Below are 57,671 nucleotides of genomic sequence, written 5' to 3'. Positions count from 1 at the left end.
CAACATCCCATTGACCAAATACCTCATCAACCAGGTGCGGCAAAGTCCGGACGATCGGTTGGCGGCGTTGAAAGAATATGTGCCTACCGCTCGGAAGGAGGACTGGGAACTTGAGGTAGCCGGGCAACGGGTGCAGGTGATTAAAAAAGATGAGAAACATGGTGGGATACTGGAGTTTGGTACCGAAGTTGTGAGCAGTGCCGACGGTTCCATCGCCGCGCTTTTGGGCGCGTCTCCGGGCGCATCCACGTCTGTATCCATCATGATTGATTTGCTGGCGAGGTGCTTCCCCGAGCGGGCAAAGACCGCGCAATACCTGACCAAACTGCATGAGATGATCCCATCCTTTGGCCGTTCTATTGCCGCCGATGAGCAGCTCTGTAGGGAAATCCGGGAACGTTCGGCGGCGATATTGAAACTCGAGGGAACGCTTGAATCGGTTTAATGGTGATAGGCGAAGCCCTACCCGCTGATTGGATGGATGAACTGGTTGTACAGCTCACGGGAACACCGTTATTGCACTGGGTAGGGGTGGCCTGCGGTGTAGTTCAAGTGCTGCTGGCCAAAACCAATAATGTGCTGCTTTATCCTTTTGGCATAGCCAGTATCGTGATCACGATTTATGTCTTGAACGAGGCTGGATTATATGCCGAGATCCTGTTGAATCTTTACTACCTTGTGATGAGCGTCTATGGGTGGGCCTATTGGCTTAAGCGCAGCGGCGACGAACCAGTAAAGGCATCGTATGCTTCAGCAAGGGAGTGGGGGATCGCGCTGTTGATTGTCGCGTTGGGCTTCCCGGTTCTGTATGGTGCCTTGGTGCGTTTTACCGACTCAACGGTGCCGGTATGGGATGCCTGGGTAAGTGCCACCGCTTGGGCGGGTATGTGGCTGCTTGCTAAGCGCAAAATAGAGAACTGGATATTGCTCAATGTCAGCAATGCATTTGCCATACCCTTATTCGTTTATAAAGGGCTTCATCTTTACGCGTTATTAACCCTGTTTTTGTTTATCGTAGCGATCTTCGGCTATTTCGAATGGAAACGGATCATCAATCGGGAGCGGGCAGGCGCATGATTGCTGCGCGAATAGCCACGTTGCTTAGCGAGTTGTCGCGCCATGCGGAGACGAATGGCTGCCTGACATCCGAACAACTGGCCATTATTTATGACCAGCGATGGTTTAAGCTGTTTGTACCAAAACAGTATGGCGGACTGGAATTAACTGTGCCCGAAGGGGTTCGCTTGGAAGAAGAATTGGCATGTATCGACGGCAGTTTGGGGTGGACGGTGACGCTCTGTGCTGGGGCGAACCTGTTTGTGGGTTACATTGATCCGTCGGTAGCGGCGTCTATATTTTCGGAACGTACGGTATGCTTTGGTGGGAGCGGGCAGGCGTCCGGCAGGGCGGTGGTTGAAAACGGTGGCTACCGTATTACGGGCGTGTGGCGTTACGCCACCGGTGCACCCCATCTGACCCATTTCACGGTCAATTGCGTGCTTGAACAACGCGGTGTACCCTTGATGGACGATGCTGGCAACCCCCTGGTCCGGTCGTTTTTCCTTGCCAAGGATAACGTCCGGATTATCGAAGATTGGAAAGCCTTTGGGTTGAAAGCCACGGCGAGCCATTCGTTTGAGATTGCTGACAGCCGGATTGATGAATCCCAAGCGTTTACCATCGCGCCCGAACGAGCTACATTTCCCCATCCGACCTATCGGTATCCCTTTTTACAATTTGCGGAAGTCACATTGGCAGCCAACACGTTGGGTATGGCGCGCCACTTTGTGGCATGTGTGGCGGCAATAGATAAGGCCGATGCGGTTCAAGCGGCCGACATGGCGCAAAACCAGCTGGTGAAAGCAAGAGAGTTGTTTCTTCAAGTGGTGGACGCATCATGGGATGAATTGCAGCGGTTGGGAACAATAGCGCCGTCGCAGCTCCAGGCGGTAAGTGACAGCAGCAGGGCCCTGGTGCATAGGTGCCGGCAGCAAGTGATGGCGCTTTACCCCCTTGCCGGGATGGTGGCTGCCGACGCCGGTACCGAAATCAACCGGATATGGCGCGATATCTTCACGGCCAGCCAGCACAGTCTCCTTCGTTAGTCAGCCGCGCAATCCACCGGTTCGTAAGTCACCGAAAAGCCGCTAGTATCCCGTGTAACCTGCCGGCCGGTCAGCGAGTCTACGCTTAAGGGTTTCTGCATGAGCTTGCCGTCTCGTAATGTAAACACCACCCGCATGGTGTCTTGCATCCCTTCTTGCGAATATGTCCATACCAAATAGAATACATGGTCTTTGCGCTGCCCCAGCACGGTACCGCGCCGGGCATCTTTTTCATGAGGAATCGTATTGTAAATGCCGCTAACGGTCTCGCCCCTGATGACCAGTTGCACGTAAGACGAGTCTTGGCGCTGTGTGCCTTCCGTTCGCAGGAAGCAGTATTTTTGCTCCTGATCTTCCGGTAACCTGTCGGCTTGTAGCATGGTGTCATTGGCCGCCGTCTCGTTCCGGTTGCCGCTTTGGCATGCCATGCATAAGGCAAGGCTCCCCATTAGGAAGTAAGCGCGTATGTTCATCTCCATGCGAATTAATTTTCGAACGATCAACAATCAGCTGCCCGAATTGTTTGCCGTCGTCATGAATATCCGCTGGCAGACAGCTGTTAAGGTACTGCAAAACGTGCATGAATGGTTACGTACAATTGATGGAAATAAACACTTGTGAAAAAAAGCAATTTTGTCTTAGTTTGCAGATAACGATAATTAGACGATCTCATGGATAGAAAATCAATCATACAGCAATATTGGCAGTTTGCCGCCGAAAAGGAAGGATGGTATCCACCCTATGCGGATGCACTTCGGGACGTCGATGCATCACTGGCCTCCTGGAGGCCGGAGGGCGCGGCGGCAAATACCATCTGGGAAACCGTGGCGCACGTCATATACTTCAAAGAGCGGCTGATCAGACGGATAAAGGGATTCGCAGACCAGCCACTTTCGGGCAACGACGAAACCTTCGTGGTAAAAGGTAGTGGGGAAGCGGCATGGCAAGATGCGGTTGCAAAGTTGTTTGACACGCATCGTACCTTGGGGCGACTCTTACAGGATATGGAAGATGGCGACCTTGATACGCCGGCGCCAAGTGAGCCCATAGGTGCGCAGTTTTTGGATTTGACTGTACATGACGCCTATCATACCGGGCAGATCATTTTTATCCGCAAGCTCAAGGGGGCTTGGCCGTCGCATCGGAGTTTTTCTTAACGACAGGAAGTATGGTGACCTTTGCCAACGCAAAAATCAATATCGGACTTCAGGTGCTCAATCGCCGTGACGACGGATACCATAACCTGGAAACGGTTTTTTACCCGCTGAAAATCTACGACGTGCTGGAAGTGGTCGAGGCGGCAGAAACACGATTCGTCCCGTCCGGTTTGCCCATACCCGGGGATAGCCATGACAACCTGTGCCTCAAAACCTACCATCTGCTTCGTGCGGCGTATGATTTGCCGCCGGTAACTATTTATTTGCATAAAACCATTCCCATCGGGGCCGGGCTCGGCGGGGGCTCGGCAGACGCTGCTTTTTTATTGAAACTGCTCAATTCGACATTCGGCCTTGGCCTCGAAGAACCGCAACTGATAACGTATGCACGCCAGTTGGGTGCTGACTGTGCTTTTTTTATCCGGAATACACCGGTCCTGGCCACGGGCATCGGCGATGTTTTCGAGGACGTGAACGTGGATTTATCGGCATACCAGCTGGTGCTGGTCAAGCCCAATGTGCATGTTTCCACCGGCGAGGCCTACGGTACGGTGATTCCCAATCCGGAAGGTAAACAATTGGCATCGGCCATTACCCGTCCGGTAGAAACCTGGCGCGACACCATCGCTAACGATTTTGAGCCGGGCATTTTTGCAGCCCACCCGGAAATCAGGGCACTTAAAATGCTTTTGTATGAGAAAGGAGCTGTGTTTGCCGCAATGAGTGGGAGCGGATCAGCAGTTTACGGTCTGTTTAATGAATCGGTAAGGTTGCAAGAGTTAAGCAGCTCTTGTGACGTACTTTATGTTGATTTAAGTAAAGCAGGATGACAGTAGAATTTCAGGCAGCGATACACCGATCGGAAACCCACGGGGCAGCCATGGTGGGGTGGGCGTATGTGGATGTGCCGTATCATATTGCCAACCAGCTTAAGCCGGACTACCGGCAGGCCTACCGTGTGCGCGGTGAAATTGATGGGCATCCTTTTTCGGGGCTTTCCTTAATGCCCAAGGGGGAAGGCGATTATTTTTTAGCCATTAACGCCGGTATGCGGAAAGCGTTGCGGAAAGGGGTGGGCGATGTCTTGGTCTTGCGGCTGGAGGAAGATAAGGATTTTGTTATCGAAGTACCGGAAGACCTCGAGATCTGTCTGCTGGACGATGAGGCAGATTTAATGGGGCGCTTTATGGCCCTGGCCAAATCGCACCGTAATTACTTCATCAACCACATCAATGGCGCCAAGACGGGGCCTACACGCGCCAAGCGCATCGCCATGACCGTGGAGGCTATGGCGATGGGGCTTGACTTCGGCGCCATGATTAGGCTTGATAAAGCCAGGAGGCGGAGTGAATAAGTAACAACGATCACGGAGTGAGGACAATCAGCAGATTAGTGATCATGGTCGCCTTCAACGACATGGACCTCCACGTTGAGGTCGAGGTCATTCACCCCGCTGAACTGCGTATAATTGGGGTTGTTCCAATCGTCAGCCGTGATGCTGGATTTCACCCCTTCATTTAAATGACGCAGGATCAGGTTAAAGATAAAGCTGTCGGACGCTCTCAGCACGTGTAAATAACCGGTTATGCCTACCCGGGCATTATTGGGATCCGCATATTGGTAATCCAATACGCCATCGGGAGCACCTAAAAGGAATATTTGGTGGATATGAGCTTCATTCACAAATTCGTGCTGGCTTTCCCTGCCGGCAAAATCGTAGGTCGTCAATTCAAGCCGATAGGTCTTGCCGGCGTTTAAATGTAAGTGGGCGCCGACAGGCGGCAACCCCTGTGCGTCAAACTCAACTTCCACAACCTCGGGATTTTCGAGGTCATCCGCATGATCACCGTGCCATGCTACTTCGGTAAACGTCAGCCTGGCTCGGCCGACTTCTTCCTGTGGGATTTCAGGTGCGGGATCGTCTTTGCTGCAGGACGAGAAACATGCGAAAAGCCCCAATGCGATGGATGCGAGGGCGATCGTTTTGAATTGCTTTTTCATATCGATAATTTTTATTTGTTACTTATTGAATATCAGTGTCTATACGTGTGTTATTTAACGTGGTATTGAAAGCGTGTGGCTCAAAAAGAATACGATAACCGGATACCGACTTCACGGCCTAAATTGTGGCTGTAATAGCGGAATCTATTCATATATTCGCGGTATGCCGTATTGAACGCATTATTGAGCGAGATCCCCACATCCAGTTGGTGGCTGCCCACAGCAAGTTTGCTGCCTGCATATAGCGCGAACAAATGGTAGGCGGGCGGTGGCGGTGCGTAGTCCGAGTCAGGCTCATACCGTTTCTGCTCAAACACCCATCGGTGTTCAAGGGTAACGTAGGTATCACTGGCAACCTTATTCATTAACGGAATCTGCCACCGCACGCGGTGGTTAAGCCGGTCTGCGGGGATATAAGGCAGGAATACATCGTTCCGGCTATCGCGTGCGCGGATGAGCGAAGCATTAAGCTGGTAATCCAAACTGTAAGGCAGCTCGTACGTCACGGAAAGGTCAGCGCCGAAAAATGTCGCGTCGGTCTGCCTGTACCTGAATACGGGGAATATACCCCGGATGGTTTGAATAAACTCGCCGGGCGAAGGCTGTGCGTAGATGTAATGCTGTACGTATTGTGCATAGAGGTCGAGATCGACGCTCACCCGGCCCTGCACGTACGAAGGGCTTATCACCCATTTATAGCCGTGCTCGCTTTCCAGCTGGGCATCTCCGATTTCGTATAAGGCCGCACCATGATGCAAGCCATTGCTGTATAATTCATTTGCGTTGGGTGCCCGCCAGGCCAGGCCGATGTTGCTGCGCAATTGCCAAGCCGCGTTGGGACGCCAGATGCCACCGAACGATCCGCTGACGTTATGGAAGTCGCGCTGGCCTCCATAAAGGTTTTGGTTCCGGTCAAATCCTGCGGCATCGAATGCCCTGAAGTCATAGCGGATGCCCAATTCCCACTCATGGTTGTTTTCAATGAACCGTTGGATGGCGAAGGCTCCAGCGGTGAAACTATCATAATTGGGGATGAGTGGCGTGTTTAGCGTACCGGGGATATTGTTGTTTACCTGTAATGTGAGGTTTGTGCCCGCCTGTGTCCGCCATTTGCCATACAGAGGTGTCTGATAGGCCGCGTCCAGCGTCTGCGTGGTGAGCACCATATCGAGCATGGGCAAAGCGTCGCGGCCTGCGCGTCGGATATCGTACTCCTGGCGGTGGTTACGCTGAATACCATATTGGATATCCAGGCTTCCGCCGCCGGCGTGGTCGCGGTGCCATTTGAGCTTACCCAAGTCATGGGTGACACGTTGCCTTGGTGCATTGATGGCATATGTAAACGGATAGCGTTCGAACGGTTCGCCGGCTTCTACGCGGGCTTGTATATCTGCGATGGTGCCAACATGGGCTCCCGTGAAAATGCCCAGCGACGTCTGGAAACGGCTGTAATACGCTTCGAAGGCCGAACTGGTATGGTTGTAACGCACCGCTGCCGAAGCATTGTATTCAGCGACCCCGGTATTTCCTAGGTGGTAATCGGCCGTGCGCACGTTGCCGCTTCTTTTGGCCGTGCCCTGTACACGCCAGGCCAAGCCGCTAATGCCGTTGACGCCGGACTGCAGCATGCCGGATATTACGCCTCCCCGTCCGTTGGTCTGGTATATAGCGTTCAGTTCGCCTGATAGGTGGGGATCGATCGGTAAGGGCGGCGGGAATGTGATGATGACACCACCAATCGCATCAGCGCCGTAGCGTACGCCTTCCGCGCCCTTTATCAGCTTAAAATCCTTGGCAATGAACGGATCGATTTCCGGAGCATGCTCACTGCCCCACTGCTGCCCCTCTTGCCGGATACCATTATTCAGGATGAGAATGCGGTTGCTATGCATACCATTAATGACCGGTTTGGCAATGGTCGTGCCGGTCTGTAGCATGCTTACGCCGGGCAGCGTGCTAAAGATATCGGCCAATGTCTTACCCTGTACCTGCGCAACCTGCTCCCGGGAAGTTGTTGTTACACGGTTTGTCGTGGCAATGGTCTGCTGATGGCCTACCACGTCGACGTCATGTAAGTGGATATGGCCGTGGTGTAGCGCAATGGTGACGATTTCGTCCTGGTCCAGCGGAAGGCGGATGGATAGGCTATCGAAGCCGATACTTGTGGCAGTCAGCACATACGGTGTACCCTTGCAGAGTTGCGGCAGCCGGAAATAACCATGGCCATCCGAGATGACTTGGTATTCGCCGGGGCTAACACGTATCGTAACTCCGGATAATGGAAGCTGCGTATCGCTGTCGATGACCCTACCCCTGATGGTCAACGTACAATTCGCCGTTTGTGCATAAACCGTCGTCAAGAATAATAACGAAGCCAGAAATGTAGCAAGTACTTTTTTTATTTGCATCTGTGTTGCAATAGTCGGCTCAAAATTACGACATCGGTGCTTTAATACATAAATTAAATGCAACAAAATTTCATTAGTAGTCGATGTTACGAACGTGGGTGGTATTGCGTGATGACGGAATGCAGGTAATCGCGGTCGACATGTGTATAGATTTCGGTTGTGGTGATGCTTTCGTGGCCCAACATTTCCTGGACGGCTCGCAAATCAGCACCTCCCTCGACCAGGTGACTGGCGAAGGAGTGGCGGAAGGTGTGGGGGCTGATTTTCTTTTTCAGTCCGGTGGCGTTGGCCAGTTCTTTAATAATGAGGAATACCATTACGCGGGTAAGCGGCGATCCACGTCGGTTAAGGAACACAAAGTCGGCACATTCCGCCTTTATTTTTTGGTGGATACGTACTTCTTCTACGTAGATGCGGAGGTGTTTGATGGCTTGGCTGCCAATGGGGACGAGGCGTTCCTTGTTTCCCTTGCCCGTGACCTTGATAAATTCGATGTCGAGGAATAGGTTGGATAGCTTCAGTCCGACCAATTCGCTGACCCGCAAACCGCAGCCATATAACACTTCAAGCATGGCCTTGTTGCGTATGCCTTCAGGCGTGGATAGATCGATAGCGGCGATGAGGCGGTCTATTTCCACGATGTTGAGTACATCGGGGATCTTGCGTCCAAGCCGCGGAGCCTGAATCAAGGCGGTGGGATTTTCGATTAGTCCGTATTCGAGGCTCATAAACAGGTAAAATGTCTTGATGCCCGACAGGATGCGCGCCTGACTATAGGCAGACAGCCCGAAGCCGTTAATCCATGCTAAGAAATCCTGCAGTTGGCTTGCGGTGACCGCATCGGGCAGAATACCCCGCGGTTCGGCAAACTGACACAGCTTGGTCACGTCATTGAGGTAGGCTTCCACGGTGTTGGCCGATACGGCCCGCTCCAATTGAAGGTAGTGCTTGAAATCGTTGATGGCGTGCTTCCAATCCATGGTCACCTGTCCGGCCGTACCCATTTTCGTAGCCGGTTTAAACAAATTTCGGGAAAAACACAATGATATGCAAATTCATTCCGAATTGTTAATTTTACAAACTATGGAAAAGATTGAGCTGGCATTAGAGCGCATTACCGAAGCGGTATTAGCCAAAGTGCCGAGTTTGTTGCTTGCCGTCGTGTTATTAATTGTCGGTAGCTGGCTTATTCGGTTGATACTGACGATTATGCGTCGGCGGTTTGAGCGGCGTAATGTGGATTTGTCGCTGCGGGATTTTGTGGCCAGCATCGTGAAAATTGCGCTGTACATCATGCTTATCCTGTCGGTTGCTTCGATGATAGGCATACAAACAACCTCGTTTATCGCGGTATTAGGGGCGGCTAGCCTTTCCATCGGCTTAGCCCTGCAGGGGAGTCTCTCGAATTTCGCCGGCGGAATGCTGATTTTGCTTTTCCGCCCTTTTCGGGTAGGTGATTATGTAAGCAGCGCAACGGGGGCATCCGGCACCGTAGAACGGATAGACATTCTTTATACGACGTTGCGTACGGCCGAGGGCATAGCCGTGTTTGTGCCCAACGGCCCCTTGGCTAATTCGGTCGTTACCAATTATTCCAGTATTTCGCAGCGACGCATCGAATACCGAATAGGCATTTCCTACGAGTCGAACATTAAAGAAGCACGTGCGGTCATTCTAAACGTGCTGGCCGAAGACAAGCGAATATTAAAAACACCAAAACCGGAAGTACATGTCGGCGAACTGGCCGATAGTTCGGTAAACTTGATTATCAGGGCCTGGGCGCCCAAAGACAGCTATTGGGATGCGTATTACGCTAATTTCGAAAACATCAAGTTGGCGTTAGACGCCAATAACATCACCATACCGTATCCGCAACAGGAAATGCGGATCGTCCATATGCCCGATGCCGGAAAAGCCGGGTAATGTAGACCTGTTGCCGTTAACGCCGCAGTTCCATCATACGTGCCACGTACTTACCGATAATATCAAATTCAAGGTTGACGGTATCGCCTGCGTTGACCTGTTTAAGGTTGGTGTGTTCGTAGGTGTAAGGAATGATGGCGACTGAAAACTGGTCGCGCTCGGAATCGACGACTGTGAGGCTGATCCCATTGACGGTGATGGAGCCTTTTTCCACGGTAATGTTGCCGGACGCATCATTATACCGGAATGTATAGCGCCAGCTGCCTTGTTGTTCTTCCACGGCGAGGCACTGCGCGGTCTGGTCGACGTGTCCCTGCACGATATGGCCGTCCAATCGGTCGCCCACCCGGGTGCAGCGTTCAAGGTTGACCAGGCTGCCTACCCGCAGCGTGCCGAGGTTGCTTTTCGACAGCGTCTCGGCAATCGCTGTGACGGTATGCTCGCCCGGCGACAGCCCCACTACCGTCAGGCACACGCCGTTGTGCGATACGCTCTGATCGATTTTTAATTCGTCAGATAGAGAGGAAGCAACGGTAATATGCAGGTTTCCTGCTTCTTGCCGAAGGTGGGTTACGGTACCGATAGTTTCGATGATGCCTGTGAACATAATTATTGATTACGACGTTTCCAACGTGTAGACAAGGCCAATAAGGCAAATACCAGGCTGCCTGCGCATCCGGCATAGGCGAGGTAATCCCCTGCCTTCACGTAATATGTGATCTCCTCGTTGAGGTTGATGTCCTGTTTGAGGGCGGCGGGTACCCACCATTCCGTTCTTTGCACCACATCGCCGCGTTGATTGATGAATGCCGAAATGCCCGTGTTGGCCGATCGGGCTACCCATCGCCGGGTTTCGATGGCACGCAGTTTGGCATAAGCCAGGTGCTGGTCTTTGCCAGATGTATCGCCCCACCAGCCATCGTTTGTAATCACCGCAATGAACTGCGCGCCTTGTTCGATGTATTGTGCGACATAGTCTCCCCATATCGATTCGTAGCAGATGACCGGAGCCGCGCCAATACCACTTTGTGAATAAAAAACGGAGGGTTTGTCTTGGCGGCCATATCCGCCGGTGGTGCCGCCAAACGCCTTGAAGAGCGGCTTCATGAACGCCAGCGCACCGCCGAATGGAGTCTGCTCCACACCGGGTACCAGCTTAGACTTGTGGTAATACTGTAATTTCGCCGAGTTTTCGACCAATATCGCAGCGTTGAACGCATCGTAATATATACCGCTGAATTCACGCGCGGTAGGTGTTTCCGGACCGCTGTATATCAAATAGCTCTCGATGCCAGATAGCAGGTTTCCATTCTTATAGTGGGTGAGAAAGTCTTGTATACGGAGGAAGAAAGGATGTCGGAGGAACTCTTCTTCATTATAACCGTCTGGGGCTGCGATGGCCGTTTCGGGCCATATAAAAAATTCGGTATTCGGCTGGGCTACGGACTCCGAGAGGCGGATTAGGTTTTCAATTTGTTCGGCCGGTGGAATGGGACCAAATTTGCCGTATGGATCGATATTGGGCTGGACGACTACGATATTCGAGGGGTTTTCGCGTTCTTCGTACGTGGAATAACGCCATAGCGACCACGCAGATGGAAGGATAATTAGGGTACCCGCTGTTGCCAGCAAGCTATAGCGGCGCACCGGTGCAAACCCATCACGGGCGGACAATATCGCCAGAAAAAGCGCGATATTGACGGCTAAAATCCATACGGTACCGCCATATACGCCACTATATTCGTACCATTGCACAAGTTGGTGGGTGTTGGCAAATCCGTTGCCCAAGGTCATCCACGGAAAGGCGAGATCCCACGTTTGATGCAGGTATTCATAGGCTATCCAAAAGCAAGCCAATCCGGCTAAGGACCACCCGATGGCATAGCGTTTCCTCAGCTGGTAATATAGGCGAAAGGCGAACGCCATCAACACGGCGGCCAACCCAAAGGGGATTAGTGCGACAAACATTGCCGCATATATTGGCATTACGGCATTCATGGCGTTGAATACCCAATAGATGGAAGCCGTGTTCCATACCAGGCCCATGAGCCCTGCAAGCAGAAACACCTTGGCTCCCTTTTTTCGGTAATTGCTCCGCATCACCGATTCCAGCGCCAGCAAGATGGGCACAAAAGCCACCCAGAGGAGTGGAGCGGTGTAGGGGACTGGGGGCCAAGCCAGCCATAATAGGAAGGCACTCAGGAGGGCAAGCAAGTAATTCTTTTTCACAGTCAGAGTTGGGATAACAGTTCGTTTTTTTTGGTTTCGTATTCCGCTTGCGTGATCAATTGCCGCTCAAATAGCGATTTCAGCTTTTTGAGTTTTAGCGTAAGCTCGTCTTCCTGTTCGTTTACAGGCATGATTTTCAATGTAGGTTCTTCGTCGGCCTGCTTTTCCAGCCGACGTTGTTTTTCAAGCGCCTCGTTGCCCCATTGGTAGAGTTTGCGCGCCTGATTTTTGGGAATGTATCCCATCACGTAAGGTTCTTCGCCTGCTGAGCGTTTGACGATGACCTTAGCTCCTAAGACACCTTCTTTAAAGGAGAGGTCCAGGACATGATTCCACTGGAAGATTTCAAAATCGGTGGCCAAGCCCAGCTTGGTGGATTTACAGAAAAAAATGCGCCTGTCCGTCACCGCTATGCTGTCCGGAAACAAGGTCACGGCCGGCATTTTCTGTACAGCGATATAGTGGATATGCTCGCCTGCAGTAAGCATGTCCTGCAATTTAAGTAACAGTTTTTCGGCAACTTTGGGATCCTGCCCGTCGTTGATATATCGGTCAATGTTCATTTGCGATGCTAAGATACTAAAGATCTAAGCAAATCCCTGCACACATACCACAAATTCGCCTTTTAGCGTATGCGTTTGGAAGTGGCTGATTAACTCGGCGAACGTTCCCCGGACCGTTTCTTCGTAGACCTTGCTGATTTCACGTGATATGGAAGCCGGCCTTTCTGGTCCGAATACATCGGCAAACTCCTGGAGCGTTTTGAGTAGCCGATGGGGCGATTCATAGAAGATCATGGTACGGCTTTCGCCTGCCAACGCCTTCAGCCGGGTTTGGCGGCCTTTTTTCACCGGCAGGAATCCCTCGAAACAAAAGCGGTCGCAAGGCAAGCCGGACGCCACTAAAGCCGGTACAAAGGCCGTAGCACCCGGTAGACACTGTACAGCAATCCCCGATTTAATAGCCTCACGCACCAGTAAGAAACCGGGGTCAGATATCGCAGGCGTACCGGCATCAGAAATCAGTGCCACGTTTTGGCCTTCCCTTAAGAAGCGGATCACCTCGTTGACAGCCTTATGCTCGTTGTGCTGATGATGGGCATATGCTTTTTTTTCGATGCCGAAATGCTTGAGCAGTGGTGCGCTGGTGCGGGTGTCTTCCGCGAGGATGACATCGGCATCTTTCAAGACACGTATGGCCCGTAAGGTCATATCTTCAAGATTACCGATAGGAGTGGGGACGAGGTAAAGCATTTTTATTATTTTTGCCGCTGCAAAATAAGCGAAACCGTCATGATTTGCAAAAATCAAACAAAGAATAGTCAAGCCGAGCTTGCATGCCCTTGAAGGCCGAAGATCATGGCGGTCTTATCGCCATTAGAAAACAAACTTAGCGAAGCGATCTCATCGACGCCGTTAAAGAACAAATAATGAATCAATAACTATTTTAGCGTATGTTGCAAGTTAATTATATTCGTGAAAACCGCGATCAGGTGATTGAACGCCTGGCTCTCCGGAATTTCAAAGCATTGGAACTGGTGGATGAAGTGATTGCGCTGGATGAACGGCGCAGGGAAATCCAGACTGAATCTGATGCCCTTGCAGCGGAAGCTAATGCTGCGGCACGGCAAATCGGCGAGTTGATGCGCCAAGGGAAACGCGACGAAGCGGAAGCTATCAAAGCACGCTCCGGCGGGTATAAGGAACAGCAGAAAAAGCTGGCCGATGAGCAAGCGTTAGTTGAGGCCGACCTTTACGAAAAGCTGGTACTCCTGCCTAACCTGCCGCACCACACCGTGCCCAGAGGTGCCGGAGCGGAAGACAACGAGGTGGTGCTGGAGCACGGCCACCGTCCTGAATTACCGGACAATGCCCTGCCGCACTGGGAACTTGCCACAAAATACGATATCATCGATTTCGAACTCGGTACCAAAGTCTCGGGGTCTGGCTTCCCGGTGTATAAAGGCAAAGGTGCCCGTCTGCAGCGTGCGATGATTAATTTCTTCCTTGACCAGGCCGAAAAAGCTGGATACCGGGAAGTACAGCCGCCGATTTTAATCAATGAAGCTTCCGGGTTTGGTACGGGCCAGTTGCCCGACAAAGAAGGGCAGATGTACCACGTCGGTATCGACAATCTTTACCTGATCCCTACCGCCGAAGTACCGTTGACAAACCTTTACCGTGATACCATAGTGAAGGAAACCGATTTTCCCATAAAACTCACGGCCTATACGCCCTGTTTCCGGCGGGAAGCCGGATCATATGGTGCGCATGTGCGCGGATTAAACCGCCTGCACCAATTTGATAAGGTGGAGGTCGTACAGCTCGTGCATCCCGATACATCGTACGAGGTGCTGGAAACCATGAGCACGTATGTGCAGTCGCTGCTACAAGCGCTGAACCTCCCGTATCGGGTACTGCGCCTTTGCGGCGGGGATATGGGCTTCACGTCTGCACTTACCTATGATATGGAAGTATGGAGCGCAGCCCAAAAGCGCTGGTTGGAGGTGTCTTCCGTTTCCAACTTCGAAACCTACCAAAGCAATCGGCTGAAAGTACGCTTCAAGGGTGAAAACGGTAAAATGCAATTGGCGCATACGCTTAATGGCAGTGCATTGGCCTTACCCCGTATATTGGCGTGTATTTTGGAAGACAACCAAACGGACAGGGGGATTAAAATACCGGAAGTGTTGGTGCCTTATACCGGATTTGAGTGGATTGATTAAACAAGTTCAAACCCGTAGCGTTTTCCAAGGTCTTCTACTTGCTTGATAAAGGTGGGCAGGTTTTCAAGGCTTTCTTTATTGGCAGAGATGCTGATGTTGACAGTTATTTTGGGTTGCTGACCCAAGTATTTGACCTTTTGCTCCTCCGGCATCTTATCCATCACGTCATCAAAGGCATGCTTAGTAAAATCCAGCCCGGAGGCTTCCTTGAAGCTCTGGAGAAACTCGATGTCAAATTTTTTGCGCAGATCGATTTGATTGATCGTTTGCCTTGACACGTTCATCTTTCTGGCCACAACCGATCCCTTGATTCCCCGCTCTTTCATCGTCTCTTTGATGATCTCCCCCAGTGTTTTTGTGTTTATTTTGGCCATATCGCAAAAATATCTTGCTTTTTGTTAATTATGCATTGATAAAATGATGTCTTTTTAAGATAAAATGTCATATTATTTTGCTTTTTGTAAAATATTAATTTACATTTGGCATATATTAATTGACATTACGCTTGGGTATGTTGATGTTTTGAATTTATTAATCATTAATTATGTTGCTTATGTAAAAAAGTTACTTGAAAATCATCCATACTGCTCGTGACATTTTATAGTAAGTCGTTAGTCAACGGCTGGACTGTCATGTCTCTTAATCTAACACAAACACATTATCGAATTGTTCATAGTAATCCAAAGCCTAAGATAAATAAGAAATCCAATTTCTGGGTAAGTGAACTGTTTATTTATTAATTAATCAAATCCATTAGAATGAAACAAAAATTACTATGTTTCTTTATGTTGGCGACATTGTTCGGTGGAGCACTATACGCCCAAGACAGAAGAATCAGCGGTTCAGTGACTTCAGCTGGGGACGGAAGCCCAATTCCAGGTGTTTCGGTCATTGTAAAGGATGTACAAATTGGCGTCCAAACCGATGTGGAAGGGCAATTACTCGATTGCTATTCCAAGTGGGGCTACAGCATTGATTTTTCGTTCAATCGGTTATGCCGAGCAGGAGGTGCCTATAGGCTCAGGCGACGTAATTAATGTCAGGTTATCAGAAGACGCTTCTGTATTAACAGAAGTGATTGTTACCGGTTATGGTCAGGAGTTGAAAAAGCAAAGTTTGACAGGGTCGGTATCGGTCTTGTCGGGCGGAGAAATTGAAAACCTGCCGACGCAGTCTTTTGACAGGGCAATGCAGGGCCGGTTGGGCGGCGTTCAGGTCACGTCTAATGGAGGGCAACCAGGGGGCGGGTTGAATGTTAATATCCGTGGTGCTGTTTCGGTAAATGGAAGTGCGCAACCCTTGTATATCATCGATGGTGTGCAGATGAATCCGGGGGGATTGTCAACCCAAACCACTCAAAATCTATTTTCATTTATTAATCAGGAGGATATCGAATCTATCCAGGTCCTGAAGGATGCTGCAACAGCTTCGATTTACGGTGCGCAGGCCGCTAACGGGGTAGTGCTTGTCACCACCAAAAAGGGTAAAGCTGGAAGGACTGTTATTAAAGTGGATATTCAGCAGGGTTTCCAGGAAAATCCAAATCCCTATGATTTAGCCACAGGTCCAGAGTATTATGAGATATACCGGCAAGCATACTATAACCAATACCTAGTAGTGTCTGGGAATGGCGAAAATGGTACACGTGCATGGAACAATAGGCTTTACGGATCTCCGAACAACCCAGATCCCGCAAGTATTCCAAATATAAACTGGTATGATGCCGTATTTCGGAAGGGCAACATGGGGCAATATAACATCTCTTTTTCAGGAGGCAGTGAAAAAACAAGCTTTTTTATCGGCGGTGGGTATAATAAAACTGAAGGAACGAATATCGGGTCAGATTTTACACGAGGAAACCTTCGAGCGAACTTGGAGCATCGTGCGTCTGATAAGTTTTCGATTGAGACTCGCATAAACCTTCACAATACAATTTCCCGAGGCCCTGCTCATGGAAATGGGTTTTACACCAATACACCCTTTACAGGAGCCTTGTTGGTGCCGACACTTAATCCGATCTATGACGAAGAAGGTGGATGGAACAACGACCTGATTAATGGTTACGGTTATAATATTGTGCAAGTGCTGCATGAAGAAGATCGAGAAACGAATACTTATGGAACAATTAGTACAATTGCACTGAACTATGACATTATTCCAGGGTTGCGTGTCCGGGCTTATGGGGGTGTTGATTTTACTGATGCACGGAACTTCAATTATCGGCCTTCAAGTATTCCCGCGTACGCCGGTACCGGTGGTACTGGGGCAGAAAACTATTATCGGACATTGAACTGGAACACGAGTTTGACGGCAAACTACAATACGGTGTTCGGGGCAGATCATAACTTCAGCGCAATGGCAGGGGTGGAATATCGTGATTATACGCAAAGGGTGTTAAGCGCATCTGCCCAGGGCTTTCCAAATACTATGTTGCGCTTGATCAGCCAAGCTTCCACGAATACGGGCTATGGTTCGACATTCACTGGATTCAAGTTGGCTAGTGTAATCGGAAATGTGAATTATGACTATCAGGGCAAATATCTGCTTTCGGGCAACGTACGTTATGACGGTTCCTCGCGGTTTGGCGCAGATAACAAGTTTGGTTTATTCTACGGGTTGTCCGGGGGTTGGAGACTTTCTGAGGAGAATTTCCTGTCTGACGTACGGTTTGTGAACGAATTAAAGTTACGGGCAAGCTACGGCGTAACAGGGGATCAAAGCGGTATTGGCAATTTCGCGGCCATGACCCTATTTAGTTCACCAGGTGCTGGCGCTGCTTACAATGGGCAGCCTACTTTGCGTCCTGACCAAATTGGAATTGCTGATCTGACCTGGGAGGAGGTAGAGTCCATCAATCTGGGTTTGGACTTCGGGCTATTCCGTAATCGGCTTTTTGGTTCGTTTGATATCTACCGCAACCACCGCAACCAAATGTTGCTATCTCAACAAATTCCCCAAGATTCTGGGTACGGCAGTATCACGGTCAATGCGGGGCGGGCTAGAATGGAGGGTATTGATTTGGAATTGGGGGGTGTGCCTGTTGATGCCGGCGGTTTTAAATGGACTTCATCATTCAATATAGCCCTTATAGATAACAAACTCCTTGAATTAAATGAGGATGCGGCGTTGGATCGTGACGGAAACCCGCAGATCAATGACGGACGGTACACAGTAGGAAAGAAACTGAATCAAGTGTATACCATTCCCTGGGCGGGTGTGAATCCTGCTGACGGCAGGGCAATGTATTACGACATCAATGGAAATATCACGTATTCCCCAATTTCAGCAGATGACCGTCGTGCATACGGAAGTTACGACCCTGATTTCTTCGGCGGTTGGACCAATACATTTAGTTATAAAGGGTTTTCTCTCGACGTGCTATTCCAGTATCAGTATGGGAATATGGCGTGGACGGATATGAATTACCCGCTGGAATTATCCGGCGCATACGGGTACAATCAACTGAAAAGCCAGTTGTATGACGCTTGGTCCCAGCCTGGTGACATTACTGGTGTGCCTCGACCATTTTATAACGGTGCTGAGCCCGGAAGCGTAGCCATTACGACCTTTTCATCGCGATGGCTGCAGGACGCTTCGTATATCCGCTTAAAGCAATTGACATTTGGTTACAGTTTGCCGTCTTCGGTGCTGTCCGGTACCGGTATCCAGAGCGTCCGTTTGTTTGCTCAAGGGATGAATCTTTGGACTATCACGAAATATACCGGCGAAGACCCGGAAAACACTGCAACGAATAATAGCATGAACGTTTATCCCCACCCACGCACATTTACTTTTGGGGCAAACATCACATTTTAAATTGGCGACATATGAAAAAGAGAACTTTAATATATCTAGCGGTTTTTGGGATTGTATTTTCCTCGTGTGAAAGCTTGATTGAAGTAGATCCGCAAAACAATCTCTCTGCCAGTGCCGTATTCACTGACATTGATGCAGCACAGTCTGTATTGAATTCTGCATACAATAGGTTGATTAGGGGAGGTGACGGTCAACTCTACGGACGAGATTTGAAGCTCATGGGGGATGCGCTCGCGGATAACATTGTGACCGATGCGGATTTGGCTGGCCAACGGTGGAATACCGTTAATCGGAATGATCAGGGAGCGCATTACAATATTTGGGCACAGAGCTATAACGTCATTAATGATGTGAACGAGGTGCTGGATAAGACACCGGGCTTACCTGTCACGCCATCTCAGGAGCCTACGCGAAACAGTATTCTGGCGCAGGCTTATACGATACGTGCACTCACTTATTTCAATCTTGCCCGCGTGTACGGCTACGAGCCCAATAAAATTCCTACCACTGGTGCGGGGGCTGGTTTTGATAGATCGGCTGTTTTGAGGTTGACTCCCACAGGTAGTTTTGCTGATGCCCAACCGATGAGCCGGTCGTCGATTATCGAGACCTATACGCAGATTGAGAGCGATCTGACCGAAGCAATTTCCCTTTTCGCCAACGCATCAACTCCCAGCAATCCTGTCCGTTATTTTACATTGGGCACTGCTTACGCACTTAGGGGTACACTTTACCTGTATTGGGAGAGGTATCAGCAGGCCATTGATGATTTCGACGCGGCATTTGCAAACAGTTCGGCGACGTTGACCGATGATATTGTCGCTGCCTTTACCTCGGAAATGAACCCCGAGGCTTTCACCCAACTGTGGATGGATTGGAGCACTCAATCCCTTGGATCAAATAACTCGCTATACTCCTATACGCATGCCCCGCTTTGGAACGGCATTTCTACGTTTGGCGGGCAGACGATCAGCCCGGAGTTATACAATTCGTTCGAGGAGGGAGACAGCCGCTTGGGACTCATTTATGTAGACGATCGGCATCCGCAGTATTATTGGTCTAACAAATACAATGGTGCGGCAGGATTGTATGCAGACCATTTGATTATTGTACGCTACAGCGATGTATTGCTCATGAAGGCCGAGGCGTTAGCTGCGTTGGGTCAATACAGTGCCGCTGCGGAACTGATTGTGCAATTAAGGATGGCGCGGAATGCATCCGTGGATGTCGTGCCGACAGATGTTCGGATTGTCGATTATATCAAAGATGAACGTAATCGGGAGCTTCATTTCGAGGGAGTCCGCTTCTTTGATCTCAAGCGTTGGGGGAATGGTGTGACAAAATCTGCAGCTGTAATCGGTGGTGTAGGTTTTCTGGCCCATGATCATCATCGCATGCTTGCTGGAATTCCAAATTCGCAAATTCTGTTAAATCCGGATTTGCCTCAGAACCCTGGGTATTAATCTGCATATAGTAATTTGAAACGAACGAACATGAAAAAGATAAGTATATATTTTTGCTTTGTATTCTTAGCGTCTGTAGCCTGCGTAGCTTGCATGGACGAACGAGAAATAATTTATGCCGGACCAACAGTTGTCGAATTTAAAAACCATTTGTTGGGAAGAAATACCACTTATACCCCCGTGGGTGTATTCCCGAGTGGAACGGGTACAGCACAAACGCTGACTAGCAGGTATATTTCGGTGGATAATCGCGGCACCGATTCAATATTGGTTCAGCTGGTTGGTCCTCAGTTGAGCCGTGACATTGATATTGAATATACTATTGACGAAAGTAGTACGGCCATAGAGGGTACTCATTACGACTTTGTTAATGCTGGCACGAGAACTATTGTTTTACCCGCTGGTACTTCCAGTACATATATCCTGATAAATCCTACTCCTGGCAGTTTGGATGCAGGGGAAACCCGCTCATTAACGCTTAGGTTATTGGGGCATAACGAAGTAGGAGTAAGCGAGAATTACAGCACGTTTACAACTTATCTGAGGCCTTAGTTGCTAGTCCCACGGTATTTGACTAACATAGCTCTATAACGACATACCAGCGGTTTCCCAGAATTGTCCGCTTGTATTATGTGTTTGTGAACTCAAAACAATTCTATCGCTAAAAAGGGGCTCCCAGCCCCTTTTTTTTGAGCTACAGCGAGCGAATAATACAGATTTGCCCAAATGAAGTTTTGGGTTTGAGGAGCGTCGGTTCTAACCGCATCGCTGAACTAAACAACATTATCTACTATCCGTATACAGCCATTGAAACCGTGTGATTAACGGTTGTTATTCCGTCTCCGTTATTTGTATAGATGAGGACAAATGTACGGAGTATACCGGAAATCCGTTGTATAACGGCCCTGCGTGTAATGTGCTGATATTTCATCGTTGATGACGCAGCAGCTGTGTCAATTTTATTGATGTTTTGGTCATTTTCTTGGTTGTTTTGTTTTTTTTTTTTTTGAAAAAAACGAATGTTTAATTGCTTTTTTTCTTATTTTTTTTGCTATTCTCTTGGTGTTTTCATTAAAAAAGCATTGTTTTATTTAATTTTTTATATAAATGCGATTAATTTTTAGTATTATATTATAATTTTTGTATTTTATTTGTAATTATTTAATTTTATTTTGTTATTTATTGCAATTGATTTACATTTGAAAATATAATTGGTTGTTTTTAATCTTTTTGTCTTTATATATTGAGGTTATTGTATTTAATTATTGCTAATTGGTGTGATTATCTCAAACAAACACATGTTTTTTAAAACAAAACAACACGTAATTGAAAAAAACTTACTAAAGTTTCTAAACCATTGAGTCAAGCAACGGCATTAAGTAGAAGCAAGCTTGTTGCCCGTCTAATCGACCTTAAGAATTAAGTACGAAGAAGTATTGTGAGCGGGGTCTCTATTTAGTGATGGAAACAAACGTATAGTGCCGCATACGAGTAATTTGTGTGCCTGGCTGACAATATCGGATATATATATCCGTAAAGGGATCCGTTTTTTCGGATAGTAGTAGTCGTTCATTATTCATTAACCAAATCAAAAACACATGCAACAAAAATTACTTGGGTTTTTCATGTTGGGTATATTGCTGATCGGATCGGCGTATGCACAAGACAAAAGGATCAGCGGTACTGTCGTCAGCGCCGAGAGCAATTCGCCGCTGAGCGGTGTCAGCGTTCGCGTAGTGGGGGCTCCCACATCGACGTCTACCGACGACAGCGGCCGATATACTATCGTGGCAAATACTGGAGATGTACTGATTTTTACCTATCTCGGTCACGCGGAACAGCGCATCACGGTCGGTGAAAGTTCGTTAGTGGATGTCTCCATGCTTACTGACGCACAGCAATTGGACGAAGTGATTGTATCCGGGGTAGCAGGGGCTACCGACAAAAGGAAAATGACTGTGTCAGTAACCAAGATTGGGGAAGCTCAACTTAACGCGGTACCTGCTACTTCGCTTTCTTCTGCGTTGACGGGAAAAGTAGCAGGCTTGAGGACGTCTTCGGTAGGGGGCGCCCCCGGTCAACAGGCAGACATCCTGCTTAGGGGGGATAATGTATTGGGCGTCAGTGCCTCCCCGCTTATTTTGATTGACGGTATCATCATGCAGGGTAGCCTTGCCGATATCAACGTGGACGATGTGGAATCTATGGAAGTCATAAAAGGTGCCGCTGCTTCGGCTCTTTATGGTTCACGTGCGGGAAGCGGCGTTATCTCTATTACTACCAAAAGAGGTAAAAGTGGTGCTTTAGGACAGACACAGGTTACCGTTCGAAATGAAGTAGGCTTTCAAAATCTTCAGCGTTACATGGAAACTTCAGAATCACACATGTATAAACTTGCTGATGATTGGGAACAATACCGAGGCCAGTATACCAAATATGCTGGTGTTACTTTTCCAGACGGTTATACAGGCGGGTATAACGCTGGCATTTCGGGATCCAGGATAATCGATGATGACGGCTATATGGATAACCCGTATGGTGTATATCGTTTTAATCCGGCAGATGTGTTTCAGACAGGCAATACGCTGACTAACTTTATTGGTGTATCTAATCGGTCTGAGAAAAATAACATTTATTTATCTTTTGAAAATAATGTTCAACAAGGAGTGGTGGCTCACCGCGATGGGTATGAAAGACAAAATTACCGTTTCAATATCGACCAAGAACTAGCCCCCTGGTTAACTGTAAGTGCCACAAACTTGTTTATAAATAGGAAGATAGAGCAACCGTCAGGTATATTCTATAATGTGGCCCGTATGGAGAAAGATATCGATTTGTTTGCCCCTAATTCAGATGGTCAGCCTTATAATATAAGAGTGAATCACTTTAATTCAGAGGTAACCAACCCACTGTACCCTTTATATAAACAGCGCGATAATAGGAATACCCGCCGCTGGATGGGTAACTATTCAGCCAATGTCAAGTTCACAGAATGGGCTAACCTCGATGTCAGCCAAACCCTGGAAATTGAAAATTACAGAAGGGAAGTGATTAATCCCAAAGATACATGGAACGCTGCGGCTACTGCTTACACAAATGGTTCGCTTCAACATGAGAGTGAGGAATTCGCTACTTACAACACACAAATCACGCTTAACCTGAGTAAGCAGTTTGGCGATTTGAGGGTCAATTCCAAGTTGTCGTACTTATACGAAAACCGCAACTATGAACGAACAAATACACAGGCTTCCGCATTTATAGTGACCGATATAGAGGCATTTAACAATTTCACCGCCATCAATAGTGCCGCCTCCAGCAAAGAGAAAGAAAGGGCGCAAAACTATTTTGCTATTGTAGGGCTGGATTACAAAGACCGGTATTTGTTGGACGGTATGTTCCGTTATGACGGATCTTCGTTGTTTGGTCCCGATGCACGCTGGAATCCGTACTACAGGATATCAGGAGCTTATCGGATATCTCAGGATGTAAATATTCGGGGCATAGACGAATTGAAAGTAAGGGCGGCTTACGGTACTGCCGGAATACGCCCTGAATTCGCTTGGCAATATGAAGTATATACCCTGTCTTCGGGGGTGGCAACTGCAAGCCAAAAAGGTAACACGGAGTTGAGACCCTCCCAAACTGCAGAACTCGAATTCGGTTTAAATGTTGATTTCCTTAAAAAATTTACGTTTGAAGGCGTGTATGCGCGCTCGAAAACCACGGATCAGTTTCTTAATGTTCCACTTATTGGCTTCTTAAACGATGGATTTACCAGTCAGCGGCAAAATGCCGGTACCGTCGAATCGAATACGTTAGAGTTGATGTTGGGGGCCAACTGGTTGAGAAAGAATAACTTTTCCTGGAGCTCTAACATTGTGTTTTCCAGAATTCGCCAACAAATCACCGAATTACCGATTCCTGCATATTGGTTAAATGCGGTTAATGGCGATGTGAATGCATTCCGTATTGCGGAAGGGGAGACTTACGGTGCTATTTATGGTCGCAGGATGGTAAGAACCTTAGACGAAATGGCGAGACAGCTTCCAGCAGGAGCGAGTATTTCTGATTATACGGTGAATAGTGAAGGCTACGTGATCCTTGCGGGAACGGAAGGCACGACAACTGAACGACCGGTTGTCTACACCGAAAACGGTGCGCCTTGGTTGGGCAAAATAGGGGATGGAAACGCCAAGTTTAACATGGGTATTGCCAATACGTTTAATTACAAAGGGGTTACGCTCTATGTGCTGCTCGACTGGAAAAATGGAGGCGACGTATACAACAGTAATGAGCAGCGTATGGCGTTCAACAATGTCAGTCAGCGGCAGGATATGACCAACGTGCCGGATGGTCAAAAGAAAGCGGCCTCCTACTGGACCGTTGGAATGTACGATGGCAATAATGCCAATGCTTACTGGGTGGAAGACGCCTCGTATTTAAAGCTGAGGGAAGTGGCAATCGGATATACCATTCCTGCAAAAGCGCTTAGCGGTTTTTTGAATGGCACCGTTAAAGGGCTTACGTTCAAAGCCGTAGGTCGAAACCTATTTACATTTACAAATTATTCGGGCTATGATCCAGAAGTAGGTACCTTGAGACAACCTCTTGACGGGATTGGAACCAACCCTATCTATCGCAACCTTGCGTTCTCTCTCGGGTTCAATTTGTAAAATAAAAAAAATTAAAAACATGAAAAAATTACATAGATTACTTCTTTTCTCTTTTGTTTCTGCGGGCCTAGTCGGTTGCGAAGACAACATCTTGGACATTCCAAATGAAAATAACCCGGATTTTGCAAGAGTATATGCTACGGGCCCTGACGTGGAAAATGTGGCCTCGGGTCTCTACAATGCAGTCTTTATTGGAGAAAATAACACGAACGGCGTACAACCAATGTTAGCAACGGCAGCAGATAATGTGACCTGTTCATTTGGTAACTTCGGTATGCGGGACATGTCTTGGGAGCCTCGGAATTTCGCTTGGGACAATTCTCCCACCTATGCTAATAGCGGTCAGACGAACAACTCTTATAATCGATGGTACTCGGCTATCGGCACGGCTTCGAACGTGTTGAGAGCCATTGATGGAGGGGTTCAGATTGGCGCTAATGGAGCCGATAACAACCGTACCCGGGCTTTTGCCAAATTTACCTTAGGTCTTGCCTATGGAAATTTAGCACTGGTATTTGACAGGGCCCATATCGTTGATGAGACCAAAACAGTTGATGCTGCACTTGAGACTGCTGTTCCCTATGAGGAAGTTGCATCGGCCGCTATCGCTTATCTGGAAGAAGCGTTGGCGTTATCCAATGAATCTTTCACCATTCCTGCAAGCTGGTTAGGCGCACCTGCCGATGTAAGCAGTGCTGATTTTAGTAAGATCATTAATACATCTGCGGCCCGTATCCTTTCCTATCTTCCAAGAAACAACGCAGCCGTTGTTGACGTGGATTGGGCTCGAGTACGTGCTTACGCGGACAACGGTATTACTGCTGATTGGCTTGTCTTGCAAGACGGTACAACCAGATGGTACTTTAATTCAGGAGACTATCTAAGACGCGTTGGTTGGGGAAGGACCGATATGTACGTGGTTAACATGATGGAGCCGTCTTTGCCTGCTTATTGGGAAGACCGCGGTGATTTCCCAACTCCCCCTGAACCTGCAACCGCTTTGGATAACCGTTTAAAGACAGATTTTCAATATATGCCATCCAATGATTTTATTGCTGACCGAGGGTATTATCACTTCAGTTGCTATAGGTTAAAAAGGTACGATGCCGTTTTTCAGCCGAATATCGGATCGAAACCAACCGTGGCGTTAGCCGAGAACGATATGCTGAGAGCGGAGGCGAGGGCCTATTTAGGCGATCTAGCAGGCGCAGCTGCTATTATCAATGCAGGTACCCGTGTTACGAGGGGTAACTTGGATCCCGTAGCTGCTGACTTTGATGATATTATTGAAGCGATTCACCATGAAAGACATGTAGAGCTTCACACGACCGGCTTTGGGGTACAGTTTTTTCAAATGAGAAAGTTAGACCTTTTACAAATTGGTACCCCCTTGCATTTGCCATTGCCGGGTGCATTACTCCAGAATTTAGGGTTAACAGAGTTCTATACATTTGGAACAGTCGCTGCCGCCGATGGTATCGGTACTTCAAATGGTGGGTGGAGATAATATCCGCATACCAGCGGTTTCCCAGAATTGTCCGCTTGTATTATGTGTTTGTGAACTCAAAACAATTCTATCGCTAAAAAGGGGCTCCCAGCCCCTTTTTTTTAGCTACAGCGAGCGGGGAACCATCCTTGCCAAGTATTGGTCGGTTTCGTCTTCATACAGGATTTGGACGACCCAGCCTTCGGTATTGGCAAGCTGGATTAAGGTCTGCTGGTCAATAAATAGCCAGTTGAAAGGTTCACCCCAGATTCCTTGATATCCGTATTGGTACCTTATCTCACCGTAGTACCCCGAGGGTCTTTTTACCGAACCATCCGCATAGAGGTAAGCAATATCCGAAGAGTCAAACAGTAACTGGCCACCTTCGCTCAATAGCGATTGGCTGTGTCGAAGCAGTTTTTTCAGTCCATCGATGCTGCCGGCGATGCCGATACCATTCATCATGAATAGGAGGGTGTCGTATTTGCTGCCGTGGTGTTGGAAGAAGTCTGCCTGAATGATATTTCGGACGCCACGTTCTTGCATGAGTGCGCAGGCTTGCGGGGAGCGCTCCAGTGCGGTTACCGCCATGCCCCGGCTTTGGAGGTATAGTGCATGGCTTCCTGCACCGGCCCCGACGTCAAGCACATGGCCATCGCATAAGGCCAACGCAATATCTTCCAGTTCCGGAAAATTTTCAGGTTTTCGGAAAAATACATCTACGGGCATTTCTTCGATATCGGTATAACTGGTATGGAGTAGCAACTTATCACGGCGCTTGCCGTGGAAATAGTCAGTCAGGGCATTCCCAAGTACGTCGTTGGCCATATCAGGAGATGTGAAGGATCTGTTTAGCCAGCGCAATGGTTGCGGCATCGCCAGTATGCTTGCCGGGTTCGTCCGAAAGCTTGATGGTGGGTGTCCATTGGGCCTCGTCTGGAAATGCGTCGACCATCTTAATGACAATGTTCATGGGAGGCACCCCCACGTCGTTGGTAAAGTTAGTGCCCACGCCGAAAGACATCCCGATACGGCCACGGCAATGTTCTACAATGCGAGCCACTTTTTCGTAATTCAGCCCATCGGAGAAAATGATGGTCTTGGAAAGTGGATCAATGCCTTTTGCCTGATAATGTTTGATGGCGCTGTCTGCAAATGACAGCGGATCGCCACTGTCATGGCGTACACCGTCAAATAGCTTGCTGAGCTTTTTGTCGAATTGAGAAAAGAAAACCTCCGATGTATACGTGTCGGAGAGTGCGATGCCCAAATCGCCGCGATACACCTCCGACCAATGTTCCAGCCCGAGTAGATTGGCCATTTTAAACCCGTATTTTGCGGCATGAAACATAAACCATTCATGGGCGTGGGTGCCAATGGGTTTGGTTTGGTTGAGCATTGCCATGTGTACGTTGCTGGTGCCGATGAATGTACCTTTGCCATATTGCTGGAGTGCTTTTACGACCAGGCGATGCACACCGTATGAATGCCGCCTTCGGGTGCCGAATTCGGCAATGGTGACACCCAGTGAATGATATTGCTCGATTTTTCTACGCGCTGTAGCAATGATTGCTTCATCCGGCTGCCGCTGCTGTGCCGTCAGGCGGTAATACAGCTCGCAGATGAGCGACATGATGGGGACCTCCCATAGGATGGTGCGATACCAGTAACCTTCAATAGCCACTTGTATTTCGTCGTCCTGCTGGCTGATGTAAACTTCCTCGGGGTCGTACCGGTAGCCTTGCAGGAAATCGAAATACGTTGGATCGATATAAGGGCAGGTAGTTGCAAAAAAAAGTTTTTCCTGGCGGGTAAGCTGTAGCTTTGCCAGCTCATCAATTGATTTTCGCAGTTCCTCGGCAAATCCATCGGGAAACCGATGCCCTCCACGGTTGATAAACTGGTACCTCGCTTTGGCCTTGGGAAACAGTTTCACCACGGCGTTTTGCATGGTGAATTTGTAAAAGTCATTGTCCAAGATGGAATTGATCATATTGGGCACAGCTATGGTGGTAGTCAGCAATCAGCTTATAGCGTCTGATTATTTGATAACAGAAAGCCATGCTTCGGCCATCAATTGTGCACCGGCCAACGTCGTATGCACACCGTCTCCGGTCCAATAGTCGGGCGATACGCGCTTAGCGGCTTCATCAAACACACGCTGGTAAGGAATGAATGCAGCGTTATATTCGTTCGCTATTTCCTGTGCGGCTTGGCGGTATTCATTGAACGCCGGAAACCAGGCGTCTGTCACAGCTTTTACATTGTTTACGGCAAAAGGTTCACCGATGATGAGCTTCACCTTAGGGATTGCCGACAACGTACGATCCAGTAGCTTGCGGTAGTCGTCGCGGTATACCTGTATCGTGCCGCTATACCCGCTCGATAATGTATGCCAGTAGTCGTTGACGCCGATGAGGATACTTAAGATGTTGGGGTTGATGTTGATGCAATCCTCTTCCCAACGCTCGGCTAATTGGTGTACCTTATTGCCGCTGATTCCTTTGTTATATATCGTTAACTGATGAGCGGCATGCCCGTGTAGCAGGCGTGCAGCAGCCAGGAATGCGTAGCCATTACCGAGGGCCTGGCCGTTGTTCGGTGCTTGATGGCTTCTGTCGCGCCCTGCATCGGTAATGGAATCGCCTTGAAATAGGATGACGTCGTTTTGCTGAATTTGCACGTTGGGTGCGGCGTATGGCGACGTGGTCGCTGCTTTTACAATTTCAGGAAGATTGGCAGCCAAGGCTGCTCCCATGAGGGACCTTCCGATAAATGTTCTTCTGCTTTTATCCATATGGTCAATAATGGTTTGATGGTTTCAAAGGTAGGTATTTAAATGGAGAAAGGAGGGGTGACCTCCTTTCTCAAGCTAAAAAAATCCATGCTTTATCCCCTGCCGCGTCCGGAGGAGTTTCCGCGTTCGGATGCCCGGCTTTGGGTGGCACCGTTGTTTCGCTCTGTTTTTTGGCGTGTAGATACGCTTGGCCGAGACGTTGCGCGTGACGACACGGCGCCATTCCGGCTGGAGGTACTGCTTTGTGTCCGGGATACGGAGTTGCTTTCACCGGTACGTGCAGGTGTGGCCTGTGCCCGGTTTGAAACTTGGCTACCTGTGCCGGCAGACGAGCGGTTAGCTGGACGAGCGCTTGTTGCCGCTTCGCGTTGGCCCGAGCTTCTTGTCGCCTGGCTGCTTGTGCTGCTTGCGCGTGAAGCTTCGCGTGTCCGCTCAGCTGAACGTGCGGGCGCTACAGCCGACCCGCGATTTGCAGCGCCAGCGCTGGCGGACGTCGTGTTCCTGCCGCTCGATGTACCGGAGTTGCGGCTTGAACCGTTTCTTTCTGGTGCCACCGAGCTACGGGATGCCGACGCTTCGCTTCGACCATTGCTGCGGGTACTGGCTGTCCGTACCGCCGTGGCGTCTGCTACACGGGAGGGTCTTGCCGAGGTGCGTGTGCTACGGTCTACTTCCGGACGGTAGATGCTCACCGTACGGCTGCTTACCGCAGCTCTCCCTGGCCGAGAAGCATTATTGATCTCCCGGACGGCAACCCTGCTGCGGGTGACGCGCTCAATTTCGCCGCGACCTGGGCCGCTCACATAAGTGCGATTGTTGTACACGTAAGTGTTGTTGATGATGGTCGTACGGTTATAGATGGTCACACGATTTCGATAGGGTACGTAATAGCTATAGATGCGTGGACTGGTTATATACCGCTGAGGCACAAACACCCAATGACGGTGCGGTATGCCCACATGGACACTGATGGTCATACGGGGGCCTAAGGGTGCCCAGCCATAGTAGCCGCCGCCGCTTCGCCAACTTACCCAGGCGGGGCCCCACTCATAGCCAGGCACCCATGCCCAACCGTAATAATCGGTATATAGCCAACGTCCGTAATGAAACGGCGCCCATCCCCAGGCATAGTTGGAGACCCAGGTATTCCCATAGGTAGTCATTACCCAATGGCCATTGGTGGCATAGGGCTGAAAACCGGGCTCGGCATTTGGCAGCCAGACATATCCGTGCTCTGGGTCGTTTATCCACTCCCCATATGGTGCAAGCTCGTCATAGAATAATTGGAACGAAACGCTCATACCGGGCTGAGCCTTCACGGTGTTCAATGCTGCCAAGGCTACAAATGCCAATGCAGCGAGTAATGATAGTCCGGTTTTCTTTAACGTTTTCATGGCATGCTGGATTAAATGTACAACACTTTGTTCGTTTCTGGTGGTATGACTGTGCAAAAGCGCCAATGGTTTAACGGCATGGGGCTATCCGCATAATTGTTACGATTGGCTTTTTTACGAACATTTTATGGAAATATACGTTAATATAAGGAAATTAAAGGCATTTTATCTAAGTTTGCAGCCTTAACTGCGAGAGCTCCCGATGATAAAAAACATACAACGTATACTGATCGAGCTGGCCAACATCCACCGGTTTGTCATGCGTTTCTTCCGGGAAGTATTTATGCCTCCCTACGAGTTTAAAGAAATTGTCAGGCAATGTTATGTGGTGGGATGGAAGTCATTACCGCTGATATCACTTACGGGCTTCATCACGGGTGTGGTGTTTACCAATCAATCCCGTCCGTCATTGGCTGAATTCGGGGCAACGTCATGGCTGCCTGCGCTGATATCCATCGCGATTATCCGTGCGTTGGCGCCGCTGGTGACAGCACTCATTGCTTCGGGAAAGGTGGGGTCACAAATTGGAGCGGAGCTGGGGTCCATGAAAGTGACCGAACAGATTGATGCGATGGAGGTTTCGGGAACCAACCCCTTTAAATTTCTGGTGGTGAGCCGGGTGTTGGCTACAACCATCAGCATCCCGATTCTTTCCTTTTATACGGCAGCCGTGGGGCTGTTCGGAGCGTTTCTGAGCGTCAATCAAAATGAGAATACCAGCTTCCGGGTGTATTTTGATCAGGTGTTTGATGCGGTGACATTCCTGGATGTGTTTTCCTTGGTACTTAAAGCTGTGGTATTTGGGTTTACCATCGGGATTGTAGGGTGTTACCAAGGATATCATTCTTCCAAAGGTACCGAAGGGGTAGGAAAGGCCGCCAATTGGGCGGTGGTTATGTCTATGTTTTTGGTCTTTGTGGAAGAGATATTGATTGTACAGATTATTCAAGCAATGCGGGCTTAACAATGTTAAAGACAGGCGGCCATATCGATTATAATACGGAGGTGATCACCGTTCGGCATGTCAGTAAGTCATTCGGTGAAAACCACGTGCTGCGTGGTGTTGACCTCAAGCTGCACAACGGCGAGAATTTGGTGGTACTGGGGAGATCGGGTACGGGAAAATCTGTTTTGATAAAATTGATATCCGGATTATTAAAACCGGACAGCGGCACGATTGAAGTCCTCGGCGAACATGTGGATGAACTGAATGAAAAAGAGCTTCAGCAACTCCGGCTGAAGATTGGTTTTTCTTTCCAGAATAGTGCGTTGTACGACAGTATGACCGTCAGGGAAAACCTGGAGTTTCCGTTGGTGCGGAATAAGCGCCATCTTTCAAGGGCGGAAATTAATCACGAGGTGGAGGATGTACTGGATGCCGTGGGGTTGCTGAACACCATCAATCAAATGCCTTCGGAGTTGTCCGGTGGGCAGCGGAAGCGTATCGGTATTGCACGGACTTTGATACTCCGGCCTGAAATCATGCTTTATGATGAGCCCACTGCCGGGCTCGACCCGATTACATGTATCGAGATCAACGGACTGATAAACGAGGTGCAGGAAAAATATAAAACATCATCTATCATCATTACGCATGATCTGGCTTGTGCCAAAAGCGTGGGCGACCGGATCGTGATGCTGCTTGACGGCAGGTTTGAGCGGCAGGGAAGTTTTGATGAGATTTTTGATACAGATGATGAACGGGTAAAGCCGTTTCATGACTATAATTTTATCACATAATTATGAGTGCTACAGAAAATAGACGTTCAATAATCGTGGGGCTGTTCGTGCTGGTTGGGCTGGTCATATTGGTGGCCGGTATCCTGGTGCTTGGCGGGCAACAAAACCGCTTTTCAAAGACGGTGACCGTGACTACTGTATTTAGCGATGTCAGCGGGCTGAAGGCTGGGAATAATGTCTGGTTTTCGGGGGTGAAAATCGGAACGATCAAGAGCATCCGGTTTAAAAGCCTCAAAGAAGTGGAAATCGCAATGGCCATTGAGGAAGCTTCGCGCCAGTATATCCGCAAGGACGCATTGGCGGAAATCGGTTCCGAGAGTTTCATTGGAAATAAATTGATCGTGATAAAAGGCGGCAGCAGCGATGCGCCGGCTATTGAGGATGGTGACAAGCTGCAGGCGGCTCCGACAGGTGGCCTGGATGCCATGATGGCTACGTTGCAGGTGAACAATGAAAACCTCGTGGAGATTACCAAGAATTTCGGAGACCTGAGCGCGCGTATTGCGCGTGGTGAAGGTACCGTGGGTACGTTGCTCACGGACTCGTTGATGGCTATCCATGTCAAGCAAATGATTGCCAACCTCAATCAGACAACGGCAAACACTGCAAAGGCGTCGCAGGCACTTAACCAGCTGACGGCAAAGCTCAACCAGGAAGGGACACTCATCAATGATTTGCTTACCGATACGGTTGTCTACGGCAGCCTGCAATCCGCAGTTGCGCAGTTGGAGGGCATCACCCAGACTGCCTCGGCCTTGGTGACCAATTTGAACCAAACTGCCGGCAAGCTGGATGATAAAGATAATGCCGTGGGGGTGTTGCTGAACGATCCGGAAGCAGCGGAGACGATTCGCCAGACCTTGCAGAATTTAGAGCAAAGCACGGAGAAACTCGATCAAAACATGGAAGCCCTGCAGCACAATTTTTTATTCAGGGGTTTTTTCCGCAGGCAAGCGCGTGAAGCGGCAAAAAATGCAGGGGAGAATGATTAGTGGGGAAGCAATTCAGGTAACGCTTCTACTTCCATATCTCCGCCCGGCGCAATCTCCGAAAACCTGACAGGGACAAGCTCGTTTACCAACAAGGGATCATAGGGGGTACGTACCTTTACATAATTCCGGCTGAAGCCTTGCATGTAACCGTCTTTGACATCACCTTCGAACAAGACTTCACCTGCTTTGCCCAGCTGGGATTGATAAAAAGCCCGACGTTTTTTCTCCGAAAGGATATGCAGCATTTTGCTGCGTTCGCCACGTTGTGCACCCGGAACGGCCCCTTCCATTTGTGATGCTATGGTATTTTCACGTTCCGAATAGGTGAATACATGCAAGTAAGAGACATCCAGATTGTTGAGGAAGTGGTAAGTGTCGAGAAAATCTTCCTTCGTTTCACCTGGAAATCCGACGATAACATCCACGCCGACACAACAGTCGGGCATCAATTCCTTGATTTTTGCTATTCGGCTGGCATACAGTTCCCGGCGGTAGCGCCTGCGCATCATTGCCAATACCTTGTTGGATCCGGACTGCAAGGGGATATGGAAGTGGGGAACGAACCGTGCCGATTGCGAAACGTACTCGATGATTTCATCACTGAGTAGATTGGGTTCGATGGAAGAAATACGGAACCGATCTATGCCTTCGACCGCGTCAAGTGCCTTGATGAGGTCAAAGAATCGGTCTTCCCGCTTGCCGTTCCGAATACCAAAATCGCCGATGTTGACACCGGTAAGTACAATTTCCCTTACTCCGGATGCGGCAATTTCCGCTGCTTGTTTTACCAGGTCCGTGATGGTGCCGCTACGACTGGCGCCCCGGGCTAATGGAATGGTGCAAAAGGTACAGGAATAATCGCATCCATCCTGGACCTTCAGGAACGTACGCGTACGGTCGCCTATGGAAAATGCGGGAACAAACTGATTGGTATCTGCGATAGGTGCGTTGTATATAATTGCCTTAGGTTGTTTAGTTAAATCGTTGATGTGCTGTACGATATTGAACTTTTCTGCGGCACCCAATACCATATCCACACCTGGTATTTCGGTAATCTCACGGGGCTTCAGCTGGGCATAACACCCTACGACCACGATGTAAGCATTCGGCGAGTGATTGAGCGCTTCTTTAACCACTTTCCTGCATTTCCGGTCGGCATTTTCGGTGACCGAGCATGTATTGATGACATAGATATCCGCTGCGCTGTTGAAGGGCGTAGTCTCGTATCCGGCTTGTTGGAAAATACGGCCAATGGAAGAGGTTTCTGAAAAATTCAGCTTGCACCCCAATGTATAGAAGGCTACTTTTTTACTCATTTCGAGGGGCAAAGGTACGGAAAAACAGTGAATAACCTGCAAGGAAAGATAGCCCGCCCAGGACACAAAAAACTCGGCCATGAAGCCGAGGCGGTGGTGGGAAATACAGGGCTCGAACCTGTGACCCCTACCTTGTCGAGGTAGTGCTCTGAACCAACTGAGCTAATTTCCCCTGGTGGCACAAAAATAGCTTTTTTTATCGATGATGCAAATCATTTGTTGAAAAGCGCCGTAAATTTTGTTTTGGCCTGTTCGTTCCGACTGTGCCCGGAATACGTGACAGGATTTCAGTGGTTAAAATTAACAGCCTCACGACCTCGATCAAAAGTTACGGAATATTGCCGGAAACAGGGCGCACTTCATCAAACCGACAACGTAAAAAGCAAAAAACCCCTCATACAATCTGTACAAGGGGCTTTTTGTGGTACCAGCTGGAATCGAACCAGCGACACAAGGATTTTCAGTCCTTTGCTCTACCAACTGAGCTATGGTACCTTTCCGCTAAGCAACGTTACCGTTGTTTTGGGACTGCAAATGTAGCGCCTTTTTTCATTTATGAAAACTTTTTTTGAAAAATATTAGGTCTCTCGCGGCAAGCAGCTGATAGTGTTGGGGATAAAATGACAAGACCAAAACATACCGTAAGGGAAATTGCCCTATCTTTGCATCTTTAAATACCAGAAATGAGTAAAAGAGGACGAGTATTAGTTGCTATGAGTGGAGGGGTGGATAGTTCGGTCGCCGCCGTAATGCTTCATGAACAAGGATATGAAGTCATCGGGTTGACGATGAAGACCTGGGATTACGCCTCGTCGGGTAGTTCATCTAAAGAGACCGGGTGCTGTAGCCTCGATAGTATTAATGACGCAAGGGCATTGGCTGTATCATACGGTTTTCCACACTATATATTGGATATCCGTAGCGAATTTGGTGATTTTGTCATTGATAACTTCGTCGATGAATACCTTGCAGGGCGGACGCCAAACCCTTGCGTGCTTTGCAACACCCATATAAAATGGGAGGCCTTGCTCAAGCGGGCCGATAAGCTGGATTGCGAGTTTATCGCGACAGGGCACTATGCCAATATCCGCCAACAGGACAACGGCCGCTATGTGATTTCCAAAGGCCGGGATGTTCATAAAGATCAATCGTATGTGCTTTGGGGGGTGTCACAGGAAAACCTTGCCCGTACCCAATTTCCGTTGGGTAGCTACACGAAAGCAGAGATACGGCAGATGGCTGCGGAAATGGGACAGCTGGAGCTTGCCAACAAGTCCGAAAGCTATGAAATCTGTTTTGTGCCCGATAATGATTACCGGGCTTTCCTGCGCCACCGCGTGAACGATATCGACGATCGCATCGGTAACGGGCATTTTGTGCTGACGGACGGCACGGTGGTAGGCCAACACCAAGGGTATCCCTATTACACCATTGGCCAACGTAAGGGGTTAGGTATAGCGTTGGGACGTCCTGTCTTTGTGATCGAAATACGCCCTGAAAGCAACACCGTGGTGTTGGGCGATGAGCACGAATTGGAACGCCGTGAAGCTTATGTGAAAAATGTAAACCTGGTGAAATATGCAACGATTGAAAAGCCGATGGAAGCCATTACCAAAATACGTTATAAGGACGCCGGCATGACCAGTACAATTGTGCAGGAAGCAGGTAATGTTAAAGTGGATTTTCACCACGCGGTAAAAGGTATTGCTCCTGGCCAGTCGGCGGTGTTTTATGAAGGTAATGACTTGCTTGGCGGCGGTTTTCTGATGTAATCGGTGCTGCAAGTACCGCCATCACCGACTATAGGGAAAAAGAAAAGGCCCATGATAAACAGGGGCCTTTCTTTTATGGTGGGGGTGGGGGTTAGATTTTGCCTACCAGTTCCACCAAATCAACCAATTTATTGGAATAGCCCCATTCGTTGTCGTACCATGACACGACTTTGACAAAGTTTTCATTGAGCGAGATCCCTGCTTTTGCGTCAAAAATTGATGTACGTGCATCGCCACGGAAATCTTCAGACACAACATCATCTTCCGTGTAACCAAGTATACCTTTCAGTTCGCCTTCGGACGCTTCTTTGAATGCTTGTTTGATTTCTTCATAAGAGGCGGGTTTTTCAAGCCGCGCGGTGAGGTCTACGACCGATACGTCAGGCACGGGTACGCGGAAGGACATGCCAGTGAGCTTACCTTTCAACTCGGGCAGTACCAATCCGACAGCTTTCGCAGCACCTGTGGACGAAGGAATGATATTCTGGTATGCGCCCCGTCCGCCACGCCAGTCTTTTACAGATGGACCGTCTACGGTTTTTTGGGTGGCAGTGACCGCGTGGATGGTACTCATCAACCCCTCGATGATACCAAATTTGTCATGGAGGACCTTGGCAAGCGGAGCCAGACAGTTGGTGGTGCATGATGCGTTAGACACGATGGTTTGGTCGGCTTTAAGTTCCTTGTGGTTGACGCCCATCACAAAGGTGGGAGTGTCGTCCTTTGCCGGAGCAGACATCACCACTTTTTTGGCACCGGCATCGATGTGCTTCTGTGCAGTTTCCTTAGTAAGAAACAGGCCTGTAGATTCGATGATGACTTCAGCACCGACTTCATTCCATTTGAGGTTGGCGGGGTCTTTCTCGGCGGTCACACGGATGGTTTTGCCATTCACAATTAAGTTGCCGTCCTTTGCTTCCACGGTACCGTCAAATCTACCGTGGGTAGAGTCATATTTCAGCATGTAAGCCATGTATTCGGGATCTACCAAATCGTTGATTCCAACAATTTCAACGCCAGGACGGTTTACTGCTGCTCTGAATGCTAAACGGCCTATCCGGCCGAATCCATTGATTCCAATTTTCATTTTTAATTTTTATTTAAATAGTATTTCAATAAATTATGTATAGGTTCTTTTATGACAGTGCCAATCGTTATACCGTACCGTTGTGCCACCTCCCGTAACCATTCTTCATAGCCGGCTGCAACACTCCCCGTAAAGTTAACGGTCATATCCGGGTATTGTTTTGTCAGGGGCAGCAAGTACGTTTCGATATATAGTTTAAAGCCATGATGAATCATGCTTTTGATGAACCGGTGTTTGTGGTTTTCCATCACAAAGTCGGCAAAAGACGTCAGGAACAGTGTCGGATTCGCTTGGTTATATACCTTGTCAAGGATCACTTTGCGGTCAAGTGGGTACCGGGCAACAAATTTTTCCAGCAAATCCTCGGGCATCGTTTCGTTGAGAAAGCTTTTCAGCAGCATACGGCCAATCCAATTGGCGGAACCCTCATCGGCCAAAATATATCCCAGGCCAAAGTTGTTGTCTGACGTCCGCTTGCCATTGAAATACGCTGCATTTGAACCGCTGCCCAATATGCCGATAAGCCCTTTTCCATCGCCAAAAGTTGAAAGTGCCGACGCTTTGACATCGTGATCAACGGTTACCTTTGCGTTGATGAAGAATTGCCTAAAAACAGTAGCTATCTTTTCCTTTCGCTCGGGGGAAGACGAACCGGCACCGAAAAAGTAAATCCGTTTGATTTGTTCAGCGTAGTTGATGAGGTTATTGTTTTTATTCAACAGCTGGAAGATAAACCGTTCATCATGGAGATAGGGGTTTATGCCCATCGTCCGGAACCCGGTGATGATTTTTCGTTTATCTGCCAGTCTCCAATCGGAAAACCTTGAACCACTGAATACAACCGCTATCATATTGATAACACTTCCATCATTTCAAGCATATCTTCGCTCAGTTTGAACACTTTCTTGTTCAGCACTTCTTCAAGTGGAGTGGTTTGGATCTCGTTTCCTCGGATGCCCACCATGATGCGTGTCTTGCCCGAGAGTAGGTGGCGCACGGCGGCAAAACCCAACCGGCTGGCCAACACCCTGTCAAAGCTGCTGGGGGATCCGCCCCGCTGAAGGTGGCCCAGAATGGTAACTTTGGTGTCGTAAAAGTTGAACCGTGCCTTAACTTCCTTTGCGACATTATAAGCGCCCCCGTTTTCTTCTCCTTCTGCAACGATTACTATCGTGGATGATTTTTTGCTTTTAGCGGCGCTTTCCAGTTGGTTGCAAAGTTCTTCGATGCCGGTAGCTTTCTCTGGCAGTAGTATCGCTTCAGCCCCGCCGGCAATACCGGCATTCAAGGCGATGCAGCCGGAGTCACGTCCCATTACTTCTACAAAAAAGAGCCGGTCGTGGGAAGCAGCGGTGTCCCGTATTTTATCGATGGCTTCAATGACCGTATTGGTGGCCGTATCATAGCCAAGTGTGAAGTCTGAACCGTAAAGGTCGTTATCAATGGTTCCCGGAATACAAACCACCGGAATGTTATGTTCGCGAGAAAAAATTTCGGCGCCGGTAAAGGTTCCGTCTCCGCCAATCGCAATGAGGCCATCAATGCCCACTGCCTTGATGTTGTCATACGCTTTTTGCCTGCCTTCCGCCGTATGAAAAGCTTTGCATCTCGCGGTCTTCAGGATAGTACCGCCCAACTGAATGATGTTGCTCACCGAACGGCTGTTCATCTCGTGGAAATTGGCCTCAATCATTCCTTGGTAACCCTGGTAAATACCAACCACGGATTTGCCGGCGTGTAATGCTGTGCGGACCGCGGCACGAATACAAGCATTCATGCCCGGCGCATCGCCACCCGATGTAAATATCCCTAGTTTCGTTATGCTTTGCACTTTTCTAATAATCTTTATAAATTAGCAGCACGAATATAGTGTGTATTTGTTACACTATTAAATTTTTCAAGGATTATTTTTTTTCACTTGAAAGGTTTAAGTGAGCAAATTTAGCAAATAAAAATCAATTAATAAACAAATAATCAAAGCTTTGCAATCAGGTTTACCACATTTACAATCCATATTCACGACAGACTGTGTAATTTTCGGCTTTAAGGAAGGCGAACTAAAAGTTCTGCTTATTGAACGCAATGAGTATCCGTTTAAAGGATGGTGGGCGCTTCCGGGTTTTTTCGTGGAGCACAACGAAACGATAGATGATGCTGTGAAGCGGATTTTGTATGAACATACAGGGTTGCGCGGAATCTTCATGGAACAGTTATATACGTTTGGTGATCTAAAACGTCATCCGCAAGGCCGGATCATCACCGTTGCTTACTATGCCCTGCTGCGATTGGATGATCTGAAAAGCCAGCCAGAACCAGTGACCGATTATGCCCGCCAGGCAGTTTGGCACCCGTTGAATGACCTGCCGGAGTTAGCCTTTGACCACCGCCATATCATCGATAAAAGTATTATGAAGGTGAGACGGAAGATAAGTTATAGCCCGATAGCCTTCGAATTGCTGCCAGAGAAATTTACCCTTACCCAATTGCAGCAGTTGTATGAGGCTATTTGGGGGCGCAAATTGGATAAACGTAATTTTAGGAAAAAAATGCTTAACTATAACATATTGAAAGAACTGCCTGAATTTCAGCGGGGTGTATCTTACCGAGCTGCCCGATTATACAAATTGGATAAACGGAAATATGCGAAGGTATTCCAGAATGAACTCACGTTTTCCAAGGATTAAGGCGGTTGTCATTCCCCACTGCCATAGGGTTGTCATTACCATACATTTTCTTTGCAATCGCTTGGTTTGTAAGCATTGTGTCATAAGATGAACCGAACCGCCGGTGTCGGTAATTTCTTTTTGCGGAATTCTTTTATTGTTGTACTTTTGACCAATTTTTAAAAATAGTCAAACAGTAAAACGGTAAAATAATACATGTTAGATGACAAAAGGAATCAAATTATCGCGGCAGCTTTAAGGCGGTTTTCGCATTTCGGTATCGCCAAGACGTCGATGAGCGAAATCGCCGATGACATGAAGCTTTCAAAAGCCAACTTATACTATTATTTTCAGGATAAGTTTGCACTGATCGAGGCTATCGCTTATCAGATTATGGACGAAAGCGACTTGGCGGTCAAACAAGCGTTGGAAGAAATTCCGAATACGTTGGATATGCTTATCCGATTGCTGGACATAAAAAAGGAATACCTCGAAAAATATTATATGCTGATCATCAATCTCCATGAAATGAATATGAATGAAGAGCGATGGATAGCCTTGTCGAAAGGCATGCTTCAACGGGAAACGGAAGTTATTTCGAAAATATTTGACCGGGGAATAAAACGTAACGAACTTGTAACATTTGATGTTTCATCCACGTCTGAACTGTACGTGGCAATCATGCGCGGCCTCGCCATGTTTTGCGACCACACCATACCGCACGCATTGGTGGATAAAGAAGAGTTAGATAGCATTATCGAAAAACAAAAGCAAGCAGCAACCATCTTCATTAACGGCATAAAAAAAACAGATAAATAGCTGAAATCAATATGAATATATTAAGAATGAATATACGGTTAATTATAGCGGTGGTATTCGTGGGGTTGTGGGGAACCAACGCGGCTACGGCGCAGGAAGTACTGACCCTGAAGGATGCGCTCAACTATGCATTGAATAACAGCGAGGCGCTACGTAAGGCGCGGCTTGAAATCGAAGGTGGCAGGCACGTAGTGGCTGAGACCAGGGCAGCGGCCTTGCCTCAATTGGATGCAACCAGTACGCTGACAAATAATTTATTGGTACAGCAATTTGTGTTGCCCGCTGAATTTATGGGCGGTACTCCGGGAGAATTCGTAGCGATTGCAGCGGGCCAAACATGGAACGCGATGTCGCAGGTGCAGCTGAACCAGCAGATTTTCAACCAGCAGGTTTTTACCGGCCTTAAGGCCGCTCGGAGCTCGGAGGAGTATTATCGTCTGGCCGCTCAGCTTGCGGAAGAAAATCTCATTCAGCAAGTGGCTACCAATTATTATCAGGTCATCATTACCCGGCAACAGCTGGGGGTTATCGACGCCAATATCGAACGTGTATCTCAATTGGAAAACACCATTGGAAGTCAGTACGAGTTGGGTTTGGCCAAGAAGATTGACCTTGATCGGATAAAGGTAAACAAGAATAATTTATTGGCTCAGCGCGAACAATTGGAATACGCAGTCACGCAGCAAGAAAACTTGCTTAAATATTACATGGGCATGCCCATTGCCCAGCAAATCACTATTCCGGAAACTGAAATGAATAGCTTGGAGAACGAAGCGGTCGCCAGTTTGGGGAATGGTGCGGTCAATGTGGAACAATTGCTTGACTTTCAGGTGTTGAAAAAACAGGAAGAACTCTTAGGGTTTCAACGTAAGGCCTATGTCGCGGAATACTATCCAAGCTTGTCACTTAGCGGAAATTATACGTACTCCTCTCAAAGTGATAAGTTGAATGTGTACACTTCCCGAGCGTTGAGTTTTGACATGGCTGGTATCTCCCTGAACCTACGTATACCGATATTCGATGGTAATGCACGGAGGGCGAGAGTCCGGCAGGCCGACGTGGAGCTGAAGAAGATTCATGAAGATTTGAGAAATACGTCCAATGCGCTGACAATGGCGTATGAAAACGCGAAGATACAAATAAAGAATAGTTTGAATACCATTGAATCACAGCGTGTTAATAAAGATTTTGCCGAAGAGGTGTTTAATAGCACGCAAAACAACTATAAAAATGGGCTGGCCAACCTCACGGATTTGCTTACTGCCGAAACGGATTTAGTAGCGGCTCAAAACAGCTACAATGAGGCTTTGCTCAATTATAAGGTGGCCCAAATAGAATTGGTTAAATCAAACGGACAAATCAAAACATTAGTAAACGAATAATCATCATCAATCACAATTAATATATGAAACGAGTCATCATCACCATCATTGTCGTCGTAGGAGTGCTTGCTCTTATCGGATGGGTATTAAGCAATAACAAAAAAGAAAACGAGGCGAAAACGGCTGTGGTGGCCGAAACAGGTGGTGCCATTGTGGTAAAAGCGGCTAAGGTGAATAGGCAACCCATCACGCTTGACTTTTCAGCGAATGGGACGTTTGCCGCAAACCAAGACCTGACCTTGCTTTCTGAAGTAAGTGGACGTGTCACCCGTATATTGGTGAAAGAGGGCGCGCGTGTAAGCAGGGGGCAGGTGTTGGCTGTTGTTGACCCTGAAATCCTGAGCTTGGACAAACAGGCTGCGGAAGACGCGCTTCAGAAGTTAAAGACAGACTACGAGCGTTATAAAAGCTCTTTCGAGACGGGCGGCGTAACCCGTGCGCAACTGGATGATATCGAATTGCAATTGCGCAATGCGGAGGTGAAGTTGCAGCAAGCCAACCGGCGCGTACAGGACGCGAACATTAAATCGCCGATTAATGGAATTATCAATCGCCGTGATATTGAAGTAGGTGCGTACTTGTCGCCGGGTACTGAATTGTTTGAGATTGTCGATTTATCCCAGTTGAAGTTAAAAGTCTCCGCCAACGAAAACCAAGTGGTGAACCTCAAGTTGGGCGATAAAGTCGCTATTACCAGCTCTGTTTTTCCGGATAAGGAATTCAACGGAACGGTTAGCTTCATCGCAGCAAAGGCCGACAATACACTGAATTATCCCATTGAGATTACGGTTGATAACAACACTTCCGTTCAATTGAAAGCGGGAATGTACGGCACAGCCAACTTCAGGTTCCCTCAACAGGAGCCAACGATTTTGATACCGAGGGGTGCTTTTGTCGGGGGGGTTAATAGCAATCGTATCTATGTGCTTGACGCGGATAGTACAGCGCGGACGCGTGAAGTGGTTGCCGGAAGGATTTTAGGCGAGCAAGTGGAAATATTAAGAGGCCTTGAAGAAGGTGAAACCGTCATTACCAGTGGACAGATCAACTTGGTAGATGGTGCAAAAGTCGAAGCGCAACTCGATTCGACGGCTGACAGCCAGTCGCAGGTCTCAACTTCAAATTAAAACGTCTCATATCTTAAGTCATGAAGATAGCAGAAATATCGATTAAACGCCCATCCATCGTCATTGTGGTTTATACCGCCTTGACCTTGCTGGGTATCCTGAGCTATTTCTCGTTGAACTACGAGTTGCTCCCAAAGTTTTCACCCAATGTGGTGTCCATCACGACCGTTTATCCCGGTGCATCGCCAAGTGAGGTTGAAAACACGGTCACCAAGAAAATAGAGGATGCGGTGGCCTCCTTAGAAAACATCAAGAAGCTGGATGCGACATCGTTCGAAAGTCTTTCGATGGTCGTCATCGAACTCCATAGTGGCGCAGATGTTGATTATTCGCTGAACGATGCGCAGCGTAAAGTCAATGCCATTCTTTCGGACTTGCCGGATGATGCTGAAACGCCGTCATTAGCGAAGTTCTCCATGGATGACCTGCCCATCCTTACGCTTGCCGCTACGGGTAATTTGGACGATGCAGCTTTTTATGATTTGATTGACAAGCGTGTTCAGCCGGTGCTTTCGCGCGTGCCGGGTGTAGCGCAGGTAAACCTTATCGGTGGGCAGGAGCGCGAAATCCAAGTGAGCATTGATGCCTCCCGCTTGCAAGGTTACGGCATGTCTATCCTTCAGGTGCAACAGGCTATCCTGACGTCCAACCTCGATTTCCCGACGGGAAGCGTAAAGACGCAGAATCAGGATATCCTTATCCGCCTGGCAGGGAAGTATAAGACGGTCGACGAACTTCGGAACTTGGTCATTGCTACCACGCCTACAGGAGCGCAGGTGCGGGTGCGGGATATCGCTGATGTACAGGATAGCCAAAAAGATGTTGAAAAAATAGCCCGGGTAAACAACCGGAGCGCCTTGGTGCTTCAGGTATTGAAACAGTCGGATGCCAATGCGGTGGAAGTGAGCCGTGGTTCACAGGAGGTCATCGCCAACCTGACGCAAATGTATGCAAAGGAAGGGCTGAAGATCGATGTCGCCAATGATAGTTCAACCTATACCCTGGAATCAGCCGACGCGGTGATCTTCGACTTGTTTTTGGCTATCGTATTGGTGGCGATTGTCATGCTGTTTTTCCTGCACAGCCTTCGGAATGCGGTAATCGTCATGGTCGCTATTCCTGCATCATTGATTGCTACGTTTATCGGTATAAATCTTTTGGGATACACGCTCAACCTCATGTCATTGCTGGGGCTTTCATTGGTCGTGGGTATTTTGGTGGATGATGCCATTGTGGTTATTGAAAACATCTACCGGCACATGGAGATGGGCAAGAACAAAGTGCGCGCATCTTACGACGGGGCCAAGGAAATCGGCTTTACGGTAGTGTCCATAACGATGGTCATTGTCGTGGTGTTCTTGCCTATTGCGTTGAGTACGGGCATGGTATCGGATATTTTGCGGGAGTTTTGTGTGGTGGTAGTTATCGCCACGTTGCTCAGTTTGTTGGCTTCGTTTACGATTGTGCCCTTGCTTACATCGCGATTCGGGAAATTGGAACGGGTTTCCAACACGAACATCTTCGGGCGATTCATCCTTTGGTTTGAAAAGCAGTTGCATCGTTTCACCCGTTGGATGACCGGTATCCTGAAATGGTCGCTCAACCATAAATTTATCACGCTGACGTTGGTCGTGCTGCTGTTCTTTGCTTCCTTCATATTGCCCGCAGGTGGTTTCATTGGATTCGAATTTTTTGCGTCGGGAGATAGGGGGGAGTTCTTGGTGCAGATTGAAATGCCCAAGGATGCTTCCATCGAGCAAACCAACCAAATGACCAGACGGGCGGAAGAATACCTGGGTACAAAACCCGAGATTGTGTCGATGATTACAACGGTGGGCCAGTCAAGCGATGCTGTAACGGGCGCGCTGACAACCATGTATAAATCAGAAATCACCGTCAAGCTTGTGGAAAAGAAGGAACGGGAGGATGAGAGTAGCATTTATGCAGCGAAGATAAAACGCGAGTTGGAAAAAGTATTGGTGGGTGCCAAAGTAAAGACTGTCCCCATCAGTATTGTCGGATTTGCTGAGCAAGCGCCCGTCGAAATGGTGGTGATGGGTTCGGATCTGGACAGCGTGCTCGCTTATGCGGAAGATGCGCTGGCTTTATTGAACAAAATTCCCGGCACGGTCGAGAGTAAGCTTTCGGTAGAAAGCGGTACACCGGAAATTACGGTTGAAGTGGACAGGGATAAAATGGCCGCATTGGGGTTAAACCTACAGACTGTCGGAGCGACGATGCAGACCGCGTTTAACGGCAACACCGACGGTAAGTTCCGTGCGGGCGAATATGAATATGACATCAACATCCGTTTTGATGATTATGATCGGAAGAATGTGAATGATGTAAGCAACCTCCAGTTTACCAACGATGCGGGGCAGCTGGTGCGGTTGTCGCAGTTTGCGACCATTCAAGAGGGGTCGGGGCCGAGCCAATTGGAACGCCGCGACAAAAGTACGTCGGTAAAGGTGCAATCTCAGGTTGTGGGGCGCACGGCCAGTGCGGTAGTGACCGATTGGTTGGAGCAACTGGACCAAGTGCACACGCCCAGTGGTGTAAGCTATGTTTGGGGGGGCGATATGGAGCAACAGTCTGAGGGCTTCGGTACGTTGGGCATCGCGTTACTGGCGTCGGTATTGTTGGTATATTTCATCATGGTCGCCTTGTATGATAGTTTTGTGTATCCGTTTGTGGTGATGTTTTCCATACCATTGGCGGTGATAGGCGCTTTCCTAGCCCTAGCGCTGACGAACAATACGCTGAGTATCTTTACGATTCTGGGACTCATCATGCTGATTGGTTTGGTGGCCAAGAATGCCATCATCCTTGTGGATTTTACCAACCACCTCAAAGCGGAAGGTAAATCGACACGCGAGGCACTCATCCTGGCTAATCAAGCGCGTCTGAGGCCCATTCTGATGACAACCATCGCCATGGTGTTCGGTATGCTTCCCATTGCGATTGCATCGGGTGCGGGTGCGGAATGGAAAAACGGCCTGGCTTGGGTGATTATCGGTGGCTTGATCAGTTCGCTGTTTCTTACCCTCATCGTGGTGCCGGTAGTTTACCAAATGGTAGACAATGTCCTGCACCGCTTTGGGCTCGATAAACAAGGACGGCCCATCGACGAGCTGATGGTTGAGGAGTATGTGCATAAGGAGGTGAAGGAATATGAAGATGAACCTGTTTAGTTCTATTGATTAGGTTAATATGTTTACAGGCCTGCTGGAAACCTTATCCAGCAGGTTTTTTTAGTTTTATGGGACCACTGGCCCGGTTGCTTCCGGTTTGCCGTATCATTTAATCTCCTTATCTTTACTCGCGCAAAGGAAAACTTACCATGAAGCAATACCTCGATTTAATGCGCCATGTTTACGAGAATGGCGTGGATAAGCACGACCGTACGGGCACGGGGACACGCAGTGTCTTTGGCTACCAGATGCGTTTTGACCTCAAAGCGGGGTTTCCATTGGTTACCACGAAAAAGGTACACCTGCGATCGATTATCCACGAGTTGATTTGGTTTCTCAAGGGCGATACCAATATACGCTACCTGAAAGAAAATGGGGTGAGCATTTGGGATGAGTGGGCAGACGAGCAAGGGAACCTGGGGCCTGTTTACGGATCCCAGTGGCGATCCTGGCCTACACCCGGCGGCAAACATATCGACCAAATCACGAAGGTCATCCAGCAGCTCAAGACCAATCCGGATTCGCGCCGCATTATCGTGTCTGCATGGAATGTGTCCGAAATCGAAAACATGGCGTTGCCACCGTGCCATGCCCTCTTCCAGTTTTATGTGACTCCTGCGAATCCCGAGAAAGGTTGGTACAAGCCTCAGCTTTCCTGCCAATTGTATCAACGCAGTGCAGATATTTTCCTCGGTGTGCCGTTCAACATTGCTTCCTATGCGCTGCTTACGATGATGGTCGCGCAGGTATGCGGTATGGAGGCCGCTGAGTTTATCCATACTTTCGGAGACGCTCATCTTTACAGCAATCATTTCGAACAGGTGGCCTTACAGCTGAGCCGTGAGCCGCGGCCATTGCCACGGATGGTGATTAATCCGGAAGTCGTAGATATTTTTGACTTCAAGTATGGAGACTTCGAGTTGATGGACTACGACCCTTACCCACATATCAAAGCACCCGTGGCGGTGTAAGCGCGATGCTTATGGACAGCGTACTGATGGACAGACCATTTATCTCCGCTATTGTTGCGGCTGCAGAAAATAATGCGATTGGCAAAGGCAACGAACTGCTATGGCATCTACCGAATGACCTTCGGTTTTTTAAACAGACTACCTCGGGACATACCGTCGTTATGGGACGCAAGACGTACGAATCGGTTGGCAAGCCTTTGCCAAATCGACGCAATATCGTCATCACGCGCCAAGCGGATTATGCTATCAATGGGGCCGAAGTGGTACATTCGCTTGATGAAGCCATACAACGGTGCACAGGCGACGGAGAAGTATTTGTGGTGGGAGGTGCTGAAATCTATAAAGCGGCATTGCCTATCACGAACCGCATCTACCTCACCCGGGTGCATGCGACGCTTGCCGGCGATGCCTATTTTCCGGAGCTGGATGAGCGGGAGTGGACTATCGTATCCAGCCAGCACCACGAGCCGGATGAGCGGCATGCTTTTGCCTACACGTTCCTGTGCTACGAACGGACGTAATGAAATTGTAGGAATTGTGTATTTTTACGGCTATGGCAGCAGTGTCTGATATCGTAAAGCGCAGAGCCATCAAGGAACGGCTTTTCTTTATTTTCAAAGTGGTGCTATGGGTGGTGATTGCCTATTCGTTTGCCACGGCGGAAACGTGGTACCGCGATTATCCCCGCGTTCGCCAATTTGCTTACGGGATCAATACCTTTCTCACCGGTAGTGTGCTTATCTCAATTGGCAGGTTTATGTTTATTGCACTGTACAAGCAGCGCAACACAAAGAATGACCGGATAAGGGGCAATTATGTGTTGGGCATCAACCAAATCGCTGCTTTGCTAAACGTTGCTTTTGCGGTTATCGGGTTGATGCTGATGTTTGGGATCAATCCAAAAGAATTTCTAACAAGCATCACGATTGTCGCCATGGCCATCGCACTGTTGTTCAAAGACTACATCACGAACATGATTAGCGGGCTATTGATTATGTTTTCCGACCAATTTACTATCGGCGACAATGTGCGGATAGGGGAGCACAAGGGAAAGATTGTAGACATCACCCTGGCCAATATTATGGTTAAAAATGAAGATGACGACGTGGTGCTAATCCCCAACAATACGGCATTTACCGCCAACATTATCAACCAATCCCTCCAAAATTCCAAAAAGCTGTCCATGGACTTTGAGTTGCCGCTGGCCCACTCATATGATCATGAGGCGTTGAAAAACAGTCTGGAGGAGGTAGTGAAACAATATGGCGGAGCCATTGTGACGGGAAGTTTTCAGTTTAAAGTTGTCGGTGTGGGGAAAGACGTTGTTAAATACAAACTGCAATTTTTTACCACTAAACGGGATGCTGACATTCGGAGAAAAGTACGAAGTGAGCTGTACCAACGCGTGATTGCGTATGACGCCGAACAAGCCCGGAGCCGAAGTAATGACTAGACCTTTCTTATTTTTACACTTTTCACGAAATGGTGGTTGCCTTTTTCGAGGATAAGATCGGCACGGAGCCGGGTGGGTAAAATGTTTTTCAGGAGATTAGGCTTGTTGATTTCATTCCAAATCTGTGTGGCCATTTTGATGCTTTCCTCCTCGCTCAGGTTGGCATAACGGTGAAAGTAAGAGCCGGGGTTCTGGAATGCGGTTTTACGAAGCCATTTAAACCGCTGAATATACCATTCCAACAGGTCTTCCGGACTGGCATCGACATAGATGGAATAATCAAAAAAGTCCGATACGAACACGCGCGGCCCGCGGTGTTTACCTTTGACATTTACCTGCAGCACATTGATGCCCTCCACGATTAATACATCCGGTTGCGCTATCCATTGCAACTCGTTCGGCAGGATATCGTAGGCCAAATGAGAATACACCGGGGCGGAAACCAGTTCCTTGCCGGATTTGATGTCAGACAGGAAGCCAAGCAGCCGCCTGGTGTCATAGCTTTCGGGAAACCCTTTTCGATTAAGTATCCCCTTGGATTCCAGGTAATGGTTGGGGTGCAAAAAGCCATCTGTTGTGATAAGGTCCACCTTGGGGTTGCCCGGAGAAAGTGACAGTACTTTCTGCAGCACCCGCGCTGTGGTACTTTTACCTGCCGCCACGCTCCCCGCTATCCCGATGATGAAAGGTAGGCGCTTGCTGTAGTTATTAAAAAACGAGTTGGCTTTTTGGTGCAGTTGGCGATAACTGTCGATATGTATTTGTAACAAATGGCTCAACGGAAAATAGACGTCTTCAATTTCCTGCATGGTCAGGGGCTCATTCAAGGCATTTAGCTTATGAATGTCGGCATCGGCTATGAGGTAAGATGGATGGCCGTTGAGATCCTTCCATTCCTCCCGAGTAATGTGGCGGAAGGGTGAATATGTAATACCGTTGTCCGTTTTTACCATACCGATGGGGTTTGGTGGAAGCTGCAAACTTAGCTAAAATGCGCGGCATTCTCGATACCGCTGGAATAAAAACTTTTAGGTGGCACCCGTTTTAAAGTAAACCTTTCAAAATGAGCTCTCCCGTAGCCGGATTGGTTGCAAGCGGCACGTTGTATACATCGCAAACCCGCATAAGCATCTGGATGTCTGGCTCATGGGCGTGTTTTCCCAATGGGTCGCGGAAGAAAATAATGGCATCTACCTTGCCTTCAGCGGCTAAGGCTGCGATTTGCGCGTCGCCTCCCTTTGGGCCGCTGAGCTTCAGTTCGACAGCCAATCCTGTTTGTCTGATGTAGGACCCGGTAGTGCCCGTGGCTACAAGTTTTGCATCGCGCAATAAAGCGACATGGTCTTTCACAAATCCGACCATTTCGGGCTTTTTGCCGTCATGCGCAATGAGTGCTATTGTTTTTTGTTCCATCACGTATAATTTTTAGATTTAAGAGGCATTTTAGCCTTTGGCAGACAGAAACCGCCAGGGGCTTCTGGTCTGCGAATGCTCCTTTTCGCTTATTAATTGACCTGCCAGCTGATTCAGCAGCTCATCATTTTCGCTGACCATCCTGTCGCCCAGCGCGATTAATTTCTGGATATTGTTATAGCTTGCCGCATCCAGCTCCTCACGTATGCTATGCAGGTTGCTCGGCTCTATCCTGATATATTGCTCTGCTTTGCCGGCAGATCGATACAGTTGCTGTAAGAAGAAGTCGCTGCTTTCGGCGGCCCCGCTCATCATGATATCAATCAGGGCAGGCCCCACGGAGATTGCCCGCCTCTTTTTGAAGTGTTCATAATCATAGGCTTTCCTTGACCGTCCGGTGCCCAAAGACAAAATAGCAATGTCATTGATTTTGGTTTCATTGAACGCCCGCGTGACTTCCACCAGCGCACTCATCGAAGGGTTGGGGGCAAATACGCCGCCGTCAAGCAGTGGGTAGCGCGTGCCACTGATGGAATATGTTTCGGCGACGCTGAAATAAGTGGGGGCGGCCGAGGTGGCCCGGCAGACGTCACGCAAGTAAAAGTCGCGCGAATCGCCGCGCACAATGGCGGTCTGCTGCCTAAAAAAGTGCGTTTTACGGAGCTCGATATTATAGGCGGTCACGATACATGGTTTGAGAAGTTCGCTCAGTTTAATCTCGCCAAAGTAGGCTTGCAGGACATGCTCCAGGGTTGCACTGGGGTAACGTTCGCTCAATAGGCCAAATTTGGCCATCAGTCGCCGGAAGAAACCGGCCTTGAAGATATCGCTGCCGTGTGTCACATAAATGTCCAATGCTTCTTTCGCCGAAAATCTCGGGCGGGGCGGTGTCTGGTCATCGGGGCACAGCAGCAAGCAGATAAGGATGCCCCCTGTGCTGGTGCCCGCAAAAAAGTCGAAATAATCAGCGATTGCGGCATCCGGATTATTACTTATACGCTTTAATCTCCGTTCTAAAGCCGCCAACAACATACCCGGAATGATTCCGCGGATTCCGCCGCCGTCTATCGAAAGGATTCTCTTCATCGTTTATAGTTTGCGGTAAAAATATAACTTTTCTCATAATCTTCCGCCTGCGGCCTTCATCTGCAACGTGGTCTTCCATCTCATGCCCCACATCTCAAATCTTATCCTTATTTTTGCAGGAAATATTAGTGTTCATCATTTTTAATCATTCATCTTGGAAACACAGGAATTGACCACCGTAGAAACTGCAACCGAATTGGGCTTGCTGCCTGAAGAGTTTGAGCGAATCATCGAAATTTTGGGGCGGACGCCCAATTTTACTGAATTGTCAATTTTTTCGGTGATGTGGAGCGAACACTGCTCATATAAAAATTCCATTGTTTGGCTGAAGACTTTGCCCAAGGAGGGACCACACATGCTAGCCAAGGCAGGTGAAGAAAACGCAGGTTTGGTTGACATCGGCGATGGCCTCGGCTGTGCGTTCAAAATAGAATCCCATAACCACCCTTCTGCGTTGGAGCCTTATCAGGGTGCTGCAACCGGTGTGGGCGGTATCAATCGGGATATCTTTACCATGGGGGCACGTCCGATTGCGCAACTCAACTCGTTGCGTTTCGGCGACATCAACCATCCGCGCACGCAGTGGCTGATAAAGGGCGTGGTCAAGGGAATCGGCGATTACGGCAACGCATTTGGCATCCCCACGGTTGGCGGCGAGGTTTTTTTTGATGAATGCTATCAAGTGAATCCCCTGGTCAATGCGATGTCTGCAGGGATCGTCAAGGTGGGTGAAACCGTGTCAGCCACATCCTACGGTGTGGGTAATCCGGTCTATATCGTCGGGTCGGCTACGGGCAAGGATGGTATACACGGTGCGGCCTTTGCCTCCAAAGATATTACGGAAGACTCTGTAAACGACTTGCCCGCCGTGCAGGTGGGGGATCCGTTTCAGGAAAAATTGTTGCTGGAAGCCACACTTGAGGTCATTAAGACCGGTGCCGTCGTCGGTATGCAAGATATGGGGGCCGCCGGGATTATTTGTTCCAATTCAGAGATGTCTGCCAAAGGCAAACACGGCATGCGGATTGATTTAGATAAGGTACCTACGCGGCAGGCCAACATGAAGCCCTATGAAATACTGCTGTCTGAGTCACAAGAGCGAATGCTCATCGTGGTACAGAAAGGTCGGGAAGCTGACGTGGAGGCCGTGTTTGACAAATGGGATCTGAACTGCGCCATCATCGGTGAGGTGACGGATACCCGGCGGCTGGAATATTACATGCATGGCGAGCTGGTGGCCGATGTGCCAGCCGACGACCTTGTATTGGGCGGAGGTGCCCCCGTTTATCACCGGGAATATAAGGAGCCTGCTTATTTTGCACAATATCAACAGTTCAAAATAACGGATATCGCCGAACCCGAAGATCTTCGCGAGGTTGCGCAGCATTTGCTGTCGCATCCGAATATCGCCTCCAAGCGATGGGTCACTAAGCAGTATGACTCGATGGTCGGAACGGCCACCGTGACAACCAACCGGCCAAGCGATGCAGCCGTAGTGGCAGTAAAGGGCACGAATAAGGCAATAGCGTTGACCGTAGACTGTAATTCCCGTTATGTAAACGCTGACCCGCAGAAAGGATGTGCTATTGCGGTTGCAGAAGCGGCGCGCAACATCACCTGCGCGGGAGGCGAACCTTCGGCAATTACGAACTGCCTTAATTTCGGTAATCCTTATATACCGGAGGTTTATTGGCAGTTTGTCCATGCAATCAAAGGGATGGGGGAGGCTTGCCTCAAGTTCCAGACGCCGGTAACCGGCGGTAATGTGAGCTTCTATAATCAATCGCCGGATGGGGGATCGGTATTCCCTACACCGACCATTGGTATGCTGGGGCTGCTGCCCGATGTATCCAACCTGATGACGTTGGACTTTAAAGCGGAAGGCGATTATATTTATCTAATCGGTGAGTCCCGCAACGATATAGCGTCGTCGCAATACCTGGCGTCGTACCACGGCGTGAAAGCTTCACCGGCTCCTTATTTTGATTTGGATGAGGAATATGCGACACATCAGGTTATCAAGCACCTGATCCATGAACGGCTCATCGTATCGGCACATGATGTTTCAGATGGCGGGCTATATGTAGCGTTGGCCGAGTCGGCGATGGCTGGCAATCTCGGATTTGCCATTGATACAGACAGTGAAATCCGCAGGGATGCTTTCTTGTTCGGGGAAGCCCAAGGCCGAATCGTGGTGTCTGTTAAACCGGATGCACAAGAGGCCTTTGTGGAATTGCTGGCAGCGAGCGGAACAGAGTTTTCGCTTTTGGGTGCGGTGACCAAAAATGGATTCGTAGTGGATGGAACATTGTACGACACCGTAAGCCATGCAAAAGAGATTTATGACAATGCAATCCAAAATATTTTAGGCGAGTAACTGAAAATTCTTCCCGATTCTGGAGCCCGGCAATATTGCTGGGCTTTTTTTATTGAAAAAAATAGGCTGTTTGGCTTGTTTTTGTTTTTAAAATACGGTTTTTGGGTATTTTATGTTGTCCGATTTGGATAAAATAGGTGTTCGTTTTGCTTTTTTGGTATATAAAAAAGAATAAAATATCAAAAACTATTTATTTTTTTGATTAAATTGTAATATTTTGATTGATTTAATAATATATTTATACATATTTGTGGTGTATATTGATTGTTTTTTAATTGTTTCGGTGGTTTTTTTGTGTTTGACTACCATTGTTGTTTAAATGAAACACTTTTTTTGTTGCTTGTTGGCGGGATTCTGTCAATTACCAGTTGTTAGTCGGTTGCTTTTATGTTTTATGCTGTCCATGTTTAAGTTCTTTCGCTGAATGTCTTTGTTTAAAATTTAAAGAAGTAAAATTATGAAGAAAAAAATCACACCACTAAGTCTGCAAACCCTTTTGAGCGTTTTGTTTTTAATAGTTGTCAGCACAACCAACGTGGCTGCGCAAGACGATGACGATGACTTTTCGTTCACACTGGCGTTGGTTTCTGATCAATTTTTCGGTTTTGCGCCCTCGTTTTCCGGGGCGTATTCATTAAATCCAACAGTTGATCTGACGTTTTATGGTATCATGTGGTCCGCAGGTACCGGTGCCGGCTGGGGCAATTGGACCGAATTTGGAGTGGGGGCCAATTTCAATGTGGCCGACGGTTTTGGTATTAACCCAAATCTGGGGATTACCGGGGGCAACTTACTCTCCAGTGGGGCGGAAGGGCCTTCGATTTTCGGAGACGGGATTGTGCCGAATGTTATCCTTTCCCTCGACAAACCGCGTATTGACGGGGAAGTGTATTTCGGTTATTATGCGCCTTTGAGGGATAAGGCACCCGCAGGCGGCACGACGCTGTCCTATGTGCATTATTGGGCAAATGCAGGGTACAAGGTAAGTCCGAAATTTTCATTTGGGGCCCATTTTGAACATCTAATCAATTCCGGTGGTTCCAACGTCAGTGAGTCAACGGACGTCTACCAGTGGTTGGGTCCTTACATTCAATTTTCATCGCCCAAGTACGGCGTCTTTTCACGCTTGACCGCAGGGGGAGACTTTATCGAAGGGAATGACTCTTTCTTTAAGGTTAGCGCAGGCTTTAGTTTTTAGTCCTTGGCGTTTGTTAAGGTAAACCGATCCTAACAAGTTTGAAAAAGAAACAGCTTGAACAGATAGCATCGATATAAGACACATCGGCTACTGAACCCTGCCATTTATGGCGGGGTTTTGTCAGTTAATCAGCAAAGATGGCTGTCATCCTGTCTTACCTGAGAAAGCTGGAACATTCCTTGTTTGAGTTCCAGCAGCAAAATTGAAGGTAATATGAACGAAAAGGGCAACATCTCCATCCATACCGAGAATATCTTCCCGGTGATCAAAAAGTTTTTATATTCAGATAACGAGATTTTCCTTCGGGAGCTGGTGTCAAACGCGGTAGATGCCACGCAGAAAATCAAACGGTTAGCCGCTCTTGGTCAATACAAGGGCGAATTGGGCGATACGACCATCGACGTCTCATTTGACGAAAAAGCGAAGACCATCACGATTTCTGACAACGGTATCGGCATGACCGCTGACGAGATTAAAAAGTATATCAATCAAATCGCTTTCTCGGGCGCCACTGAATTTGTTGAAAAGTTTAAGGAAGCTAAGGATGCCAACGAGATTATTGGCCGCTTTGGGCTCGGTTTTTATTCGGCATTCATGGTAGCCGACAAAGTGGAGATTCAGACCTTGTCATACCAGGAGGGCGCTGAGCCCGCCCGCTGGATTTGCGACGGTACCACTTCGTATGAGATTTCGGAAGGGAATCGCGCTAAGCGGGGCACCGATATTATTCTTTATATCAACAACGACTCCGAGGAGTTTCTAACTAAAAGCCGGTTGCAGGAGATATTGGAGAAATACGGCAAATTTTTGCCCGTACCTATCCGCTTCGGCACCCGCACGAGCAGTGAACCCGACGGGGAGGATAAAGATGGAAATACGAAGTACAAGTCAGTAGAAGTTGATAACATCATCAATAATACCCATCCAGCCTGGACGAAATCACCGTCTGAACTAAAGGACGAAGACTACTTGGCGTTTTATCGTGAGCTTTACCCTTACTCATTTGATGAGCCGCTCTTCTGGATTCATTTAAATGTAGATTATCCATTCAATCTCACCGGTATCCTTTATTTCCCGAAGATCAAAAACGATTTCGAACTTCAGAAAAATAAAATCAAACTTTATTCACGCCAGGTCTTTATTACGGATGAAGTAAAAGATATTGTTCCCGAATTTCTCATGTTGCTCCACGGGGTAATCGATTCACCAGATATTCCGTTGAACGTGTCGAGGAGCTTCCTGCAAGCGGATAGCAACGTAAAAAAGATAAATGCCCACATCACTAAGAAAGTCGCGGACAAGCTGGCGGAACTATTCCGGACTGATCGGAAAGGATTTGAAGAAAAATGGAAAGACATCAGCCTATTTGTCAAATACGGAATGCTGAGCGACGAAAAATTCGCAGAAAAGGCTGCTGACTTCTGTTTGTTAAAAAACACCGGAGGCGAAATCTACACACTTAAGGAATACGGTGAAAAGGTAAAGGATATCCAAAAAGATAAGGACGGCAACATCGTGTACCTCTATACGCATGATGTGGCGCAGCAAGACAGCTATATTGCTACAGCCAACGGCAACGGCTATGATGTGCTGGTGCTGGATTCGCCGATAGACAGCCATTTTGTGGCGTACCTGGAACAGAAAAATGAAAAGACCCAGCTGAAGCGTGTGGATGCAGACGTCATTGATAACTTGATTCAGAAGGAAGAACGTAAAACGCTGCAATTGACGGATGAAGAAAGTAAGACGGTGACATCATTGTTCGAGAAAGCTATCAGCAAGGATAACATGAAGGTGCATGTTGAAGCACTAAGCGAACAGGATCTACCCGTGACCGTTACCATCGACGAGTTTATGCGCCGGATGAAAGACATGGCACAAACCGGTGGTGGCATGAGTTTCTATGGCTCAATGCCAGACAATTATAAGGTGACAATCAATGGCAACCACCCCTTGATTAAGCGCATTCTTTCCAATGAAGACGAAGACGCGCGCCAGCAGTTAGCTAAGCAAGCATTTGATTTGGCGCTGCTTTCGCGCGGATTACTTACTGGTAATGAGTTGACTAGCTTTGTTAAACGAAGTGTCAGTCTGATAGGTTAAGGTTTTTTTTAAAATTGTTGTTGGATTGTCAGGTGATTATTATCTTTGCAGTCCATTAACACGGTAGGTATAGCTCAGTTGGTTAGAGCGCCTGATTGTGGTTCAGGAGGTCGTCGGTTCGAGCCCGATTACTTACCCTTGAGTGGGCAAAAGCTTTTGAGAGTTTTTGCCCCTTTTTTTTTCTGATAAATTGCCCTAATCAGGAATAATAAAATATTGCCTAACTTCTGCGGGCCGAGCTTTCAGGTCGTCAAAAATCAATTGTCAAGAAACATCGGAGTGATCTAACGTTGTGGCATACTCCTCGGTTGCATCACTCCATTTATGATAGTTAAATGGCGGTATTATACGCTATTTTATGTATCTTACGGCTATTGATAGTTATCGGTTGCTGCATGAAGACATTTGTGTTAGGAGACATACATGGCGCTGCCAAGGCTCTCGAACAGTGCATTTGGATATTGCGGCGCAAGCTGACCCCCAGCGACGGTCCACTAATTTGATAAGCCAGGTGCCCGTACGCATCGTATGAGCATGCCATAACGGCGGATGCTGACCCCCTATATTTTTCCGACAGATTGTGTTGCGGAGCATGTTGACCCCCTACGGGTTTCCGTAACGGAGCAAACTGACCCCTTGGTGGAGGCGTGTAACGGAGCATGCTGACCCCGCGTCTTTGGAAAAGCCGGTAGGTTTTAGGTTGATTTGACGGTATGTTTTACCATCAATCAGTGAATAACCCATGGCCGGAAAAGCAAGACCCATGAGTCAGATCAAACAGTTATTGAGGCTGCACAGGCAGGG

The 57,671-nt window shown here is 48.3% G+C and carries 48 protein-coding genes and 3 tRNA genes (1 of these 51 running past the window's edge); 29 read left to right on the top strand and 22 right to left on the bottom strand.

What is annotated here, in order from left to right; all coding sequences use genetic code 11:
• The 3 genes in view from B5X72_RS19365 to B5X72_RS19355 are tightly spaced (each overlapping or abutting the next) and all read left to right on the top strand, a layout consistent with a single transcriptional unit that may run on beyond the window.
• Nucleotides 1–445, top strand: the end of a protein-coding gene (locus tag B5X72_RS19365; RefSeq protein ID WP_262497498.1) for a malate:quinone oxidoreductase. It extends 1,097 nt beyond the left edge of the window; 445 of the gene's 1,542 nt are visible here — the last part of the coding sequence; its start codon lies off the left edge, out of view; it ends in the stop codon at nucleotides 443–445.
• Nucleotides 445–1,077 carry a nicotinamide riboside transporter PnuC gene (gene pnuC, locus B5X72_RS19360; protein WP_079718571.1) on the top strand — a complete coding sequence of 211 codons (633 nt, stop codon included), beginning with the start codon at nucleotides 445–447 and terminating at the stop codon, nucleotides 1,075–1,077. The genes B5X72_RS19365 and pnuC overlap by 1 nt, the downstream gene beginning before the upstream one ends.
• Nucleotides 1,038–2,105 carry an acyl-CoA dehydrogenase family protein gene (locus B5X72_RS19355; protein ID WP_217698167.1) on the top strand — a complete coding sequence of 356 codons (1,068 nt, stop codon included), beginning with the start codon at nucleotides 1,038–1,040 and terminating at the stop codon, nucleotides 2,103–2,105. Before pnuC ends, B5X72_RS19355 begins: the two co-directional genes overlap by 40 nt.
• On the opposite strand, the gene B5X72_RS19350 is transcribed toward B5X72_RS19355, so the two are convergent.
• Nucleotides 2,102–2,584 (bottom strand): hypothetical protein, encoded by a 483-nt coding sequence (locus tag B5X72_RS19350; protein ID WP_079718570.1) that lies wholly within the window; start codon nucleotides 2,582–2,584, stop codon nucleotides 2,102–2,104. The two genes, B5X72_RS19355 and B5X72_RS19350, sit on opposite strands and share 4 nt — an antisense overlap.
• Before the next feature lie 192 nt (nucleotides 2,585–2,776).
• Between B5X72_RS19350 and B5X72_RS19345 the strand changes: the two genes are divergently transcribed.
• Genes B5X72_RS19345 through B5X72_RS19335 form a run of 3 tightly spaced genes read left to right on the top strand, consistent with a single transcriptional unit; the run spans nucleotide 2,777 to nucleotide 4,616 of the window.
• On the top strand, nucleotides 2,777–3,262 hold the full coding sequence (locus tag B5X72_RS19345) for a DinB family protein (RefSeq protein ID WP_079718569.1): 486 nt from the start codon (nucleotides 2,777–2,779) through the stop codon (nucleotides 3,260–3,262).
• Between the two features lie 11 nt (nucleotides 3,263–3,273).
• Nucleotides 3,274–4,092, top strand: a complete 819-nt coding sequence (gene ispE / locus B5X72_RS19340; RefSeq protein WP_079718568.1) for a 4-(cytidine 5'-diphospho)-2-C-methyl-D-erythritol kinase — start codon at nucleotides 3,274–3,276, stop codon at nucleotides 4,090–4,092.
• The gene (locus B5X72_RS19335; RefSeq protein ID WP_079718567.1) at nucleotides 4,089–4,616 is read left to right on the top strand and encodes a YdeI/OmpD-associated family protein; all 528 of its coding nucleotides are present in this window, start codon (nucleotides 4,089–4,091) and stop codon (nucleotides 4,614–4,616) included. The genes ispE and B5X72_RS19335 overlap by 4 nt, the downstream gene beginning before the upstream one ends.
• Nucleotides 4,617–4,651: 35 nt before the next feature.
• Here the strand turns inward: B5X72_RS19335 and B5X72_RS19330 are convergent, their stop codons facing one another.
• The 3 genes from B5X72_RS19330 to xerD form a co-directional block, all read right to left on the bottom strand.
• Nucleotides 4,652–5,263: a hypothetical protein gene (locus tag B5X72_RS19330; protein WP_079718566.1), complete on the bottom strand. Its 612-nt coding sequence runs from the start codon at nucleotides 5,261–5,263 to the stop codon at nucleotides 4,652–4,654.
• 80 nt (nucleotides 5,264–5,343) lie between these two features.
• The gene (locus B5X72_RS19325; protein WP_079718565.1) at nucleotides 5,344–7,671 is read right to left on the bottom strand and encodes a TonB-dependent receptor; all 2,328 of its coding nucleotides are present in this window, start codon (nucleotides 7,669–7,671) and stop codon (nucleotides 5,344–5,346) included.
• Between the two features lie 86 nt (nucleotides 7,672–7,757).
• Nucleotides 7,758–8,651, bottom strand: coding sequence for a site-specific tyrosine recombinase XerD (gene xerD, locus B5X72_RS19320; RefSeq protein ID WP_079718591.1), 894 nt, complete (start codon nucleotides 8,649–8,651; stop codon nucleotides 7,758–7,760).
• Between the two features lie 103 nt (nucleotides 8,652–8,754).
• On the opposite strand from xerD, the gene B5X72_RS19315 reads away from it, so the two are divergent.
• Nucleotides 8,755–9,594 (top strand): mechanosensitive ion channel family protein, encoded by an 840-nt coding sequence (locus B5X72_RS19315; RefSeq protein ID WP_079718590.1) that lies wholly within the window; start codon nucleotides 8,755–8,757, stop codon nucleotides 9,592–9,594.
• A gap of 16 nt (nucleotides 9,595–9,610) precedes the next feature.
• On the opposite strand, the gene B5X72_RS19310 is transcribed toward B5X72_RS19315, so the two are convergent.
• Genes B5X72_RS19310 through rsmI form a run of 4 tightly spaced genes read right to left on the bottom strand, consistent with a single transcriptional unit; the run spans nucleotide 9,611 to nucleotide 13,076 of the window.
• A complete protein-coding gene (locus tag B5X72_RS19310) occupies nucleotides 9,611–10,201 on the bottom strand; it encodes a riboflavin synthase (RefSeq protein WP_079718564.1) in 591 nt (196 codons plus the stop codon).
• 2 nt (nucleotides 10,202–10,203) lie between these two features.
• Nucleotides 10,204–11,823: an apolipoprotein N-acyltransferase gene (lnt, locus tag B5X72_RS19305; protein ID WP_079718563.1), complete on the bottom strand. Its 1,620-nt coding sequence runs from the start codon at nucleotides 11,821–11,823 to the stop codon at nucleotides 10,204–10,206.
• A 2-nt stretch (nucleotides 11,824–11,825) separates the two neighbouring features.
• The gene (locus B5X72_RS19300) at nucleotides 11,826–12,386 is read right to left on the bottom strand and encodes a PH domain-containing protein (RefSeq protein WP_079718562.1); all 561 of its coding nucleotides are present in this window, start codon (nucleotides 12,384–12,386) and stop codon (nucleotides 11,826–11,828) included.
• 24 nt (nucleotides 12,387–12,410) lie between these two features.
• Nucleotides 12,411–13,076 carry a 16S rRNA (cytidine(1402)-2'-O)-methyltransferase gene (gene rsmI / locus B5X72_RS19295; protein WP_079718589.1) on the bottom strand — a complete coding sequence of 222 codons (666 nt, stop codon included), beginning with the start codon at nucleotides 13,074–13,076 and terminating at the stop codon, nucleotides 12,411–12,413.
• 200 nt (nucleotides 13,077–13,276) lie between these two features.
• On the opposite strand from rsmI, the gene serS reads away from it, so the two are divergent.
• A complete protein-coding gene (gene serS / locus B5X72_RS19290; RefSeq protein WP_079718561.1) occupies nucleotides 13,277–14,548 on the top strand; it encodes a serine--tRNA ligase in 1,272 nt (423 codons plus the stop codon).
• On the opposite strand, the gene B5X72_RS19285 is transcribed toward serS, so the two are convergent.
• Complete coding sequence (locus tag B5X72_RS19285; RefSeq protein ID WP_079718560.1) at nucleotides 14,545–14,922, bottom strand: helix-turn-helix domain-containing protein; 378 nt, start codon at nucleotides 14,920–14,922, stop codon at nucleotides 14,545–14,547. The genes serS and B5X72_RS19285 overlap by 4 nt on opposite strands.
• A 526-nt stretch (nucleotides 14,923–15,448) precedes the next feature.
• Between B5X72_RS19285 and B5X72_RS19280 the strand changes: the two genes are divergently transcribed.
• The 5 genes from B5X72_RS19280 (at nucleotide 15,449) to B5X72_RS19260 (ending at nucleotide 26,007) form a co-directional block, all read left to right on the top strand.
• Complete coding sequence (locus B5X72_RS19280; protein ID WP_079718559.1) at nucleotides 15,449–18,364, top strand: SusC/RagA family TonB-linked outer membrane protein; 2,916 nt, start codon at nucleotides 15,449–15,451, stop codon at nucleotides 18,362–18,364.
• 11 nt (nucleotides 18,365–18,375) lie between these two features.
• Nucleotides 18,376–19,827, top strand: coding sequence for a RagB/SusD family nutrient uptake outer membrane protein (locus B5X72_RS19275; protein WP_079718558.1), 1,452 nt, complete (start codon nucleotides 18,376–18,378; stop codon nucleotides 19,825–19,827).
• A gap of 30 nt (nucleotides 19,828–19,857) precedes the next feature.
• Nucleotides 19,858–20,379, top strand: coding sequence for a hypothetical protein (locus B5X72_RS19270; protein ID WP_139378787.1), 522 nt, complete (start codon nucleotides 19,858–19,860; stop codon nucleotides 20,377–20,379).
• A 1,046-nt stretch (nucleotides 20,380–21,425) separates the two neighbouring features.
• The gene (locus B5X72_RS19265) at nucleotides 21,426–24,500 is read left to right on the top strand and encodes a SusC/RagA family TonB-linked outer membrane protein (protein ID WP_079718556.1); all 3,075 of its coding nucleotides are present in this window, start codon (nucleotides 21,426–21,428) and stop codon (nucleotides 24,498–24,500) included.
• A gap of 19 nt (nucleotides 24,501–24,519) precedes the next feature.
• Nucleotides 24,520–26,007 carry a RagB/SusD family nutrient uptake outer membrane protein gene (locus B5X72_RS19260; RefSeq protein ID WP_079718555.1) on the top strand — a complete coding sequence of 496 codons (1,488 nt, stop codon included), beginning with the start codon at nucleotides 24,520–24,522 and terminating at the stop codon, nucleotides 26,005–26,007.
• A 105-nt stretch (nucleotides 26,008–26,112) separates the two neighbouring features.
• Here B5X72_RS19260 and B5X72_RS19255 read toward each other — a convergent pair whose 3' ends face one another.
• From B5X72_RS19255 to B5X72_RS19240, 4 genes are all read right to left on the bottom strand, one after another.
• A complete protein-coding gene (locus B5X72_RS19255) occupies nucleotides 26,113–26,814 on the bottom strand; it encodes a class I SAM-dependent methyltransferase (RefSeq protein ID WP_079718554.1) in 702 nt (233 codons plus the stop codon).
• Between the two features lies 1 nt (nucleotide 26,815).
• The gene (pncB, locus tag B5X72_RS19250; RefSeq protein ID WP_079718553.1) at nucleotides 26,816–27,979 is read right to left on the bottom strand and encodes a nicotinate phosphoribosyltransferase; all 1,164 of its coding nucleotides are present in this window, start codon (nucleotides 27,977–27,979) and stop codon (nucleotides 26,816–26,818) included.
• A 48-nt stretch (nucleotides 27,980–28,027) separates the two neighbouring features.
• The gene (locus tag B5X72_RS19245; protein ID WP_079718552.1) at nucleotides 28,028–28,783 is read right to left on the bottom strand and encodes an SGNH/GDSL hydrolase family protein; all 756 of its coding nucleotides are present in this window, start codon (nucleotides 28,781–28,783) and stop codon (nucleotides 28,028–28,030) included.
• Nucleotides 28,784–28,875: 92 nt separating this feature from the next.
• On the bottom strand, nucleotides 28,876–30,177 hold the full coding sequence (locus B5X72_RS19240) for a DUF6600 domain-containing protein (protein ID WP_079718551.1): 1,302 nt from the start codon (nucleotides 30,175–30,177) through the stop codon (nucleotides 28,876–28,878).
• A 202-nt stretch (nucleotides 30,178–30,379) separates the two neighbouring features.
• Here B5X72_RS19240 and B5X72_RS19235 point away from each other — a divergent pair, with 202 nt between their 5' ends.
• Genes B5X72_RS19235 through B5X72_RS19225 form a run of 3 tightly spaced genes read left to right on the top strand, consistent with a single transcriptional unit; the run spans nucleotide 30,380 to nucleotide 32,909 of the window.
• Entirely contained in the window at nucleotides 30,380–31,141 is a 762-nt protein-coding gene (locus B5X72_RS19235; RefSeq protein WP_079718550.1) for an MlaE family ABC transporter permease, read from the top strand.
• 2 nt (nucleotides 31,142–31,143) lie between these two features.
• Nucleotides 31,144–31,917 (top strand): ABC transporter ATP-binding protein, encoded by a 774-nt coding sequence (locus B5X72_RS19230; protein ID WP_079718549.1) that lies wholly within the window; start codon nucleotides 31,144–31,146, stop codon nucleotides 31,915–31,917.
• A gap of 2 nt (nucleotides 31,918–31,919) precedes the next feature.
• On the top strand, nucleotides 31,920–32,909 hold the full coding sequence (locus B5X72_RS19225) for an MlaD family protein (RefSeq protein WP_079718548.1): 990 nt from the start codon (nucleotides 31,920–31,922) through the stop codon (nucleotides 32,907–32,909).
• On the opposite strand, the gene mtaB is transcribed toward B5X72_RS19225, so the two are convergent.
• The 3 genes from mtaB to B5X72_RS19210 all read right to left on the bottom strand — a co-directional run bounded on the left by mtaB (nucleotide 32,906) and on the right by B5X72_RS19210 (nucleotide 34,720).
• A complete protein-coding gene (mtaB, locus tag B5X72_RS19220) occupies nucleotides 32,906–34,225 on the bottom strand; it encodes a tRNA (N(6)-L-threonylcarbamoyladenosine(37)-C(2))-methylthiotransferase MtaB (protein WP_079718588.1) in 1,320 nt (439 codons plus the stop codon). The genes B5X72_RS19225 and mtaB overlap by 4 nt on opposite strands.
• Nucleotides 34,226–34,319: 94 nt before the next feature.
• Nucleotides 34,320–34,397 (bottom strand) — tRNA-Val (locus B5X72_RS19215).
• A gap of 250 nt (nucleotides 34,398–34,647) precedes the next feature.
• Nucleotides 34,648–34,720, bottom strand: a tRNA-Phe gene (locus tag B5X72_RS19210).
• A 188-nt stretch (nucleotides 34,721–34,908) separates the two neighbouring features.
• On the opposite strand from B5X72_RS19210, the gene mnmA reads away from it, so the two are divergent.
• On the top strand, nucleotides 34,909–35,997 hold the full coding sequence (gene mnmA / locus B5X72_RS19205) for a tRNA 2-thiouridine(34) synthase MnmA (protein ID WP_079718547.1): 1,089 nt from the start codon (nucleotides 34,909–34,911) through the stop codon (nucleotides 35,995–35,997).
• Nucleotides 35,998–36,088: 91 nt separating this feature from the next.
• On the opposite strand, the gene gap is transcribed toward mnmA, so the two are convergent.
• From gap to pfkA, 3 genes are read right to left on the bottom strand one after another with little or no spacing between them, the layout of a single operon-like run.
• Nucleotides 36,089–37,084 (bottom strand): type I glyceraldehyde-3-phosphate dehydrogenase, encoded by a 996-nt coding sequence (gene gap, locus B5X72_RS19200; RefSeq protein ID WP_079718546.1) that lies wholly within the window; start codon nucleotides 37,082–37,084, stop codon nucleotides 36,089–36,091.
• Between the two features lie 2 nt (nucleotides 37,085–37,086).
• The gene (locus B5X72_RS19195; protein ID WP_079718545.1) at nucleotides 37,087–37,935 is read right to left on the bottom strand and encodes a hypothetical protein; all 849 of its coding nucleotides are present in this window, start codon (nucleotides 37,933–37,935) and stop codon (nucleotides 37,087–37,089) included.
• Complete coding sequence (gene pfkA, locus B5X72_RS19190; protein ID WP_079718544.1) at nucleotides 37,932–38,915, bottom strand: 6-phosphofructokinase; 984 nt, start codon at nucleotides 38,913–38,915, stop codon at nucleotides 37,932–37,934. The genes B5X72_RS19195 and pfkA overlap by 4 nt, the downstream gene beginning before the upstream one ends.
• Nucleotides 38,916–39,066: 151 nt before the next feature.
• Here pfkA and B5X72_RS19185 point away from each other — a divergent pair, with 151 nt between their 5' ends.
• The 8 genes from B5X72_RS19185 to B5X72_RS19150 all read left to right on the top strand — a co-directional run bounded on the left by B5X72_RS19185 (nucleotide 39,067) and on the right by B5X72_RS19150 (nucleotide 48,690).
• Nucleotides 39,067–39,768, top strand: a complete 702-nt coding sequence (locus B5X72_RS19185; protein WP_079718543.1) for an NUDIX hydrolase — start codon at nucleotides 39,067–39,069, stop codon at nucleotides 39,766–39,768.
• Between the two features lie 195 nt (nucleotides 39,769–39,963).
• The gene (locus B5X72_RS19180; RefSeq protein WP_079718542.1) at nucleotides 39,964–40,566 is read left to right on the top strand and encodes a TetR/AcrR family transcriptional regulator; all 603 of its coding nucleotides are present in this window, start codon (nucleotides 39,964–39,966) and stop codon (nucleotides 40,564–40,566) included.
• Nucleotides 40,567–40,577: 11 nt separating this feature from the next.
• Nucleotides 40,578–41,948, top strand: coding sequence for a TolC family protein (locus B5X72_RS19175; RefSeq protein WP_079718541.1), 1,371 nt, complete (start codon nucleotides 40,578–40,580; stop codon nucleotides 41,946–41,948).
• 23 nt (nucleotides 41,949–41,971) lie between these two features.
• Complete coding sequence (locus B5X72_RS19170) at nucleotides 41,972–43,075, top strand: efflux RND transporter periplasmic adaptor subunit (RefSeq protein WP_079718540.1); 1,104 nt, start codon at nucleotides 41,972–41,974, stop codon at nucleotides 43,073–43,075.
• Nucleotides 43,076–43,095: 20 nt separating this feature from the next.
• Nucleotides 43,096–46,266 (top strand): efflux RND transporter permease subunit, encoded by a 3,171-nt coding sequence (locus tag B5X72_RS19165; protein ID WP_079718539.1) that lies wholly within the window; start codon nucleotides 43,096–43,098, stop codon nucleotides 46,264–46,266.
• Nucleotides 46,267–46,415: 149 nt separating this feature from the next.
• Complete coding sequence (locus tag B5X72_RS19160; protein WP_079718538.1) at nucleotides 46,416–47,237, top strand: thymidylate synthase; 822 nt, start codon at nucleotides 46,416–46,418, stop codon at nucleotides 47,235–47,237.
• Between the two features lie 11 nt (nucleotides 47,238–47,248).
• Nucleotides 47,249–47,758: a dihydrofolate reductase gene (locus B5X72_RS19155; protein WP_317043127.1), complete on the top strand. Its 510-nt coding sequence runs from the start codon at nucleotides 47,249–47,251 to the stop codon at nucleotides 47,756–47,758.
• Between the two features lie 32 nt (nucleotides 47,759–47,790).
• Complete coding sequence (locus tag B5X72_RS19150; protein ID WP_079718537.1) at nucleotides 47,791–48,690, top strand: mechanosensitive ion channel family protein; 900 nt, start codon at nucleotides 47,791–47,793, stop codon at nucleotides 48,688–48,690.
• Here the strand turns inward: B5X72_RS19150 and coaA are convergent.
• The 3 genes from coaA to B5X72_RS19135 all read right to left on the bottom strand — a co-directional run bounded on the left by coaA (nucleotide 48,687) and on the right by B5X72_RS19135 (nucleotide 51,189).
• The gene (gene coaA, locus B5X72_RS19145; protein ID WP_079718536.1) at nucleotides 48,687–49,643 is read right to left on the bottom strand and encodes a type I pantothenate kinase; all 957 of its coding nucleotides are present in this window, start codon (nucleotides 49,641–49,643) and stop codon (nucleotides 48,687–48,689) included. The genes B5X72_RS19150 and coaA overlap by 4 nt on opposite strands.
• A 91-nt stretch (nucleotides 49,644–49,734) precedes the next feature.
• Nucleotides 49,735–50,103: a methylglyoxal synthase gene (locus tag B5X72_RS19140; protein ID WP_079718535.1), complete on the bottom strand. Its 369-nt coding sequence runs from the start codon at nucleotides 50,101–50,103 to the stop codon at nucleotides 49,735–49,737.
• A 30-nt stretch (nucleotides 50,104–50,133) separates the two neighbouring features.
• Nucleotides 50,134–51,189 carry a patatin-like phospholipase family protein gene (locus tag B5X72_RS19135; protein ID WP_079718534.1) on the bottom strand — a complete coding sequence of 352 codons (1,056 nt, stop codon included), beginning with the start codon at nucleotides 51,187–51,189 and terminating at the stop codon, nucleotides 50,134–50,136.
• Nucleotides 51,190–51,343: 154 nt separating this feature from the next.
• On the opposite strand from B5X72_RS19135, the gene purL reads away from it, so the two are divergent.
• From purL to B5X72_RS19115, 4 genes are all read left to right on the top strand, one after another.
• The gene (gene purL / locus B5X72_RS19130) at nucleotides 51,344–53,566 is read left to right on the top strand and encodes a phosphoribosylformylglycinamidine synthase subunit PurL (protein ID WP_079718533.1); all 2,223 of its coding nucleotides are present in this window, start codon (nucleotides 51,344–51,346) and stop codon (nucleotides 53,564–53,566) included.
• A 457-nt stretch (nucleotides 53,567–54,023) separates the two neighbouring features.
• Nucleotides 54,024–54,764 carry a DUF6733 family protein gene (locus B5X72_RS19125; RefSeq protein ID WP_079718532.1) on the top strand — a complete coding sequence of 247 codons (741 nt, stop codon included), beginning with the start codon at nucleotides 54,024–54,026 and terminating at the stop codon, nucleotides 54,762–54,764.
• 213 nt (nucleotides 54,765–54,977) lie between these two features.
• Nucleotides 54,978–56,867 carry a molecular chaperone HtpG gene (htpG, locus tag B5X72_RS19120; protein ID WP_079718531.1) on the top strand — a complete coding sequence of 630 codons (1,890 nt, stop codon included), beginning with the start codon at nucleotides 54,978–54,980 and terminating at the stop codon, nucleotides 56,865–56,867.
• 63 nt (nucleotides 56,868–56,930) lie between these two features.
• Nucleotides 56,931–57,004, top strand: a tRNA-His gene (locus tag B5X72_RS19115).
• Nucleotides 57,005–57,671 lie beyond the last annotated feature (667 nt).

The sequence above is a fragment of the Parapedobacter luteus genome, assembly GCF_900168055.1.
In the GTDB taxonomy this organism is placed as follows: Bacteria; Bacteroidota; Bacteroidia; order Sphingobacteriales; family Sphingobacteriaceae; genus Parapedobacter; species Parapedobacter luteus.
The sequence above is the reverse complement of the archived record's forward strand: the minus strand, read 5'-3'. Positions and strand labels throughout refer to the sequence as shown.

What these genes read in the sequence shown, in the direction of transcription:
- pnuC (WP_079718571.1), top strand. Translation starts at nt 445, where the DNA reads ATGGTGATAGGCGAAGCCCTACCCGCTGATTGGATGGATGAACTGGTT.
- B5X72_RS19355 (WP_217698167.1), top strand. Translation starts at nt 1,038, where the DNA reads ATGGAAACGGATCATCAATCGGGAGCGGGCAGGCGCATGATTGCTGCG.
- B5X72_RS19350 (WP_079718570.1), bottom strand. Translation starts at nt 2,584, where the DNA reads ATGGAGATGAACATACGCGCTTACTTCCTAATGGGGAGCCTTGCCTTA.
- B5X72_RS19345 (WP_079718569.1), top strand. Translation starts at nt 2,777, where the DNA reads ATGGATAGAAAATCAATCATACAGCAATATTGGCAGTTTGCCGCCGAA.
- ispE (WP_079718568.1), top strand. Translation starts at nt 3,274, where the DNA reads ATGGTGACCTTTGCCAACGCAAAAATCAATATCGGACTTCAGGTGCTC.
- B5X72_RS19335 (WP_079718567.1), top strand. Translation starts at nt 4,089, where the DNA reads ATGACAGTAGAATTTCAGGCAGCGATACACCGATCGGAAACCCACGGG.
- B5X72_RS19330 (WP_079718566.1), bottom strand. Translation starts at nt 5,263, where the DNA reads ATGAAAAAGCAATTCAAAACGATCGCCCTCGCATCCATCGCATTGGGG.
- B5X72_RS19325 (WP_079718565.1), bottom strand. Translation starts at nt 7,671, where the DNA reads ATGCAAATAAAAAAAGTACTTGCTACATTTCTGGCTTCGTTATTATTC.
- xerD (WP_079718591.1), bottom strand. Translation starts at nt 8,651, where the DNA reads ATGGATTGGAAGCACGCCATCAACGATTTCAAGCACTACCTTCAATTG.
- B5X72_RS19315 (WP_079718590.1), top strand. Translation starts at nt 8,755, where the DNA reads ATGGAAAAGATTGAGCTGGCATTAGAGCGCATTACCGAAGCGGTATTA.
- B5X72_RS19310 (WP_079718564.1), bottom strand. Translation starts at nt 10,201, where the DNA reads ATGTTCACAGGCATCATCGAAACTATCGGTACCGTAACCCACCTTCGG.
- B5X72_RS19300 (WP_079718562.1), bottom strand. Translation starts at nt 12,386, where the DNA reads ATGAACATTGACCGATATATCAACGACGGGCAGGATCCCAAAGTTGCC.
- rsmI (WP_079718589.1), bottom strand. Translation starts at nt 13,076, where the DNA reads ATGCTTTACCTCGTCCCCACTCCTATCGGTAATCTTGAAGATATGACC.
- serS (WP_079718561.1), top strand. Translation starts at nt 13,277, where the DNA reads ATGTTGCAAGTTAATTATATTCGTGAAAACCGCGATCAGGTGATTGAA.
- B5X72_RS19285 (WP_079718560.1), bottom strand. Translation starts at nt 14,922, where the DNA reads ATGGCCAAAATAAACACAAAAACACTGGGGGAGATCATCAAAGAGACG.
- B5X72_RS19280 (WP_079718559.1), top strand. Translation starts at nt 15,449, where the DNA reads ATGTACAAATTGGCGTCCAAACCGATGTGGAAGGGCAATTACTCGATT.
- B5X72_RS19275 (WP_079718558.1), top strand. Translation starts at nt 18,376, where the DNA reads ATGAAAAAGAGAACTTTAATATATCTAGCGGTTTTTGGGATTGTATTT.
- B5X72_RS19270 (WP_139378787.1), top strand. Translation starts at nt 19,858, where the DNA reads ATGAAAAAGATAAGTATATATTTTTGCTTTGTATTCTTAGCGTCTGTA.
- B5X72_RS19265 (WP_079718556.1), top strand. Translation starts at nt 21,426, where the DNA reads ATGCAACAAAAATTACTTGGGTTTTTCATGTTGGGTATATTGCTGATC.
- B5X72_RS19260 (WP_079718555.1), top strand. Translation starts at nt 24,520, where the DNA reads ATGAAAAAATTACATAGATTACTTCTTTTCTCTTTTGTTTCTGCGGGC.
- B5X72_RS19255 (WP_079718554.1), bottom strand. Translation starts at nt 26,814, where the DNA reads ATGGCCAACGACGTACTTGGGAATGCCCTGACTGACTATTTCCACGGC.
- pncB (WP_079718553.1), bottom strand. Translation starts at nt 27,979, where the DNA reads ATGATCAATTCCATCTTGGACAATGACTTTTACAAATTCACCATGCAA.
- B5X72_RS19245 (WP_079718552.1), bottom strand. Translation starts at nt 28,783, where the DNA reads ATGGATAAAAGCAGAAGAACATTTATCGGAAGGTCCCTCATGGGAGCA.
- B5X72_RS19240 (WP_079718551.1), bottom strand. Translation starts at nt 30,177, where the DNA reads ATGAAAACGTTAAAGAAAACCGGACTATCATTACTCGCTGCATTGGCA.
- B5X72_RS19235 (WP_079718550.1), top strand. Translation starts at nt 30,380, where the DNA reads ATGATAAAAAACATACAACGTATACTGATCGAGCTGGCCAACATCCAC.
- B5X72_RS19230 (WP_079718549.1), top strand. Translation starts at nt 31,144, where the DNA reads ATGTTAAAGACAGGCGGCCATATCGATTATAATACGGAGGTGATCACC.
- B5X72_RS19225 (WP_079718548.1), top strand. Translation starts at nt 31,920, where the DNA reads ATGAGTGCTACAGAAAATAGACGTTCAATAATCGTGGGGCTGTTCGTG.
- mtaB (WP_079718588.1), bottom strand. Translation starts at nt 34,225, where the DNA reads ATGAGTAAAAAAGTAGCCTTCTATACATTGGGGTGCAAGCTGAATTTT.
- mnmA (WP_079718547.1), top strand. Translation starts at nt 34,909, where the DNA reads ATGAGTAAAAGAGGACGAGTATTAGTTGCTATGAGTGGAGGGGTGGAT.
- gap (WP_079718546.1), bottom strand. Translation starts at nt 37,084, where the DNA reads ATGAAAATTGGAATCAATGGATTCGGCCGGATAGGCCGTTTAGCATTC.
- B5X72_RS19195 (WP_079718545.1), bottom strand. Translation starts at nt 37,935, where the DNA reads ATGATAGCGGTTGTATTCAGTGGTTCAAGGTTTTCCGATTGGAGACTG.
- B5X72_RS19180 (WP_079718542.1), top strand. Translation starts at nt 39,964, where the DNA reads ATGTTAGATGACAAAAGGAATCAAATTATCGCGGCAGCTTTAAGGCGG.
- B5X72_RS19175 (WP_079718541.1), top strand. Translation starts at nt 40,578, where the DNA reads ATGAATATATTAAGAATGAATATACGGTTAATTATAGCGGTGGTATTC.
- B5X72_RS19170 (WP_079718540.1), top strand. Translation starts at nt 41,972, where the DNA reads ATGAAACGAGTCATCATCACCATCATTGTCGTCGTAGGAGTGCTTGCT.
- B5X72_RS19165 (WP_079718539.1), top strand. Translation starts at nt 43,096, where the DNA reads ATGAAGATAGCAGAAATATCGATTAAACGCCCATCCATCGTCATTGTG.
- B5X72_RS19160 (WP_079718538.1), top strand. Translation starts at nt 46,416, where the DNA reads ATGAAGCAATACCTCGATTTAATGCGCCATGTTTACGAGAATGGCGTG.
- B5X72_RS19155 (WP_317043127.1), top strand. Translation starts at nt 47,249, where the DNA reads ATGGACAGCGTACTGATGGACAGACCATTTATCTCCGCTATTGTTGCG.
- B5X72_RS19150 (WP_079718537.1), top strand. Translation starts at nt 47,791, where the DNA reads ATGGCAGCAGTGTCTGATATCGTAAAGCGCAGAGCCATCAAGGAACGG.
- coaA (WP_079718536.1), bottom strand. Translation starts at nt 49,643, where the DNA reads ATGGTAAAAACGGACAACGGTATTACATATTCACCCTTCCGCCACATT.
- B5X72_RS19140 (WP_079718535.1), bottom strand. Translation starts at nt 50,103, where the DNA reads ATGGAACAAAAAACAATAGCACTCATTGCGCATGACGGCAAAAAGCCC.
- B5X72_RS19135 (WP_079718534.1), bottom strand. Translation starts at nt 51,189, where the DNA reads ATGAAGAGAATCCTTTCGATAGACGGCGGCGGAATCCGCGGAATCATT.
- B5X72_RS19125 (WP_079718532.1), top strand. Translation starts at nt 54,024, where the DNA reads ATGAAGAAAAAAATCACACCACTAAGTCTGCAAACCCTTTTGAGCGTT.
- htpG (WP_079718531.1), top strand. Translation starts at nt 54,978, where the DNA reads ATGAACGAAAAGGGCAACATCTCCATCCATACCGAGAATATCTTCCCG.